Consider the following 57,671-nt stretch of genomic DNA (forward strand, 5'->3'; position numbering starts at 1 on the left):
ATCGATGTGGTTGAAGTGGCGGTGGCCAAACTGGGCTTTTCGCCAGGCGTTGCCCTGCTGTTATTTGCTGCGGTGATTCTGGGCAGCACGATTAACATTCCCCTCTACGAACGAGTCTCGCGGGTCGCGATCGTGCCGGATTTCACAGAGCTTTGGGTCGCCCGATTTTGGGGCATTCCCCTACGGAAGGTTGAGCAAAAGACAATTGTGGCCTTGAATGTTGGCGGTGGGCTGATTCCAACACTGCTTGCCCTCTACGAATTGACGCGCTCCAATCCCTTGCTGATCATAGTGGTGACAGCAATTGTTACATTCGTGAGCTATTATTCAGCCCAAGTCGTTCCTGGGATTGGGATTCAGATGAATGCACTGGTTGCCCCCCTCACCGCCGCACTTGCATCTGTGCTGCTGACAGGGGGCTATGGAGCAGCGCCGATCGCCTTTGCTGGCGGGGKATTAGGAACGTTGATTGGCGCGGACTTGCTACATCTGCCAGAAATTGAGCGCATGACCCCTGGGGTGCTCAGCATCGGCGGTGCCGGCGTCTTTGATGGGATTGCGCTGTGCGGCCTATTTKCCTTGTTGTTAACCTAGTTCACGTCGAGCGTCTTTGAGCAGGCATAGGTATAGATCAGATGGGGTTGCCACTGGGCGGGCAGTTGTTGGTGGTAGGGCTGGCGATCAAGGTGCATCGGGAGGTTCAGCATAGGATCGCTGCCGGTGGCTACCAAGAACTCAAAACTTGCTAGGTTCGGCCACTGGCAAAAGGTCTCTAACAACTGTTGCACCGCAAGCACGTAGGGATGCTCCGGCTGCTGCATCCAGTGGCGATCGGCGAGATCCGGTTGATCAAAGCCAAAATGGACAATTAAGTCGGGGTGGCTAAAAATAGCTTGGGCAACAGGTCGGGCGTCTTCCCGTACCAATAAGTCCATCCCCGCTGCCAGATGGCGCAGTTTCTCTAACCGTTCGTAGCGATCGCCCATGCTCAGATTGACCTCTTGCCAACGAAAGGCCACCGTTAACAGATAGGTTTGCAGCAGCAAGTGCCCGAGTTTCTCAGCTTTGGTCGTTAAGTAGCTAGTGTTGTAGGGGGTGGCCTCAATCAGGAGCGGCACGCGATCCACCACTTCTAGGCCATAGCCCTTGAGGCCAGCAATTTTGCGCGGGTTGTTCGTAATGAGGCGAATTTGACGCACCCCTAAATCATTGAGCATTTGGGCACCAACGCCGTAGTTGCGCAGATCTGCCGGAAACCCTAAATGCTCATTGGCCTCAACGGTATCCATCCCCATATCTTGAAGCGAGTAGGCGCGGAGTTTATTCACTAAACCAATTCCCCGCCCTTCTTGGCGCAGATACACAACCACACCTTCCCCCGCGGCATTAATCATTTTCAGGGCAGCCTGCAATTGCATACGGCAGTCGCAGCGCAACGACCCCAAGGCATCTCCTGTCAGACATTCTGAATGTACCCGCACAAGAACAGGGTGGTGGCTAAAGCTGGCCGGATCCCCTTTGACAATGGCCACATGCTCAGAGTGGTCGAGGGAGTTGCGATAGCCATAAATTTGAAACTCTCCAAACTCAGTGGGTAAAGCAGCGACGGCTTCGCGGCGGATAAACCGCTCGTGCTGTAGGCGATAGCTAATGAGATCCGCAATGCTAATAATTTTGAGGTGATGGGTGCGGGCATAGGCCATCAGCTCAGGTAGCCGCGACATGGAGCCATCCGGATTCTGGATTTCACAAATGATGCCAGCGGGATACAGTCCCGCCAAGCGAGTTAAATCCACTGCCGCTTCGGTGTGGCCGGCGCGCTTTAGCACCCCTCCAGGGCGCGATCGCAAGGGGAATATATGCCCGGGTCGGCGCAAGTCTTGCGGTTGGGTGCTCGGATCAATCAACGCTTGGATGGTGCGTGCCCGATCCTCTGCGGAAATCCCCGTGGTGACCCCCCAGCGAGAACCGGCATCTACACTGACTGTAAAGGCTGTTTGGTTGCTGTCGGTATTAGTGGTCACCATCAGGGGCAAGTCTAGCTGATCGAGGCGATCGCCCTCCATCGCCAAACAAATTAACCCGCGAGCATTGACGGCCATAAAGTTAATCATGGCAGGGGTCACCCGCGCCGCTGCTCCAATTAAGTCCCCCTCATTCTCACGGTGCTCATCATCTACCACGACAATCACTTCACCGCGACGCAATGCTTCAAGGGCAGCATCAATTGAGTCAAAAGTAAATGAATCGTTCAAGCTAGTCTCTTAGCGCGTTAGGAGTGAAGTTTTTAAGATTTATTTTTTTTATTTTATCCTAGCTCTCAACTCGTCACCATCCGCCCAGCTAGGTCGCCACCCCGCTGCTGCCTCCCACGGAATCGCCAGATCAAGCTCAGGGCGAGTCAGGGAGCCGGACGCGCAGGGTCACCGGCTACTCCCCTACACCGACTCCGAGGAGGAAACTTCCGGTGGTGGTGCCACCTGAGGCTGAAACTGGAACAGGGAGTAAACCACATTGCGGCGGATCATAACCATCATGTCGAGGAATAGCTCGTAGCCTTCGCGCTTATACTCGACGAGGGGATCCTCTTGGCCATAGCCCCGCAACCCCACGGATTCGCGCAGGGCATCCATCTGCTGTAGGTGCTCACGCCAGAGCATATCAATTTGCTGCAAAATAAAGAACCGCTCTGCCTGCCGCATTAATCCTGCTTGGAGACGATCAATCTCTGCTTCTTTTTGTTCATAGGCGGTGCGCACTTGCTCGTGCAAAAAGGCTTGCATTTCCGGCACGCTGAGGTGGGCAATGTGTTCCGGGCGCAAATCTGCCAGTAAATAAACAAATTCCTGTACCTTACTCACCAGCCCCTCTAAATCCCATTCCTCAGAGGGTAGATCTGGGTTGACGTAGGCGGCGATAATATCATCCATCGTTTTTTCGGCGTACTCAAGCACCCGATCCTTCAGGTCTTCCCCCTCGAGCMCCCGCCGCCGCTCTGCATAGATTGCCCGCCGCTGGTTGTTCATCACTTCGTCGTACTCAAACACCTGCTTGCGGATGTCGTAGTAGTAGGTTTCAACCTTGCGCTGGGCATTTTCGAGGCTACGGGTCAGCAACCCTGATTCAATGGGCATATCTTCATCAACCCGCAGGGCATTCATAATCGCTGCGACGCGATCGCCCCCAAAAATACGCAGCAGATTATCTTCTAAGCTCAGGAAAAAGCGGGTTGAGCCTGGATCCCCTTGGCGACCGGCACGCCCCCGCAATTGGTTATCAATTCGGCGTGACTCATGCCGCTCGGTGCCAATAACGTGCAGACCGCCTAGCTCCACCACCTCTTCGTGTTCTTTTTTAGTGACGACTTCGTACTCTTCCCGAATGCGATTAAACGCAGCCCGCAGCGCTTGAATGACGGGATCATCGGTAGGGGCTTTTTCCGAGGCGATCGCCAGCATATCCTCGGCTTGCAGTTCAGGAATACTGCGCTCACCGTAGGTTTTAACTGCAACCTCCACCGCATGGCGCAGCAACTTTTCAGCATCCTTGCTGATCTCGCAGGGAAACAAGCTCGTTGAAACCTTCCAGTTCTTAGGTGCAGCTTGACCAAAGCCCTGCCCCCCTTGGCGGCTTTGCATCAACCCCAACAGCATCATTGGATCATCACTGGGAGGCATGACAATTCGGGGCATAAAATATTCCCGCACCTTCAGCCGTGCCATATAATCAGCGTTACCGCCAAGGATAATGTCTGTACCCCGACCGGCCATATTGGTCGAGATGGTCACCGCCCCCTTGCGCCCAGCCTGAGCAATAATTTCCGACTCCCGCTCCACATTCTCTGGCTTGGCATTCAGAAGGTTATGGGGAATTTCCAGTTCCCGCAACAACTGGGACAAAATCTCAGACTTTTCAACGCTGGTGGTTCCCACCAGAACCGGTCGCCCTTGGGCATGAATTTCCGCACACTCGCTGGCCACTGCAAGCCATTTCCCCCGCTCTGTTTTATAGACCACATCAGACAGATCCCGCCGCCGGCTGGGGCGATTGGTGGGTACTACAGTCACCTCTAGCTTGTAGATTTTTTCAAACTCTGCTTCCTCGGTCTTGGCTGTTCCGGTCATCCCCGCCAACTTGGGATAGAGCAAAAATAGGTTTTGATAGGTGATGGTTGCAAGGGTCTGCGACTCGTTTTGAATATCCAGCCCCTCTTTTGCCTCAATGGCTTGGTGAAGGCCATCACTCCAGCGGCGACCCACCATCACTCGCCCCGTAAACTCATCCACAATGACAACCTCACCATTGCGGACAATGTAGTGCACATCCTTGTGGAAAAGTTCCTTGGCCTTAATGGCATTAAAGATGTAGTGCGCCCACGGATCCTGCGGATCGTAGAGATCCTCTACCCCCAGCAACTTTTCTGCCTCGATAAAGCCTTCATCCGTCATTAAGACGTTGCGTGCCTTTTCATCCACCTCGTAGTGCTCCTCATTTTTGAGGCTACGGGCAATGGCTGCCGCCTTCAGGTATTTTTCGGTAGGCCGCTCCACTTGCCCAGAAATAATCAGCGGGGTGCGGGCTTCGTCAATGAGCACCGAGTCCACTTCGTCAATCACGCAGTAGTTAAACGGCCGCTGCACCACCTCAGCCATGGAGGTGGCCATATTATCCCGCAGGTAGTCAAAGCCAATTTCACTGTTGGTGGCATAGGTAATGTCGCACGCATAGCTTTTTTGGCGCTCTTGGGGAGCCATCTGCTGCTGAATTAGCCCAACGCTTAACCCTAAAAATCGATGTACTTGCCCCATCCACTCTGCATCGCGCCGCGCCAAGTAATCGTTCACCGTAACAATGTGCACCCCTTTGCCAGTTAAGGCATTGAGGTAGGCGGGCAGGGTGGCCACAAGGGTTTTTCCTTCGCCCGTTTTCATTTCGGCAATTTGACCATCGTGCAGAATCATGCCGCCGATGAGCTGCACATCAAAGTGCCGCATTCCCAAGACCCGCCGTGACGCTTCGCGCACCACCGCAAAGGCTTCGGGCAAGAGGTCATCAAGGGCTTCGCCGTTCTCCAACCGTTGCTTGAATTCACCGGTTTTGGCCTGTAACTCACTATCGCTTAGAGCCTGAATCTGCTCCTCCAGCAGGTTGATCTCGACCACGTAGGGTTGATATTTTTTAACCTTGCGCTGATTGGGATCGCCAAATAGGGCTTTCAGCATGTGACGGGCACCATGATACAAAGCTATATATTCTACATCCTATAGCAAGTACCAGCTCCCCAACCGCTGCCCCTAGACATACTGGCTAATGTCCTCACCACAAACGTCACTGAGGTACGTTAGGGCGCGAAACCGCAACAGAATAATCTCTTCGTAAAAAGGATTGAGTTTACACAAGGGCGGAATGGTGATCACGGGACGTCCCCATAAAGAAATGCGGCGGGCAAAGGGGCACTGGGCAGGAATCCATCGACAAATACGGTGGGCGATCGCCGGGGTGTCCACCGGTAAGGTCAAGAGCCATTGCCGCAGGGTAGCCATTATTGGAAGGGATTGGGTCATCTCTTGATTCATTGCTGTAGTTACCGCTGAATACTCACCACACTTTTACGGTAAAGATAATCTCAGCAAATATCAATCCCTTAATTATATAAAAAAATTTTATATTTGATAAGTCAAGCTAAAGCTCGCAGCAGCGAAGGAGCACCATGGTTAACAATCTGGTTTACACTGTTGAGCAACTTACCTAAATGTTTGTATTTTGCCTAGATACGTTTCAATTGTTTGCCTTAGCTTCCGCTATTGGAGCTTGGGTTTGTACCAGAAGGAAAAGGTTCAATGAGTCCATTAGTTGCCAACTATTACCTCACCTACCGTTGTAATGCCCGCTGTCATTTTTGTGACATTTGGGCACTTGAGCCAGGGAAAGAGGCCGAATTTAGTGCGATTCAAACGAACTTGCGAGACCTCAAGCGGTTGGGGGTCAAGTACGTGGACTTTACGGGGGGCGAACCGCTGCTGCGCGCCGATGCCCCAGAGATTTATCGTGAAGCGAAGCGGCTGGGCTTTGTCACCAGTATGACCACAAACACGATTCTGTATCCACGGCGAGCTAAGGAAATCCAAGGATTAGTGGATTTTCTGAACTTTTCTCTTGATGGTCCGGATGCCGCCACCCATGATCAATCCCGGGGGGTCAAAATCTTCGATACGCTGGTGGAGTCCGTGAAGATAGCCCTTGAGCTGGGGGAATACCCAGTGCTTAACCACACCGTTACCGCCCAGAACTATGAGCGGATTGGCGAGGTGGCAGAACTGGCGCAACAACTGGGGGTTCGAGTCTGGCTGAATCCAGCCTTTACGGCGCACGAAAACTACAACGACAAAAAGAACCCGACCCCAGAAGTTGCCGACAGTATTGAACAAAATGCAAAGAAGTATAACAATGTTGGTTACAATAAGGCAGCACTCGCACTCATTCGGGCGGGTGGCAATAGCACACAAACTCCGCGCTGTAAAGCGGTGGATGCGGTGATTGCCATTTCTCCTAATGATGAGCTGCTGTTACCGTGCTATCACTTTGCGCAGACGGGAGTACCCATTAATGGTCGCCTGTACGACCTCTATAAAGAGTCTGAGATAGTTGACCAATATCGGCGTTCGCAAGGACGACTTGCGGTGTGTGAGGGGTGCACGGTGTGGTGTTATCTCATTCCCAGTTTCTTTAAGGGGATAGATAAGTACTGGTTTCTTAATCAGGTGACCTATGCCGGAGAATTCCTGGCCCGAAAACAGTTTTTACAGCGAAGCCGATCCACTCGACGAACTCCTGTCGGAGTGGGTTGATTCCGCTGACAGTCCGCCGCTGCAACCCCGTTCTGAAGGGCGACGACGCAAGGCGTTTGTTGCTCTTTCCTTAATTTGGGGGGTAACCATTGCGCTACATCTTGTTCTAGGGGCGGTCTATCTAATTTATGGCCTCACTCTCTTAATGAGTTGGCAAGCACTGCGCTACTGGCGAGCCGAGGTGCAGCCTCTACCACAAGGAACAGCATCGGAGAGTGATTTAGTACCGCCTAGCTCTCGGCTGACTCCTCTGGTCTCCCTCATGGTGGCGGCCAAAAATGAAGAAGCGGTGATTGGTCGCTTGGTGGAAAACCTCTGTCAGTTAGATTACCCCCGCTATGAAGTCTGGGTCATTGACGATAACAGTAGCGATCGCACCCCCGATATTTTGGCCAGCCTCCAGCAAACCTATCCCCAACTCAAAGTGCTGCGGCGGCTCCCCGGTGCAGGCGGGGGGAAATCCGGTGCCTTAAATCAGGTGTTGCCCCTCACCCGCGGAGAAATTATTGGTGTGTTTGATGCCGATGCCACTGTTACACCAGACCTATTGCAGCGCGTGGTGAGCGAATTTTACTCGCCGCGGGTGGGTGCGGTTCAAGTTCGCAAAGCCATCAGTAATGCTGAGATTAACTTAATCACCCAAGGGCAGGCAGCAGAAATGATGCTTGATGCCTACTACCAACAACAGCGAGTGGCCTGCGGTGGGATGGGAGAACTGCGGGGGAACGGTCAATTTGTGCGGCGGCAAGCCCTTGAGCGCTGCGGTGGCTGGAATGAAGAAACCATCACCGATGATCTTGATCTGAGCTTAAAGCTGCATCTTCATGGGTGGGAGATTCAGGTGCTGATGATGCCAGCAGTACAGGAAGAGGGGGTGACCTCCCTAGTAGCGCTTTGGCATCAGCGGAATCGCTGGGGGGAAGGGGGCTACCAAAGCTACCTTGACTACTGGCAGCCCTTGCTCAGTAATCGCTTGGGGTGGCAAAAAAGCTGGGATGTGTTCTGTTGGTTTCTGATTAAGTACGCTATTCCTACGGCGACGGTTCCTGATGCCCTGATGTCTGCGGTTCAGCATCGCCTGCCGGTGCTACTTCCCCTAACCACCTTGAGCATCTTGATTTCGTTTATTGGCATGGCGCGAGCCATTCCCAAGGCTCAGCCGCAGCCGCTAGCTCGGTGGACAATTTTGTGGACGAGTCTCTGGGGCACTCTCTACATGTTCCATTGGCTGCCGGTGGTTAGTAGTACAACAGTGCGAATGGCGGTGCGGGCAAAACGCCTCAAGTGGGTGAAGACGGTACACTGTGGTACCTAGGATGTTGATCGGGCAACTTGTTGCAGTTCCGTCATCTCTATGACATAGTTTTGTTAACTTGCCTCATTAGAGTAGTTTCTAGTGGATCGTTGTTCGATAACTGGCAAGTTCATGTCACCGATGGCTCTGGTTTCTACCCTTGACCCCCAACCCACCCCGTCTATGAACAAGTGTGCCCCTTTTTGAACAACAGCACCGATCTACTCCAAGCCTCCGATGGCACCGTGATTGCCTATCGACGACTGCTGAAAAAATGCTACGGCCTCGGTTGGTGGCAGGAGCCATCGGTGCCAGCATCCCTAGACACCCCCTCGAACCTCACGCTAACCCCATGAACTACTGTACTGCCTAAGGATGGGGGAACTCTCACCAAAACTAATTTGCCCGAGGAAGAATCACGGCGCTTGTCTGGTGAGACGGCGTGCCTTTGCAGTAAGAGGCAGAGACGGTAAGCTAGTCGAACCCCCAGTTTTTATATTGTCCTTAACCAACTGGCGGTCAGCTATTCTTAAGTTTGTTGAGGAATGTGTACTACATGGGGATCCGCTACCTACGCTCACCATTATTTGTTGTCCTGCTCACAATTGTCATTGACCGCTTAGGTGAGAGTTTAATTTTTCCGATTTTGCCCTTTTTGGTTGAGCAGTTTCATTTTGATGCCTTGACCCTAACTCTATTGTTTTCGTCGTTTGCCGGTGCTCAGTTTATTGCTGCGCCACTGTTGGGAGCACTGTCCGACCATTGGGGACGCAGACCCGTGTTGCTCGTGTGTATTGCCGGAACGGCGGTGTCCTACTTTTTATTTGCAGCAGCCACAACGCCATGGCTGCTCTTTGTCTCACGGATTATTGATGGGATTACCGGTGGGGTGGTGTCAACCGCACAGGCCTATATTGCCGATACGTCTGCGCCAGCGGATCGTGCCAAGAATTTTGGTCTGACGGGAGCAGCCTTTGGCATTGGTTTTATTTTTGGGCCGGCGATTGGTGGTAGTTTGGCGGCGGTGAACCTCAAGCTGCCCATCCTCTTTGCGGGGAGCCTTGCCTTGATCAATGTGGTCATGGCCTATTTCATTTTGCCGGAATCGTTGCCCGCAGCGCAGCGATCGCCCTTTAGTTTAAAGAATTTCGGTGTACAACAGCAGTGGTTGGAGCTATTTAAGACGCGATCGCTCCAGTCATTGATGGCCTCCTTTTTTATCTTTAACTTTGCCTTTGCTGGCTTTACCAGCATTTTTGTGCTCTTTTTGAAGCGCCAGTTTAATTGGGGGCCTGCGGAGGCGGGGATTGTTTTTGTCATTATTGGCGTAGTGAGTACAGTGGTGCAAGCGGGCTTAATTCGCTCCCTGATTCCCCGGTTTGGTGAAAACCGCTTGAGTGTGGCGGGCATGGCACTCATTGGCACTGCCCTACTGGGGATTGCCGCCATTCCGGCCACAGGAGCTTGGAGTGCAACATCGATTTATCTGTGTGTTGTGGGCTTAGCCTTTGGCGTGGGTATTATGCTGCCCTCGTTGCGGGGTGTGATTTCTAACCACGTGCGGGACGAAGATCAAGGCAAAATTATTGGTGCTAGTCAGTCATTGCAAAGTATTGCGGGGATTGCCGGCCCTGCGTGGGCTGGGTGGGTGTTTGATCGGTGGGGAGGGCAAGCTCCGGCATTCCAAAGCGGGTTGATCATGGCGATCGCCTTCATCTTTTTAATCTTGGGTTTGCGTAAACCCACCTACCGCCCGAGTGCCTAACACATCTGGGCTGGATAAACAGTTGAGGATTGCCCGCATCAAAATGTAATGCTGCCTTAACAGTCAAGTCAGCAGTCTCTTCGTTAGGATGTTAGCGGTACACGTTACGTCCCTAACGCAGGCTATCACCAAGGAGAACCAACACCCATGAGCACTAGCCGCAAGCGACTTGGCGTTTTCACCAGTGGAGGTGACTGTCCGGGGTTGAACACGGCCATTCGGGCAATTGTAGCGCATGCCACCCTGAGTTACGGCTGGGAAGTGCTAGGCATTTTACACGCCACCCAAGGATTGCTAGAGCGCAAAGCCATCCCCTTAAATGCTGAAGGTCTAGGAGGGATGGATGTTCTGCTGAATATGGGAGGCACAATTTTAGGGGCAATCAACAAGGGGGACACCCTTGCTCAAGCCGATGACGTTATTGCGGGTTATCACGAACTAGGACTAGATGCCCTGATTGCGATCTGTGGTGATGGTAGTCTCAAAATTTTGCAACAATTAGCACAACAGGGGAACTGGAATTTTCTGGCCATTCCTAAAACCATTGATAATGATGTTGCCCTCACCGATCGCGCCATTGGCTTTGATACCGCCGTAAATATTGTTGTGGATGCGCTGAGTCGCATTACGTCAACCGCTGCCAGCCACGATCGGGTCTTTGTAGTCGAAGTTATGGGTCGCACTGCCGGTCACTTGGCACTTTACTCCGGCATTGCGGGGGGAGCAGATGTCATCCTGATCCCAGAGATTCCCTACTCCATTGAAGGGATTTGCCAGCATCTGCAAAAACTACGCGAACGCTGGGGACGCAAATTTGCCTTGATTGTGGTGGCTGAAGGTGCCCACGAAATTGGCCATGATCCCTCCCAGCCCTATCCGCCACACCACAGTATTGGGCAGTACATTGCTGATCAAGTAGTGAAGCAAAGCCCTATTCCCATCGAGTTGCGAGTCTCTGTGTTGGGGCATATTCAGCGCGGCGGTGCCCCTATGGCCATGGATCGCCTCTTGGCTGCTGGCATGGGTAATACAGCCGTCGATTTGGCCGCTCAAGGAACCTTTGGCCGCATGGTGGCTTGGCAGGGGGGGCAAGTTGTGACCGTTCCCATTAGCGATGTTGTGGCCAAATGTCCGCGCCATGTGGATCCCGATAGCTTTTTAATTCGCACAGCTCAAGGACTCGGCATCTACGTGGGTGACAAGCCGATGCTACCCTACGTGGACCCGACCCTCTGCCGCGATGAGGTGACCTGTGCCATCTAAGGCAGCCGCAGCAGGCTTTCGTAATGCCGTTGCAGGTATGGTTAATAATAGAAAAGGGATTGATCGCCATTGCGCCCGTTGAGGTGGCTATGATTGAAATGACTGTTGCTGGGATTGCCCTTGATGCCACTAACCGTCGCACTCCAATCGTGCTGTTAAAAGACGGTTCTGGGCGGCGTGCCTTGCCCATTTGGATTGGTGATAATGAGGCGCGAGCGATTCTAATGGCCTTAGAACACCAGCGTGCTGCTCGCCCCATGACCCATGATCTAATGGCCAACATCTTGGCTGCTTGGGAGATGACCCTTGAGCGCATTGTGATCCACTCGCTGCAAGATAACACCTACTATGCAGTTTTAACGATACGCCAAGGCGACCTGTGCAAAGAGATTGATGCTCGGCCTAGTGATGCGATCGCCCTTGCGCTACGCTGTGATAGCCCCATCTGGGTGATGGAAGCGGTGGTGGCTGATGCCTCAATTCCTGTGGATCGCGATGCCGATGAACAAGAGCGGATAGCGTTTCGGCAGTTTCTTGATTCCATTCGTCCCCAAGACTTTAGCCAACAGGGACGGGGTATTGAGGATTCCTCTGCAAGCTAGCTCTCCATGCGCTACCGTCGCTTTGGTCGCACTGGCCTAAATCTCTCAGTGTTTTCCCTAGGAACCATGCGCTGCTTAGCAGATGCGACAACCCTGCAAGCGGTGCTGGAGCGGGCGATCGCCCACGGCATTAATCATATCGAAACTGCCGCTGCTTATGGTGCCAGTGAAGCCTATATTGGCCGTGCCCTGCGAGCCTTGGGGTATCCCAACCTTTGGCTAACCACAAAAATTTTGCCCGCTGGGGATGCACGTCATGTGCAACAGCAAATCGAGCAATCCCGGCAGCGCTTGGGGGTCGATCGGCTTGACTGCGTTGCCCTTCATGGCTTAAATACGCCGGAGCACTTGGCATGGCTCAACACTGCGGGGATGGCCACCCTGCAGCAGTATCAACAACAAGGCATCATCGGTGCATTGGGGTTTTCCAGTCATGGTTCCCTGCCTGTCCTGTTAGCTGCGATCGAAACAGGGCTGTTTGACTTTGTGAATTTACACTACACCTACTTCCAGCAACGGAATGCGCCAGCGGTGGCACGGGCTGCTGCCTTGGATATGGGCGTGTTCATTATTTCCCCTGCCGATAAGGGGGGGCAACTCTATCGGCCCCCACGCGACTTACAAGACCTCTGTGCCCCCCTCCATCCCCTGCATTGGAACTATCGCTGGCTCTTGAGTCAGCCGGGTATTACGACCCTTAGTGTGGGAGCTGCTACCGCAGACGAGCTGGCGTTTCCCTTGGCAGTGGCCGATCAGGTGGAACCCCTGAGTCCGGAAGAACAGGCAGTGGCCGATCGCCTGGCAAGCGCCATGGAGCAGGCTCTCGGGGCTGAGTACTGTCGCCAGTGCTATGAATGCTTACCCTGTCCAGAAGACATCCATATTCCCGAAGTCCTGCGGCTGCGGAATTTGACCCTAGCTTACAACATGGAGGAGTTTGGCAAGTATCGCTATGGCATGTTTGGGCGGGCGGGGCATTGGTTTCCGGGGCAACCAGCGGATCGCTGCACTGATTGTGGGGAGTGCCTGCCGCGCTGTCCCAGTAGGCTAGAGATTCCTAGACTCCTGCGGCAAGCCCATAGCCAGTTGCAAGGTCAATCTCGCCCGCGGCTCTGGCAAGGAGTCTAAAGTAAGCAGTGTCCCCAGCCGCTGCGGTGATGGTGCACACAGCAGCGGAGTAAACTACTCCCACCTAAAGCAAGGAGCTTTTAGTAGCCCTGCAGTTAGCAAGCCAACCGCGAGCCTCTGGGGTGGTTTACAACACCCCCAATCGACCGTTACCAGTGCCTTGAACAACCGTTTCTGGTGTCCGCAGTACAATTATAACCTAAAACAACTGAAGTTGCTAAAGGAGCTTTCCTCCCCGCACTGAAGTACGGGGCTTCCAGCCCTACCCGATGTGAAGGGGTTTCGCTTTGATAAGATTGTCGAATTAACTTTAATGTAATGTTAACGCTGACCCAACGTTGTTCGGAACCCTTGGCGGCTGCCCGCTGCTTACACCTTGCCCTAACGGCGGAAGAGCGGTGTCGCAGTCGTCTCTACTGCCAAAGCGAGGAGGGGCAGGCATTGTATTTGAAATTATCGCGGGGAACGATCCTGCACCCCGGAGAGTTCGTGGCGACGGACGATGGTACCGTTGTGGCCAAAGTTCTGGCCAAGCCGGAACCCACACTGCGGGTCAAGGGGGCGGATGCATTGTCCTTGCTGCAGGCTGCTTACCATTTGGGCAATCGCCATGTGCCCCTCGAGATCCATGCCAGTTATCTGCGCCTTGGGGCAGATCCGGTACTGCAAACATTGCTGGAGCAGCGGGGGCTAACGGTCACCTTTGAGATCGCTGCCTTTTGCCCCGAAAGCGGAGCCTACCCCTCCCATGCTCACGGATAGATCGCTTTTAACCCTGTTGCAGTGGGTGAGTCCAGCGCTACCCATTGGCGGCTTTAACTATTCTGAAGGGTTAGAAACGCTAGTGGCGCAGCAACAGTTAACCACGGCCAATGCCCTTAAAGACTGGCTGACCTTTGAGCTGAGGGCGGGCAGTGCCCAGTTGGAGGCTGCGGTGATGGTCAGAGCCTATCGAGCGTTTATGGCAACCGATATAGAGCGGCTGCGGTACTGGAATGCCTGGCTTTCGGCGGCGCGGGAAACCGAGGAACTGCGGGCGCAGAACTGGCAGATGGGGACGGCGTTGATAGAACTGGTACAGACCCTTGAGGGCGATCGCCTGCCGGCGGAACTGCCCACAGCGCATCCCTACCCGTGGAATACGAGTATTGCCTTTAGTATTGCTGCGGCCATGGCAGCCATTCCTCTGGAAACGGCGGTATTGGGGTATCTCCACAGTTGGTTGAGCACCCTCATTGGTGCTGGGGTAAAACTGATTCCCTTGGGACAAACGGCGGGGCAAGTTCTCCTGCGGCAGCTTCAGGGTGAGTTAGGTGCGGCTGTGCAGCAGAGTGTGCAGTGCACGGATGATGACTTAGGAAGTTGTACCCTTGGTTTGGCCTTGGCCAGTATGCAGCACGAAACCCAGTACTGTCGGCTGTTCCGTAGCTAGCTCAAGGGGAGGGGCACAATCTGGCCAAAGGCACCGAGGCTCCAAACGGTTTGGATCGGTAACTCGGTCACAAATAGGGTGGCCACCCCAAGATTATAGGCGCGAGTATGGTAAGCAATGTAGCGCTCAATCTCCTCAGCCGCCCCCACTTCTAAATCTTCGCAGGTGTCTAAGACTAACGGCGCGATCGCCGTCGTTTGCTGCATCAACTGCGGACACACTTGCGTAAGCAGAAACGTATGAATTTCTGTGGTGGCACGGCGCTGGTAATCGGCAGGGGTGGGGTTGGTGACCCCGGCGGCCACGGCGGTGAGAGCAACACCCCCAGCTAACCATGAGTAATAAGAACGTGAATTAAGAGGCAGAGCCATGGAGAAATATAAAGCCAAAATGTTACAATCAAAGACTAGCTTAAGAAGCATGGCGAGCGTAGCCAAGAGGTTAAGGCAGTGGATTGTGGTTCCACCATTCGTGGGTTCGAATCCCATCGCTCGCCCTTTCGTCTAAGTTTTTTTTGGTGTTGATGTCTCGGTCTTGTTGGCAGCGACTCTTTTGGTTGGGCCTTGCGCTGTTCTTCACCATATTTTTGGGGGCCTGTGGAGGCGATCGCCTCGTGGGCACTCCAGAGCGCGACACCATTGTCATTGGCACTACGGCTCGCCTGCGTACCTTAGATCCTGCCGATGCCTACGAAACCCTTGCCGGGTTGCTTCTTTACAATATGGGCGATCGCCTTTATACCTATGCCCCCAACAGCCATGAACTTGTACCTCAGTTAGCAACGGCGTTACCGCAGGTCAGCGCGGATGGCCTAACCTATCGGATTCCCCTACGGCGGGGGGTGCGCTTCCACGATGGTACTGATTTTAATGCAGCGGCCATGGTGTTTTCGCTGCAACGGTTTATGGACAGTGGTGGCCAACCCTCCTCGCTGTTGGCGGGTCGCGTGGCGGCCATTCGGGCACTGCGGGAGGATCTCCTTGAAATTCAACTCAAGGAACCCTTTGTAGCCTTGCCCCACCTACTGGCCTTTAGTGGCCTGTGTGCTATTTCGCCAACGGCCTACGCAGCGGCGGCGGATCGCTTTCTGCCCAACCAGTTTGTGGGAACAGGCCCTTACCAATTAGCCGCCTACGGCACCGATGGGGTGCACCTCAAACCCTTTAGGGAATACTGGGGTGATCCCCCTCGCAATCAAGGGATTCGCCTGCAAGTCTTCTCCAGTAGCGCCAATCTTTACAATGCCTTTCGCACGGGCAGTGTAGATATTGCCGCTGGAGCCTTGGACCCGAATCAAATTCGCGCCCTCACGGAGCAGGCCAGCACCCACCACTGGCAGGTGATCGCTGGCGAGGGAAATGCCATTACGGTGCTCAGCCTCAACCTGCGGCAGCCCCCTTGGGATCAGTTAGGGGCGCGGCAATTGCTAGCGGCCAGCATCAATCGCCAACGGCTGGAGGAACGGGTGTTTCTGGGGGCAGTGGATCCGCTCTATTCCCTTGTCCCTACCTTATTTCCGGTGAGTGAGCCAGTGTTTCGCGATCGCTACGGGGACGGTCAGCCCGCTACAGTGGCTCAGTGGCTAGAGGCGACTGCCGTGACGGCGGAACACCCCCTTGTCGTAAACCTGTGGTATCGCGCCAACATTCCTAGTAATGTTTTGGCGGCTACTGTTCTCAAGGCCTCCTTAGAGCGTGACTTGGGCGATCGCGTGCGGGTACAGCTCGACAGTGCTGACGCTGCCACCATTTACCGCAATCTGGACACGGGGGCTTACCCGCTGGTTATGCTGGACTGGTATGGGGATTTCTATGATCCCGATAACTATTTAGAGCCATTTCTAAGCTGCGATCGCGGTTCAGCCACAGCGGGATGCGACAGTGGTGCCAGTGCTGCTTGGGGGTCGTTCTTTTATAGTCCCCACGCCAATACCCTCATCGCTGCCAGCCGTCGTGAAACGAATCCCCAGCGGCGAGATGAGCTATTGCGCCAACTGCAAGTTCTAAATGCTGAGGCCGTGGCCTTTATCCCCTTGTGGCAAAGTCAAACCACCCTCTTTGCCCAGCCTAGCATTAGCGGTCTGGCGCTGGATGTGAACCAGTACTTCTCCTTTGCCCTCCTCCAAAACGCTCAATGACTCCTGCAAAAGAACGCCTCGATGTCCTTTTGGTAGAACGGCACCTGTGCGAGAGCCGCCAACAAGCACAACGTTGGATTCGGGCGGGCGACGTGCAAGTGAACCACGTTCCCATTGACAAGCCGGGCACATTAGTGGCGATCGATGCCACAATTCAGATCAAGGCGCGATCCCCCTACGTGTCGCGAGGGGGTGAAAAACTAGCCCATGCCCTAGAGACCTTTGCCATCGTGGTGCGCGATCGCGTGTGCCTTGATGGTGGCATTTCAACCGGCGGCTTTACCGACTGTTTGCTGCAAGCAGGGGCAAAACGGGTCTATGGCGTTGATGTGGGCTACGGCCAAGTTGCTTGGCAACTACGCCAAGACCCACGGCTTGTGCTTAAAGAGCGCACAAATCTGCGCCATCTCACTGCGGCAGACCTCTATGCCCCTGAGGATCCGCGTCCGGATCTGGGGGTTGTGGATGTCTCCTTTATTTCCTTGGCCAAGGTTCTACCGGCTCTTTGGCACCTATTGCTGCCCCCGCGAGAATTAATTGCGCTGATTAAGCCGCAGTTTGAAGTGGGGCGCGATCGCCTCGGCAAGAAGGGAGTGGTGCGCGATGACCAAGCACGGCGCGACGCTGTGGCTCAGGTCATTGCAGCGGCGGTAGAACAAGGATGGACGTGCCTAGGGCTGACCCCATCCCCCCTTTTAGGCCCTGCTGGCAATCAGGAGTTTCTGGCGCATTTTCGCCAAGCTGCTTAGCTTTGGGGGCTAGGTACAGGGATGGAGATCGGGGCAGCTGACGTCGGTAATTGGTTGACTTTATTGCTGACAGGCACGGGTGGGGGTACCTCTTGGGTGCTCACCGAGGTAGGGGCTGCACCCGTTGCCGCTTCCCAAGAATCGTTTGTGAAGTAAACATGGCCGAGAACCCGCCCTTCGTAGGTACGCCGGGTTAGCCGCCAGCCCGGCTCCAAGATAAATTTCAGAAATTGCCCCTCTTGCATACCATAGGTGCGGCCAATCACCATTGCAGGCCCACCCCGGTGGCTGCTGCCCACAAGAACGAGTTCACCGTTGCCTTGCTCAATGCGTAGGCCGTACTGCAACCCCAAGTCCTGCTGGGCAACGCGAATGGAATAGCCATTACTGTCGGTAGCACGGCCACAGATCCCCGTAAAGTCAAAGGTGGTCAACAGGGGATCCACAACGATGGGATTGCTCCCAGATTCACTCCAGCAGGGACGTGTATTTTTGATTTGCTCCACAACTAACAGACGATAGCCCCCGCGGGCAATCGGAACTGCCATGACAACATAGTTCGACTGCTCCACCTCCGTTTGGGTAAACATTCCTGCTTCAGCCGGCTGGGGAACAGCCGCACCAAAACAAGCCATCATTAAAATGCCTAAGCCCAGTTTTTGCAAGCGTTTCATCGGTCAACTCCTCAAAACGTCTAAACGGCTCTGCTGTGTTCTTGCTGCAGTTATTGCTGGTTGGACGGTCTCATTGATCGTACTGTTCCTTACGCGGGGGAGCGAGAGCCTATGAGCATTTCATCAGCATTTTTTATAGGAGTGATGTGGGCGGGCTAAAACCCCTCCGCTTTAGCGAGGGGATACAGCCAACTCAGGGGGCTTTAGCCCTCTCTATGTGTTAAACTATAGACGTGGAAAGTAGACGTATCAACTACGCGAAGAAACATCCTAGTACGGAGAAATCCCGGCACGTAAGTCACTACCGCTTTGGCGGCAAGCCTAAACCACTGCAAGCAATGGCAGGATGTTGAGCGTATCGAACTGGCTAGTGTTGAAAAGTGCGAAACCACGAACCGAAACATAAACGTAGTCCCAATAGCAGAGATGCTTGAGGTGAGTAGGGGGTCTTTGACTGCCCCCACCCGCATTAAGTTGTGGGTGACAGCTCAAGGGAAAAGCGAAGCAATGCGGCTTCAGCCCGTTGCGTAGCATCCTTTGGGAATCCCCTCTCTTTCAAGGAGGAGAGAAGTCAATTCAGCATAGGAATGTATCGAGGACGCACAACAACGACACTTTAGATACTGGCTAAAAGGGAAAATGTTAGTATCGTTCCAATCTTACCCCTTGGGTTCTGGCTATGCCCCCCATCTACTTAGATGGACTGGCCACAACGCCTGTTGATCCGCAGGTTCTGGCAGCAATGCTGCCCTACTTTAGCGATCGCCCCGGAAATGCCAGTAATAGCGCCCATGCCTACGGCTGGGAAGCAGCGGCGGCGGTGGAAGTGGCGCGGCAGTATTTGGCGGCAGCCATCAATGCCGACCCGTCAGCCATTATTTTTACCAGTGGTGCCACCGAAGCAGATAACCTTGCCCTGAAAGGGGTGGCGGAGGCCTACTACAGCCATGGTCGCCATATCATTACGGTGCAGACAGAGCACAGTGCGGTACTGGCTCCCTGCCGTTATCTAGAGTCTGTGGGGTTTCGGGTCACCTATTTGGGGGTGAATGCCCACGGTCATATTGATCTGGAGGCTCTCGAAGAGGCGTTTGCTGCCGATACGATTTTAGTGTCGGTGATGGCTGCCAATAATGAAATTGGGGKGGTGCATCCCTTGGCGGAGATTGGTCGCCGCTGTCGCGATCGCAATGTGCTGTTTCATTGTGATGCCGCCCAAGCCCTTGGCAAAGTTCCCTTGGATGTTCAGCAGATGCACATTGATCTGATGTCGCTGACGGCACACAAGCTCTATGGCCCCAAGGGAATTGGTGCGTTGTATCTGCGGCGCGATCGCCCTAGGGTGCAGTTAGCCCCCCAACTCCACGGCGGCGAGCAGGAGCAGGGATGGCGATCGGGTACCCTTGCTACCCCGCTCATTGTTGGCTTCGGTGAGGCGGTGCGCTTAGCTCAGTCCCGCTTCACCGCGGATATGGCTCACCTGCGCCATCTCAAGCAGCATCTCTGGCTGGGGCTTTCAGCCCTAGGGGAGGTCTATTTGAATGGTGACTTAGAGCAGAGCTTGCCCAACTGTCTGAATATCAGCATCGGCGGTGTTGACGGCAGTGCCCTGCTGCGAGCACTGTATCCCCACGTTGCCCTGTCCTCTGGATCCGCCTGTAGCAGCGCCAAAGCTACCCCCTCCCATGTATTACTGGCCTTGGGGCGATCGCCCCAACTCGCTCGGGCAACGCTCCGCTTTGGCTTACTGCGAACTACCACCCTAGAAGAGATCAATCAGGTGATTGGCTACGTGACGGAATGCGTGCAGCACCTACGGCAATAGGCAATACGCTATGAAGCGTGAGAAAAAAGTTGATAACCCATAATATTTTTCACATTTCTTAATAAAAATGCATTTTTTGTATTTCTTTACAATGTCTGTAAATGCTTACTATCACAGCACTTTAGTGATCTGGGTCACAGCTGATCCCCGGTCTGCGTAGAATTACGGATGATCCCCAAGTAACGGATTTCTTAGAATTATTACATTAGTAAAACTAAGCCTTAACTTACGGTTATAGCTCTTGCAATCCTTGGCTTTAGCACCTGCAAAGGGTGTGGGGTTACATCGAGCGATAATCTTCGTTTTTACATCAGTTAAGTACCAATGAATCGGGGGATTATCAATGACCAAGCTGTTGCCAGTTACTGCCTACACCATTCGCCGTTTGTTGCGGCAGTACCAAGGACAACTCCGATCTGTGGTCGCAGAGGGGGCGTGTCTGGTCGCTGATCCTGAAATTGACCTCAATGCCGTTCTTGAAAGTCTGTACTTAGATGAGGACGAAATTCGGGTTCAAGTTGCAGAAATTGAGAAGTTGATGATGACGTATCAGTTGCTCTTAAAAGCAGGTGCAAAAGAGCAGGCTACGGCCACAGAGGATCAAATTCTCTGGATTTTAGGGTTAAAACGCATCACCACGAAAACCACCAAGGCAGCTCCAGCCATGCCACAGATGATGGCTCTGAGTGTCTAACCACTGCGCAGGATAACCCGCTGATTTTGGCGAGCGACTAGGGAGAGGGTGAGCGGGCCTGCGGTATAGACGGGCGTGGGGGTGACCGCGCTAATATCGACAGTGCCCTGATAATCTTTGAGATCCAAGATGAATTTCACCAGTTCAATCTGCCGGAAGGAGCCAACGCTGCCGGTGACAGGATCTGGGAGAACGCCGGAGGAAATAGCCCGCTGATTGCTGACGGTAAACAACTGATCGAGCCGTTGAAAAATCTGTTCGTCGGTCATTTGGCTCGGATCAAAGGAGATGGTGGCCAAGTTCTCGCCTTCGCGAAAAACCTCTTGGTTGCGAGCCACTTGCGGCACAACTAAAATGTTATTTTCCCCCTGTAAATAGTTGGCAGCAGCTAGAATTCGCACGACGTAGGGCTGACCGTCACTAATTTGGGCACGGAGGCGATTAATGTCGGCCGCGGTCACCTGAATCACCTGATCAGTGGGTCTCAGGTTTTGGGGATTATTCAGGACGATGGCATTGCGGCGTGCCTCCCGTAGCAGCTGCTCAATGGCTTTGGTGGCTTGGTCGCGATCGCTGACGTTTTGAATGACTGCCGAGGCAAGCACCTGGCCCGTGCGAATAGACACCGTGCCCCGCCGTAACCCCAGCAACAAAATATTGACATTTTCCTCTAGGCGTTGGCGACTGGCTTCGAGGGCAGCAATTTCCTGTTGAAGGGTGCGCTGCTGATCCCGTAGCACCTGCTGCTGTTGGTTAGCCACCGCCAGTTGATCTTGAATACGGTCAATTTCCGCTTGGAGGCTGTTTTTCTGCGACTCCACCTCGGCCAACCGCTCTTGGGCGGTGCGAATTGCGTTTTCTAAGGCTATTTTTTGACCGGCCACATCGCGCAGGCGACCCTGAATGGTGTCTCGCTCCTGTTGCAGGCGTTGAATTTCCTGCCGCAGTTGTGCCCCTTGGGCTTCAAACTGTTTGAGTTCAGCTTGGGCAGTGGTGTAGCGGTTTTGCAGTTGGTTGAGTTCTGCCTCGGTGAGGGTTTGGCGGTTAACCGCCTGCTCTAAAATTTGATTGGTTTGGCCAAGGCGTTCGCGAACCGTGGCAAGTTCTACTTGGGATTGGGCCAGCTCGGCTTCAATGGCTTCTTTTTGGGCGCGGGTCTCTGCCAGTTCCCGTTCCGCTGCCTGCTGTTGCTTGCGAATCGTGCCAATTCGCAATAGACCATCCTGTAGTTCCCGACTGAGGGCAAAGAGTAAGGCTAAGGTAGAGGCGGAAATTAGGCTGCCGGTGAGAATGGTAATCAGCACGGCTGTTTGCCGTGGGCGCAAATTAAACAAACTCAGGCGCGCTTTGCCCACCTTGGAACCCAGCCGATCGCCAACGGTTGCGATCGCGCCGCCTAAAACAATAACCGCTAAAACCAAAACGTACCCAGCCATACAGGGTGTTGCTGCTCACTCCCCAACTATACATTACGTAACAAAGGTAACAAAGGTAACAACGGCAGAACTCCAGTGGCCAGTGGAGGTCAAGTAGGCTACCCTCGATGGCCAAGCATTCTCACCGTTATCGGACTACCACTTCTAGCGTATGCGGTTAGAGAAAATGCGATAAACTTTTGTGAGATCAAATTGCCATGGCCAATGTTGCAAATTGCCACTTGGAATGTCAACTCAATTCGCACTCGCCTTGACCATGTGTGCCAATGGTTAGACGCTACGGGCGTGGACTATTTGTGTTTGCAAGAGACAAAGGTGGTGGATGCTGAATTTCCACGGCACGCTTTTTTAGAGCGAGGCTACTTTGTCTATTGTAGTGGCCAAAAGGCGTACAATGGTGTCGCCATTATTAGTCGTCAGCCCTTGGCCGCAGTGGAAGCAGGCTTTGCCCCCCAACTGCCCACCCAGGCTGACCTAGACGACCAGAAACGATTGATCCGCGCCCAACTGTCCCCCGACCTCACCTTGGTCAATGTCTATATTCCCAATGGCGGCGAGTACGATAGCGAGAAATACCACTACAAGCTCCGCTGGTTACTCGGCTTGCATGCCTACCTTGCACAGCTTCAGGGAGAGGTGATCCTCTGCGGTGATTTTAATATTGCACCCGAAGACAAGGATCTGTTTGACGCCAGCGATCGCGCCACAAAGGTCGGTGCCACCGATGCCGAGCGGGAACAGTTGGCCGCCATTCGTGCCTTGGGGTTCTGCGATGCCTTCCGCCACTTTACCGATGCCGCTGGCCATTATTCCTGGTGGGATTATCGGGCGGGGGCGTTTCGCCGCAATCATGGTTGGCGCATTGATCACCTGTACATCACCACCGGTCTGAAGCAGCGAGCACAGGCGTGCCGGATTGATGTGGCACCGCGCCGCCTACCTAAACCCAGTGATCATGCACCGGTTATTTTAACAATTGAATAACTGCCGGACGGTTTCGCTCTCGAGCCATCTAGAAAGCTGTGTGAGTCCTTGGGAATAGGTTAAATCAAAGGTCAAGGGTGTAATGCTAATGAGGTTTTGGGCGATCGCCTCCACATCGGTGGGGAGTTGATCTGGATCTTGGGGATATTCTTCTACCACCTCTCCCGCAAGCCAGTAGTAAGTTTTCCCGCGGGGGTCAACCCGCTTCTGAAACAAATCATGGTAGCGGCGAATGCCTTGGCGGGTAATGGCCACCCCCGCAATCTCACTGGCGGGCAGGGCAGGCACATTCACATTCAAGAGCATTTTCGGCGGCAGAGGCACTGACGACTCTAAGGCTTTTAATAAATGACAGGCAAAGTCCGCAGCGGGCTGAAAGTCATGGACGGTAAAGCTGGTCAGGCTCATGGCAATGCTGGGGATGCCCTCAATCACCCCTTCCATCGCCGCGGACACCGTCCCCGAATAGAGAATATCGGTACCGAGATTTGAGCCTTGATTAATCCCCGACACCACAAAATCCGGCAGTTCCTGTAGCAACGCCCCTAGCGCCAATTTAACGCAATCCGACGGCGTCCCTGAGCAGGCCCAGGCCTGAATACTCGGATGAAAGCGATCGCGAACCACTTCAGCGCGGATGGGGTCAAAAACCGTCAAACTATGACCGGTGGCCGATCGCTCACGATCGGGGCACACCACACTCACATCATGACCGGCGATCGCCAACGTATCCGCAAGGCAACGGATACCGGGGGCAAAGACCCCATCATCATTGGCAATGAGTAAACGCATTGTTGCCCCCTACACCGCAAAAGGTTACAGTTGATTGCAAATTGCAGCACACTTCCTGAGAAATGTTAACCTCTAAAAGGGTCAGGTTGCTAACTGTCCCGCGTTAACTGCCGAGCACACGATTCATTCACTGCTTTCCCTAGCATCTTTTGATGTTTTCATGGTCAGCACTGTTGAACATAAGCGTAAGGAGAACACTGTGTCTGTGCATCAAACCCATCCGCTGCTCCGCGAAGATTTGAGTGAGTACGTTGCCCACCTGCAACTGCACATGGCACTCCAAGCTCGTAATCTGGTTCCGGCGCTCAAGCACACAACCGATAGCCGCGAGCAACTGCTCCATCAAACCCAAGCCACCTTTGAAAAGCACGTTTCCCGCCAAAGTTACGCGAGCTAGCCTACAGCAGGTGGATATGTCTGGGGCGCGCCCATGCTGGTGAATGTCCCTTTTTTCTATAGTCACGAAGAAACGAACTGTGCCTGCTTACTCCTCCATGGGCTGGGTGGGGGTGCCTACGAACTACAGCTTTTAGGCCAAGCCCTCTACGAACAGGGGTTTACAGTGCGGGGGATTCTTTATCCGGGGCACGATCGCCCCGCTGAGCCGATGCCTCCCTCCACGTGGCCAGAGTGGTACGCTGCCGCCCTAGCAGCCTTTAGGGAACTCCAGAGCCATTTTCAGACCATTGCCGTCATTGGCTTTTCGACAGGGGCAACCTTAGCCTTACATTTAGCCCACAGCCAGCCAGTGACAAAGCTAGTGCTGCTGTGCCCCTTTTTGCGGATTTATCGCCCGTGGTTTGCCCCCCTGCCAGCAGAACCGCTGGTCAAGGCCATTGCCCGCTGGGTACCGCACCTGCCGCGCCGCGCCCTCCCCCTGCGGGATCCCCAGATGCGCCAACAGGCAGAAGCGGCGGCATTTTTCAAAAGCTTTAACCTGAGTGCCGTGGGTAGCGCCCTTGACCTTATTGCCCAAGTTGAGACGGAACTGCCGACAATTACCACCCCCACGCTGATCCTGCAGACCCTCGCCGACAGCACGGTTGACCCGCAAGGCGCACAGCAGATCTATGACCAATTAGGGAGCGCCCACAAGGAACTGTACTGGCTACAGCGCTCTAATCATTTGATTCCCTTAGATTATGAACGAGATGACGTGATCGCCAAAGTGGCGAAATTTTTGGGAGCTTGACTTCTCTCCTCCTTGAAAGAGAGGGGATTCCCAAAGGATGCTACGCAACGGGCTGAAGCCGCGTTGCTTCGCTTTTCCCTTGAGCTGTCACCCACAACTTAATGCGGGTGGGGGCAGTCAAAGACCCCCTACTCACCTCAAGCATTTCTGCTATTGGGACTACGTTTACGTTTCGGTTCGTGGTTTCGCGCTTTTCAACACTAGCCAATTCGATACGCTCAACATCCTGCCATTGCTTGCAGTGGTTTAGGCTTGCCGCCAAAGCGGTAGTGACTTACTTGCCGGGATTTCTCCGTACTAGGATGTTTCTTCGCGTAGTTGATACGCCTACTTTCCACGTCTCTAGTTTAACACATAGAGAGGGCTAAAGCCCCCTGAGTTGGCTGTATCCCCTCGCTAAAGCGGAGGGGTTTTAGCCCGCCCACATCACTCCTATAAGGGATGCACTTGATCCCTCTCATCGCAAGTCACACTCAAGTCTGGATAGGTATAGTTAGTTGTATGGAGAATATTAACCTTCAAATCGGAATTGAACACACGGCATTTACTGCCGCGCAAGTGGGCTTTGATCAACCCTGCAATATTTAATTTAATCGCGCTATGATTTTGCGTGCCGCCAGTCATCGCATACACTTGGCCATCGATCAGTTCGTGCTTTTCTAGCTGGTGTTCTTCCCAAGCAAAATACTCTTCAGGGGTAAAGTACCGCTGCTGTTCTTTGGCTGCAACCATAAGAATCTCTAATCCTAAAGCATTAATATCAGCCTAAACCTCATGGCTTAGCCCCTGCAAATGCTCTCGACGGTCATGCTGTGCCACACCGTAAACACGTTCTACACCGTGTATTCAGAGCCAAGGTTGGCAAGTTATTTTCTAGCCTGTTTTATTCCTAGCAAAAAATCTAGAGTATGCTAGCGCATCGCTTCGAGCAGAACGTTGATCGCCATCACCGCAGAGGAACTGCTTGCCGTTTACAATCGTCCTAACGTTGTGGTTTTGTGAGTTAGGGCATATGTGGTATTCACGGGTCGGCATGGGCGCGATCGCCGCTGCCAGTATTTTAGTGGCACCCCTCCCCACTTGGGCGCAGGTGCAACCCTTGAGCGGAGAGCGCATTAACGAAATTGCTCGCAACATTACCGTACTGATTGTGGGCAAAGACTCCCACGGCTCTGGTGCCATTATTTCCCGCTCAGGTTCCACCTACTATGTTCTCACCGCCAAGCATGTGGTGAATCGTAAGGATAATTATCGGGTGATTCCCGTGGATCAACAAGCCTATGCCATTGATTTCAAAACCATCAAGTTCTTACCCAACAGCGATCTGGCGGTTGTCGAGTTTACCAGCGATCGCACCTATGACGTTGCCACCCTCACTAACTCCGATCTAGCCAAAGAGGGGGCGCAGGTATTTATTTCTGGCTGGCCGCAGCCGGGTGGCAGTGGTCAACTGGTGCGCCAGTTTACGGATGGCCGCATTTCTGGCTTTTTAATTGAGCCGATTGACGGCTACAAGATGATTTACACCAACGTTACACGGCGGGGGATGAGTGGCGGGCCGGTGTTGGATGGCGCAGGTCGGGTTGTGGCGGTGCATGGACTAGGGGACACTGAAGACCCCCGTACCCTTGAGCGCCAAGGGTTAAGTCCCGAAGCAGCCTCCAGCATTGCTAGCCTCATTAAACCGGGGTTTAACTACGCCATTCCCATCAATACCTTTTTGACCAGCGCCCCAGCGGCAGGGTTATTTTTGTCCCTTCAGGTAGATAATCAGGTGCTTGCTGACACCAGTGCACCAGTGGTGGTCACGCAGCCCGCTCAACCCGACAGTCGCGATCGTATTGAGAACATTAATTCAATTCTGAATACGGTGAATACGGGTGTTGGGGTGATACGCAGTATTTTTGGCTTCTAGTGTCCCTGTTGAAAAATCAATCAGTGGATGCTGTTATTGTTGAGGATTAGTTGTTATGAGCATAAAGCTAATTGCCCTTCCCTTCAGTTTGGCTATGGTGCTAATGGGGGCGATCGCCCAAGCGTCGTGGGCGAATTACCGTCCTCCTGCAAACATTGGCAAGCCCGGTAATCGTGAAGGGGCCGCCACCCGCATTGCCCGTCCGACCCTACTGCGCGAAAGTACAGGTGGTACCGACAGTTGTATTGTGGAACCGCAGCAAACCGTGGTGGCGCTGGTGCCAAAGGATAATAATGGCCTCAGTAGTACCCCCTCGCCAACCCTCTATAGCTATGTCCCCGCCAATACTGGTGCAACCCTCACCCTCACCCTCCTAGATACCCAAGGAACAGAGCTATACAGCCAGCAACGCCCTGCCCCCACTACCGCTGGCATTATTGGTTGGCCGCTGGCAAATGTGTCCCTCAAGGATGGCGTGGACTACCAATGGCAACTGACCCTCACCTGTAGTAACGGCACCACTGCCGTGAAAACAGCCAGCTGGCTTCGTCCTATGGCTCCTAGCCCTCAGCAACAACGGAATCTGCAAGCCGCTACTGACGCTGCGGGGGCATTTGCTGCCGCTGGTTACTGGTACGATGCCCTCAATCAACTGGCTCAGGAACGCCTCGCCCAACCGCAGGATGCCGCCCTGAAGCAAAAATGGCAAGCCTTGCTGCAGTCCCCAGCGGTGCAGTTACCCCAGCTTGTCAATGAACCGGTGCTGGCATTTCCACCCCAACCTTAAGCCTTGGGAGGGATAACGCTGCCAAGGCGATCGTAGAGATCATCAATGCTACTGCTGCCATCAAGAAGCTGGGCTTTGAGGTGCATTAATTCCTGGGCAAGGGGTTCGGCCTGCTCGCGGTACTCCGCCACACTGGCGAGCAGATCGGCAAAGACCTGTTGCTCAATAGTGGCGCGTTGGGGCACCTCTCCTAGCTCCCCTTGATAGCTCTGGTAGCTCACAGGGGCAGCAGCAAACACGAGCCGGAAAATAAAGGCACCCGATTGATCCTGTAATTGTTGCTGGAGCGATCGCACCCCTAGTTCACTGCGCTCAAAGCCCACATTCCCCTCGAGGCGTACTTCGACAATTGCCTCTGGCAGTACAGATTGGTGTTGCTCTAGCAAAGTCTGTAGTTTCGCCTTAACGTTGGCTGCGGTGTCATTGGGGGTTAGCTTCAAACGATAGCGGTGAATCGACCGTTGCCAATAGTCCCGTTTTAAGTCTGCTGTGATCTGCCCATTGTCAATCGTTACCAAGAGCACCCCCCGGGGGGTTTGTTCTTGATTCTCGGCAATGGAGTTGGCTTCGACAGAGCCGGGGTTAAAAATCCAATTTTCAACGGTGTAAAAGCGGTGGATATGTCCTAGCGCCAAATAATCCACCCCCGCCTGCCGCAGCGGCAGGAGATCGTTGTAGCGCAATGCCCCTTGGTAGCGCGCAATCTGGCCTTCGAGGCCATGGTGAAACAGCATAATAGTGGTTCCCGGCGCTGGGGGCAGGGTTTGAATTTGGCTGGCTAAGTGCTTAATGGCTTGCGGCGCACTGGCACCGTACCACTGCGAGCCAATCACCCGCACCCCGCAGGGCAGATCAATGTAGCCCCCCCGTGCCAATTCGGCATCCCAAGGTTGCAGGCTGCCCGTGTCATCGGGTTCGAGCAGATGCAAATACCCTCGTTCACACAGGTAGCGCAGCCAATTGGTTTTTACACCGTAGGGGCAGTTATCATGGTTACCTTCAATGGCCAGTACAGGAATATCAGCATCTTTGAGTTTCTCTAGGACGCACTCCGCTTGGTTGAGGATCCCTGGCGTAATCAACCGCTCCTCAAACAAATCCCCGGCAATTAAAACAAAATCGACCGACTCCTGCAGGGCATAGCGCTCAATACTGCTGTTAAAGGCCGTGAAAAAATCCAGCGTGCGCTCGGGGTTTTCCTGTCGGTACTTGTTAAACCCCAGATGAACATCGGCCACATGGAGAAAGCGGGGCATGGTCTAATGCTCCTAGGGGCGATCGCTGGGGAGTTGGGCAAGGAGCGCCGACCAAGGAGGTGTGGTGCCTGCGGCTTGATCTGTTGCCGCCACTTCTACGGTTCGGTAGCAGGCGGTGGGCAGGTTTAACAGCGCAACAAGGAACTCTGCTAGATCAGCCCGGCTGAGTTGCCCCGTCAGCGTATCGCCATGGTCAAGACGCAGGTGTTGCCCGCCGGGGTTATCAGTGAGGCCACAGGGGCGGACAATGGTGTAGGGCAAGCCACTCTGACGGAGCATATTTTCTGCCGCCAATTTCCATGTGAGAATACCCCCCAACTGGTCGTTGTACTGTACCGCTAAGGGCTGGCGCTGGTCTCCTACGTCCGATCGCCCGGGGCGCGTCACCCCTGCTGAACTCACGTGAATGATCTGGGGTAGAGGTGAGCCACCGTAGGCATGGATAGATTCTAGTTCAAGGCTAAAGGCGCCCGCCCGAAAGTGAGGGTTAAGGGCACCATCGTACTCAAACTTACTGAGCATGAGTTGCAACGAGTAGATTTGCCCCAAATTCAGAGGAGAGGCATCCGTGGCGGTGCGCGCCCGCACCACCGGAATGAAATGGCTAAAGGGCAGGGTCACAGTTATCCATTGATCCGCCACCGTGTCAAAGGAGATGGCATAGCCCACGCCATCCCAAGCCGGATCACTGCGTAGGAAACATTTATAGCGCTGGCCATCCCCCCGCAGGCGCAGTTGCAGGCCAGTGTACCCTTGGAGGTTGAGGGGAGGAGTCAGGTTACGGGTGCGAATGGAGACAAACCCTCCGGAATTTGCTGTCGAGACTGTTCCGGTAAATAGGGCACTGTGTTCCCTGAGGTAGAACTGGCTGGCGCTGACCCCGCCCATCACAACATCGTCTAGTGCCCCCCATACCTCCTTGAGGGGAGGCGTAGGATAGCGATAGTCAAACAGGGGGTAGGTGATGGGCTGCTGCTGAAAGTAGGGCTGGGCGCGCTCTAGCAGGTGGCGCATGCCGTTAAATTCAACGGCTTCGGGGCTGTCGCCAACAATTGCCAGTCCCGGCGGGGGCGCATCAGGCTGGGGCTGAATCACTGTGCCGATACAGTGAATGACGGCGCGGCTGCCCTGCATCAAATCCGCCGGCAGGGGTTGGGTTATATCGGCAACGACGATCTCCACCGCAGATTGCGTTGGTAATACTTGCTCTGCCTTGGGGCGATCGCGCACCAGTGCCCGCACAGCATAGCCTTGACGCAGTAAAGTATTGACAACTGCTTGACCGGTTCTGCCCGTTGCTCCTGTTACTACCACTAAGCCACTGCCACGGTAGGCGGGGGAGGTAAATAGATCCGGAAGCAGTGGGGCAAGCATGGGACGGAGCGGCTCTAAACTACCCACAAAGGGTAGGGTTTGAAAAAAGCGTAGGGTGTCGAGAAAGCGACTGAGTTCCCAGTTATTTGCCATAGAGTGGAACCACACTAGACCAGTGGGGAAGGGTGCCCCCTGACCTCAGTGTATCCTGCCAGTGCCAAGCTGCCCATGTGAGTAGGGCATGGCCATAGTCTGCAGGCGCGGGTGCTGTCAGCACCTCGTAGGGCATCGGCCAGGTGGCCAGCAGCTCCTCAGATTCAGCTTCAGTGACGAGGCGATCGCCCCACACTGCCTTGAGGGCGGAGTGTTCATAGCGATAAATGCCGACATACTGGTGACCCTGCTGTGCAGCGCGTGAGACAACACCATCCCTAACCCTTAGGTGCTGGCGGTGGKGCCAAGCCATCACCCCAAGGCTGGAAAGACCAATGAGGGGAATAGCCAACTGCTGCGCTAGGATGCGAGCTGTCACGACCCCTAAGCGTGTTCCCGTAAAGCTACCCGGGCCACAGCCCACGGCGATCGCCCCCAACTCCTGCCATGTTCGCCCTGCCATCACAGCCCCTAGACAGGGATGGAGTTCTGTGGCCAGTTGCCGCCCCAGTTCCCATGTCCTAACATCCAGCACCGTTTCAGTGGCCAGATCCCATAACCCGGCCACTAGGGTGGCATCACTGGTATCGAATCCCAAACACAGCAGACTAGCTGACTCCTACGGCGATCGCCATCAGCCCTGCCACTAACACTAGCACCCCTGTCACCAATAGCGCGGCGCGTACCTTCTGCTGGGCTGTCCACGGCTGCGCTTGATACACCTTTGGCTCAACCGCAAAATTATTTAGGCGACCGCCCTCCTCAGTTGTGTACGGCATCGAAACAAACCTCAATCAATTGTTACGGTGGAGCTATTCTAGCAAGCAAACTTTACTCACCCTGAGAGTTCTTAATAATTTCTTGTAATTGACCATGGCGATGCACCTGTAACCAACGTCCCCGCCAGTAAATGCGGTTGCCAAAACAGCCCAACAGCCAAATTACCAGGCTCATCACATCTCGCAGCGGCAGTAGCCATAGCCACAGCAGCAAGCGGGGTGTCCCCATGAGTATCATACTCACGATTGCCTGTAGCCAACGGATTCCCTGGACTGCCAAACAGAGGGTTAGCGTCCAAACGCTGGGCAGCAACCCCCACAGGAGGGCGCTATACACCGTCCCAAAGGTAAACACCATGCCAAAGTACTGTTTACCGCGATTGGAGCGAATGGTGCGACACCACCGCAATTCCCGCTCTACTGCCTTGAGAAGAGATTCATCGCTACAGTCATTGTCCAGCACATAGGTCGAGAGTTCAACGCGATAGCCTGCTTCCCAAGCGGTGTAGCCTAAACGGTAGTCATCCCCAATCCGATTGAGGGCAATCTCGAGGCCGCCAATCGTTTCGAGCACTTCCCGCCGCAACACCACCGTTGGCCCAATGGCAAACCGCAGGCCACCATCTAAAAAGCGGGCAATCAGAACGCTGGGAATAAAGTCAATGCAGCGCCCCATGGCCAAGAATGCGGCACCTAAGCGCTTTGGGGAATGGTCAACATAGCCACAGGTGACTACACCAATGCAGGGGTCTGCCAAGGGGGCGGTAATCTGGCGGAGATAGCCGGGGGTCACTCGCACATCACTGTCCGCCAGCACAATCACCTCATGGTGGGCATGGGGCAACATCTGCGACAAGTTACTCATTTTGCGGTTAATCCCCCGGATTTCGTCGCAGAAGTACCAGCGGGCACGCTCTGGAAAGGTTTGGCACAGGTCTTTGAGCACGGGTAAGGCCGGATCGCTGAGATCTTGAACCCCAAAAATCACTTCGTAGTTAGGGTAGTCTTGCTGACACAACGATGACCAGTTTTGCCATGCACCGGGATCGAGGCCACACACAGGCACCAGCACAGAAATAGCGGGGGCTGGATCAAGGGGTTGGGGGCGCGATTTGCTGAAAAACCGCAGCGTCAGCAGCCCAGCTACAAGGTAAAACCCGCCACCGGCAAGGCTGAGGAGGCCAAGAAGAACCCCAAGGCTATGTAAAACAAGGGTCATGGAGCTGCTGTGATCGTGCCGCTACTGGGGGAGCTAGCACTCGCGTAGGGTTTAACGGGAATCCGTCCGGCTAGGTAGGCCAACCGCCCGGCTATGGTTGCCATTGCCATTGCCTGTGCCATGGCAGCAGCATGTCCCGCTTGGGCGATCGCCGTATTGATGAGCAGGGCATCGGCTCCCAATTCCATCGCAGCGGCGGCCTCACTGGGGGTACCAATGCCAGCATCAATCACCACGGGCACCCTTGCTTGGTCAATAATAATCTGAATATTGGCGGCATTGCGTAAGCCTTGACCCGATCCAATCGGCGAGGCTAGGGGCATGACTGTGGCACACCCCACCTCTTCGAGTCGCTTGGCCAGCAGCGGATCTGCATTGATGTAGGGTAAGACCGCAAACCCTTCCTTGACCAGTTGTTCCGCTGCCGCTAGGGTACCAAAGGGATCCGGCAGCAAGTATTTAGGATCCGGAATGACTTCCAGCTTGACAAAGTTATTCTCCTCTTGCCCTAGGAGCTTGGCCATCTCGCGCCCTAGCCGTGCCACCCGAACCGCGTCTTCGGCGGTTTGACAGCCAGCGGTGTTGGGCAGTAACCAAATCTTCTGCCAGTCAAGGGCATCCACCAAGCCTTCATGGCCGGGGGCATTGGTCTGCACGCGCCGCACCGCCACAGTAACAATTTCGCACTCACTAGCGGCTACACTGGCTTGGAGGTCGGCGATGGAGCGGTATTTACCAGTCCCAGTCATGAGGCGGGAGCGAAACTGCCGTCCCGCAATGGTTAAGGGGCGATCGTGCAAGAGGGATTCGGGAGGGTGAACAGTAACCATATCGGGCAAGAAACGCCTGAGAATTCGCCTTTCTACCATATCAGGGTTGAGACACCTCCCGCTGCTACCACGAGAAAGTTGTGGCAATATAGAGACACCATTACGATAGGAAAGCAGATTTAGCAGATGGCACACCTTGGCGACAATGCCGCTATTCAGGTCGCTGATCGCCTGCTGCGTCAGTACGGCTTCGACCTTGATGGTGCCTCCGTCGAGGCCATCCTTGATCGCTGGCTGCGCCACTTTTCGCCCCGCTGGATTCGCCTCGCCTTAATTGAAGCGCTGTACCTCGGTCGTTATAAAGCAATTTCTGTCGAGCAAATTTTAGAATTGTGGCAACGGCGTGAGCAGCCCATTTACCACTTTAATAGTGAGTTTGAAGCGATTATTTGCCACCCCCTGTCCCCCCTGATCCCAAACTCGGAGCCATGTCCTTCTCCTACGCATCCAAAGGTGGAGACAGCCATTAGCGAATTTCACCCCAGTATTGCCGGAGAACCCTTCATCGCAAAGCTAACCAACCTTATGCAACAGTGGACTAGCCAAGAATCCACGCTACAACAAGTCCCGTGAGCCACTTTTGCAACAAATCGTAACATTGCATACACCACGCCTAGGACGCCTGCGGTATGGTAGAACCATAGGCAAATCCTTTTTCTGAGTCCAAACTCACTAGGAGTATCTCTATGGATATCCCCGTTGCAGCAACTGCCACAGATTCCCGCGAGGTTTGGGACTCTTTGAAGCGGGCGATCGCCCATAGTTCTGGTTTTCAGCGGTGGCTCAGCGAAAAGCACTCTGCAATGAAGCTAGAACAGCCCCTTGATCTCGATGCCTGTGTAACCGCTTACCTGCGCCAAGCTCTGGAAACCTTAGCCTACTAATCTGGCGTTACTGAGTTACTGCGTTGCCGTAGGTTCTGCAAGATTGGATTTCGTTGGGTCGGCAACTGGTTATAGTAGGCACTGCGGTACGCCCAAAAGACGTAGCCCGCTAGCAGGATATTCAAGCAAACAATCAGCAATAGCTTGATACCGCTGATGGGGCGAAGTTGCGGGGTGTTGATGTGCTTTTCGCGACTGGAAAATTGAACCGTCATGGCTGCTCTCTCGAATGCAACAGTCCCAGAGCTTGCCATTATCAACAGTGATTACGTTTTGGGACATAAAATAATGGCAGCATTCCGGTTGCCCCTACTATAGATCGCCCCCCTCAGGTCGCCAAGGTTCTGAAACATTTTTTAATTGGGTTGGCAACAAGAATACATAACCCCTAAAAACCATCCGCCCCTAAGTACGGACTTAGGAGCGGTCTGGTAGTCGTGCTTGGATAAGACTGCTAGGAGAACTCACACCTTAACAGATGTTGATCCGCAGTGTTAGTAGAGAACAATCCTAGGCTACAGCCCCTGTACTCCGAAACGACGACCCAAGCGTTTACTACTATCTGCCATGGGCATCACCTCCATCTCCCTGAACGGTACCGTTCCAAAACAACTGCCCTTAGGATAGCACACTCACGCGGAACTCTGCCAAGCAGTCGGTAAAATCAGCATGGCATCGCCAAAGGAGTAAAAGCGATAGGCTTGGGCAATGGCGTAGTCATAAAGCTGCAAGAGGCGATCGCGCCCAATGAAGGCACTGACGAGCATCATTAAGCTAGAGCGCGGCAGATGAAAGTTGGTAATGAAGCCCTCAACAATTTTTGGCTGATAGCCCGGGTAGATATAGAGGTCACTTTTGCCGCGAAAGGGCTGAAGTTCACCGGACTGAGCTGCGGTCTCTAGGGAGCGAATCACGGTGGTACCCACCGCAATAATGCGTCCGCCCGCCCGCTGCACCGCCTTAATTTTGGCAACGGTGGCCGCAGACACCTCAATCCACTCGTGGTGGAGGCGGTGCTGGCGAATGTCGTTGACCTCTACGGGGCGGAAGGTGCCAATGCCAACATGGAGGGTAATAAAGCAGTGGTCAATGCCACAATAGGCTAATTTGCTCAGGAGGTCTGGGGTGAAGTGCAGTCCTGCGGTGGGGGCTGCTACTGCCCCCGGACGTTGGGCATAGACGGTTTGGTACTGTTGGGCATCTTGGATGGGGGTTTGGATATAGGGGGGCAGGGGAATGTCTCCCACTTCATCGAGGTAAGGCCAGAGGCGATCGCCCGGCGGTAGATCAAATTCAATGACTCGCCCGCGGGTGGCAGGATCGATCGCCTGTACGGTGGCCTGTAATGACCCCAGTTGAATCACTGCTCCGGGGCGAAGTTTGCGGCCAGGTTTGACCAGTGCCAACCACTGGCGATCGCTGAGTTCTTCGAGTAACAAGACCTCAACACTGCGGCCGGGCTCCCCCACCTTGTGCCCCATCAGCCGCGCCGGAATGACCTGAGTATCATTCAGCACCAACAAATCCTGCGGTTGCAATAGTTGCGGCAGTTCGTAAAACCAGTGATCGCGTGCGGTCTCCCGATCCACCACCAGCAGACGAGCGTGATCGCGAGGCGTGGCAGGCTGCTGCGCAATACGCTCTGGGGGCAAATAGTAATCGTAAGCATCTAGAGAAAAGTCAGTCAGGCTCATCAAAACCTCAGTAAGCACAGAAGAGCTGTCAATCGGTCAACAATGGCGTCGGGGAAGGGTTCACATCCATCATCTGGGGGCGTTTAAGACTTAAGACCGCCAGCAGTGATAACCCTGCGGCAATTAGACCCACCAGCACCAGCAGTAACGGCCACTGTTGCCGTGTTGCTGTTGTCCGACGGACAGGGGAAGCCGTCAGCGGGGGAAGCAAGGTTTCACCGACCGAGGAGACCGTTACCGCCAAGTCGTCGCTGTGGTTTTCGGGGGGAGTATAGGTCATGGTGATATCTGTTACCTCTGGCAGTTCGTCGCTACAGACCATCCTGCTGTAGTCCGGCTCAAGGGTACCGTGGGCGGTGCTAACGTGGCAGTGGATGAGGGCAACGGTGACATTGTCGTGGCCATTGGCGCTATTGGCTAGTTCAATGAGGCGATCGCCCGCCACCTCAAGGCTGATGTCTCCTTTGAGCACCGGCAGGAGATACCGACGCCAATAGGTTTCTACCCGATTAAAGTCACTTAGGCCATCGGAGCACAGGAGCAGGATCCCCTCTTCATCCAGCAAAAAGCGCTCCACCGTGGGGTAAAGATGGTGAGACGGTGCCATCCCAAGAGCTTGCACAAGGGAGCCGCCGTAGGGATGCTCAAGAGCCTGATGGTAGGTACTCATCCCCAAGCGGACATCGCGGCTTGCCACATCGTCATCGAGGGTCAGCTGATAGCAGCCCCAACGATTAATCCAGTAGGCACGACTATCGCCAATGTGGGCAAGGTAAAGATTGGCGTGCTCAATGAGGGTGCCCACAAGGGTCGTTCCCATCCGTTGCCGTTCGTGGCGATGTTCAGAATCGTTACGCGCACTGATGGCATCGTTCGTGCGATGAATGGCGTTTTGAATAGCCTGCTGCACCTCTTCTGGATTCGTGTCGAGGAGGTTGAGTGGCTCCAGAGCCTCCACTAAAATTGAAATGGCCAAACCAGAGGCCACGTCTCCCCCTTCGTGCCCCCCTACCCCATCACAGACCAAGGCTAACATCCGCGACGCATGGTTGAGGGTGGTACCGTGAGGCGGGTAGCAGCTATCTTCATTTCGGCTCCGGCTTGGGCCTTGATCAGAGCGGGTAACAATATCATAGTGGTATTGATAGTCTAGATGGCTCAGAGCCTGCTGAAACAGTGCTTCAATGGTTGAGCGTACCGATTCTGCGGTTACGTCTTGACTGTGCTGCATTTGCTCACACAGCGTCTGAAATGCTTGGTCAAAGTTGTTGTCTCGATCTGCAAAGCCAAAGTGCTTTTGCCAAAAGGCTCCCAGCATTGCCAAGGTTGGATCGGCTCCAACCTGTAGTTGCAGCAGCCGCACTAAAGAGCCTTCTGCCCGCAACAGTTGGGGGTTCAGAAGTGTAACTGCCACATTCTCTTCTATGAGGGCAGGCCACAGGGAAATAATTTGCCATAACCAACTCAATCGCCGCACGACGCCAGCCTTTTGCCAAATGCTCGTCAGCGGGGCAGCATGGGTTAAGCCGGGGGTGCTTTGGGCATCGTTAATGTCGATGCAACTGACGGGAGCGTGCTCAAGCAGCAGCAATTCCCCTGCCCCTAGCGACAGTGCCCCAAATAGTTCGGGAACGTGGGGACGTTTGGGAAAAAGCTTCAGGTAGGGGCGATACAGTTGCACGGTGTTATCGATGCCGGGGGCAGGCTCACCGGGGAAGAGGTCTAGCAGTAGGTGTTTGCCCTGCACCAGATAGCGATCGCCAACAATAGCCCCGATCTTATAACCATCTAAACTAGAGCCAATCGCCCACAGATAACGCTTCAGAAGAGGGACATGGCAATGACTACACTCTTGATTAGTAATGGGGTTCGCCGTGCCACACTCGGGACAGGTAAGAGTGACTAGGGGCTGGTTCATGGAAATTTGCGGCCTAAAAACAGCGGATGTCTGAAGGAAGCGATTATCGGCACAACTGCTCTAGTCTCTATGGTAGCCCTTACGTCCTAGCCACGTTCAATCCAATAGAAATCTAGGCTAATGGGCTAGGTGAGCAACCCGTTTTCGCAAGGTTAAACAATTCCCGCCCGTTTCACTGGGCCTATAGCTTAGCTCATCCACGATGGTGGCTAATAGGCGCAAACCACGTCCGCCTTCGGCATCCACAGCAATTTGGGCGGGCAACTGTTGCAAATGTGTCATCAAATCAAAGCCCTGCCCCTGATCCCAGATGCGCAGCTCAATCATTGTCTGGGTTAGGGATAACTCGACTCGAATCGGGGTTTCCTTGGGGCGATCGCGGTGGGCATGGCGCACAGCATTGGTAAACCCCTCGGCCAAGGCTAGCTCGAGCTTTAGCCATTCTTCAAGGGGAAATAGCGGTGGTTGATAGCGGTTGAACCACTCTAGCAGTGCCTCAAGCTCGTTCAAGTCGCTACTGAGGGTTAAGGAAACAACCATAGGGATTCAGTGTAACAAATCCTTTCGGATGTGCCGCCAGACCCTCAACCGAGATTGAAGTTGCCGCCAACGGGGCGGTTGACACACCCCCTGTGGAAAAAAGCAGGTGCCCAGCACAATCAACCCACCGTAGAGAATCATCCGCCCATCGCGTAAAAAGGCTGCAATCGCCGTTGGCAGTTGGGGTTGATCCGCCAAACCACGCAGCAATTCAGGGAGGGCAGTAAAGACCATACCGCCAACCACCGCCCCAACAAAGGTACGATTGCCGCCAATTAACACCGCGGTCAGGGCAATAATCCCCGTGTCGAACGTCCCTTGGCGCGGGTTCCACGTATTCAGTAAATGGGCACTTAAAACCCCTGCCACCCCCGCTAGCATCGCGCCAAGGGTAAACCCCAACACTTTGTAGCGAGTTGCATCAATGCCAAGGGTGGTGGCCACTAGCTCATCGGCACGAATCGCCTGCATCGCTTGCCCCGGCCGGCTGTGCTCAAGGCGGCCAATGGCGATCGCCACCACCACTAACAAGGGCAACGTCAACCACAGGTATCCCAAGGGTTCGCGAAACGGCTGCGGCACCCCAAAAATACCGATCGCCCCCCCTGTAATCTCTAGATTCAAGGCCAAGACCCGCAGCACTTCCACCAAGGCGATCGTAGCAATGGCAAAGTAGATTCCCCGCAGCCGCAGCACGGGCACGCCAATTCCCCAGCCCAATAGGCCACAACATACCACCGCCAAAACCAGTTCCACCGCCATACACCACAGAGGGTAGGGTGTCACCGCTGAGAAAACCCGAGTTGAGAGAATTGCCGCAATATAGCCACCAATGGCATAAAACCCAGGACTAGCAAGGGAGAGCTGACCACTCATGAAGGGCAAGTAGAGCGACAACGCTAGTAATGCCCCCAGAGTCATGGACACAATTAAAAAGCCGTAGGTACTCAACCAGTGTGTCATAGGGGTAGTTCTAGAACGGACACCTTAATCCAAGTTTGTGACATCCCCCCGACACTGACCCTACGGGTACAGCGCGGGACGTATCGCTCTCCGAACCCCTCATTAGTTAAAGCTTATTAAGCTAATATAGGAAATAAAGTACTCAAAGGTCAGGAGAGTAGCATATGCCAACCCACTCCTTAGATTTACGGCGCAGGGTTGTGGCGGCCTATCAAGCGGGCGGAACCTCCATCCGGCAGGTAGCAGAGCGGTTCATGGTGACCAAGAGAACCGTACATCGATGGGTTCGGCAGTATCAAGAGACACAGGACTTAACCCCTAAGAAAGTGGGGACAAAACGAATTGGCATTCTAGATCAAAACTACAGCAAGGTGATGGAGATTATTGTAGCCTATCCAGACAAGTGCCTATGGCAGTACCGAGACATGATCAGCGAGCAGCTAGGGATTAATGTCAGTACAGTCACGATACATAATTTTCTAAAAAAGCATGGGTTGACATTAAAGAAAAGACGCTCCGCCGTGCCAAAGCCAACGATCAAGAGGCACAAAAGCGGCGGTTAGAGTCCTAGCAGAGCATCAGCAATAGTACCACTAGCAAAAATCCGTGGTGGTCTTCGCATAGCGTGCCGAAGGCATAGCGATGCGCAACCGAAGGGAGCAATTCAGGTGTCATTAATCTATTTAGATCATTGCCGTGGCAATCTGACAGCGGCCTGCGGCCTTGGCTTTATAAAGTGCCTCATCTGCTGCTTTCACCAGTTCTAGGAGAGTGGCACCATGGTTGGGATATTGGCTCACCCCTGCACTAAAGCTGACCTGGAACCCCTCTTGATCCGACACAGGGAAGGTATGGCTGCGCAGACGCTGTAAGCACATCCCCAATCGCTGTTCTGCTACCTCTAGGGAAATTCCGTACAAAGCTACTAAAAACTCTTCTCCACCCCAACGAGCCACTACATCCTCCATGCGTAAGGATTGCCGCAGAATGCGCGCTGTCGTCACCAAGACCTGGTCCCCCAGATCATGGCCGTAGGTATCGTTAATACGTTTGAAGTAGTCTAAGTCTAAAACTGCGAGACACAGCGGTTGCTGCTGCCGATCTGCCAACTGCAAAAAGCGTTCAATATCCTCGGTGGCCTTGCGACGGTTGCACACCCCAGTGAGCGGATCCACCTCCGCCAACCGCTTGAGGAGCCGTGTACGCTCAAGGCGGTTGATAATGCGTGTCATTAGCTCTGGCCCGACAATCGGCTTATTCACAAAATCATCGGCACCAGCGGCAAAGAGTTGGTTCACAAGTGCCGGATCGGTGGTTGCGGTGAGAAACAAAATTGGTAGGCGACTCCAGCGGGGGTCATTGCGTACAACTTGGCACAGTTCAATGCCATTGATGCCGGGCATTTGCACATCGAGAATCACTAATTCTGGATGGGTGGCTTCCAAAACATCCCAGAATTGATCTGGATCTTGTAGGGACGTGACACTCATCCCCCACGGCTCAAGGAGCCGCTTGAGAATGGCTAAGGTGACCGGATCATCATCCACCGTTAGAATACTGGCGGATGTCACCTCCTGCGGCTGCAACAGTTGTTCGAGGGTTTGCAGCAGTCGCTCCATATCCACAGGCTTGTTGAGGGTAATCCGCGACCCCAAGCGAATGGCGGCAAGGCGATCGCGCCATGTGTCGTGGGCCGTGAAGACCAACACAGGAATTGGCGGACGATGCTGGCGTAACTCTTGTAAAAACTCGCGGCTTGTGGCCTCGTCGGGAACCACTTCTGGATTGAGAATCACGACATTGGGGGCAAAGTCTTCAACGTAGGCTTTGACTAAGGGCCAACTATCAATGGCTACATAACGAAACCCAGCATCGGCGGCATGGCGTTCTAGGGAATGTACTAAGGCGGCATCGTTATCAATGTGCAGCACCAAGGGCAGACCAGAGTCATGATTGGTTTTTAGCCTAGAGGTGGCGATCGCGCTCAGAAGAGGCTTGACCACCTGAACTAGGGAACTTTGACTACAGGGATAACGGTAGTAAATGACTTGATCGTCTGGCTGCCTTGGAACTTCGCTGCGGGTCAATACCAAAATTGGCTCCTGAAAGCCATGGCTGCGCACCTGCTGACAAAAACGCTCCACCGTTGTCTCTAGGTGTGCGTCATCTACAATCAGCAACTCGTAGCGGCTACTGGCCAATATCCCCCAGAGGTCATCGGCTCGGGCAACTACATCAACCCGCTGCTCTGATGCACTCAGCATGGTAACAAGTGTGGCTGCTGTCGTCTCATCATCGTGATACACCAAAATGCCCATAGCACTGCTTCAACCCCAACTGGTATTACCCTATCGCTTCCCAACAATTGTGCTCAAGCTGCCCAAAGACTTGGTGTTGCTGGATAGCGACTAGGTTCAACGAGGGCGAGAGGGAAATGGAGAAAGACTGTGCTGTTGGCGGTAGGCCATGATGAGATTGTAAAGGCGCTCTTCTTCTAGCTCAAGGGTATCTCGACGATAATGAGGGGCACTGAGAAGCTCTGATGCAGAGCAGGTCGGGGCAGCCGGTTGGGCGATTTCCCCCTAGGCTCCACACCAATGGCAGACTATAGCCAAGCCACCGTAGCCTCAGCACGGCACCAGCGTGTCGCTTAGATTCTTTGGTAAACTCTGGCGTGAGGTGGGTTCATCGGGACATCTCCAAGCCCCCCCGCGGGCGGGGAGAAGGTCAGTTGGTTGCCCCTGTGGATTGCAGTTGAGGTTTTGTATCTGCTAAAAAGACTTCCCGGACAAAGCGGGCGATCGCCCGTTGGAGGAGACCATTGACAATTCGCTGTCCCATCTGCTGCAATTCTGGGCGGAGGATAATTTTCAGAATCGCAGGAATAATCTTCATCACATCAAACCCGGGGGTGTCCTGCAAAATACTAAAAATCCGCCGCAAATGCTCAAGGGCATTGGGTTCGCTGATAATGCTTGGGGCGCTACTGGTGGGAATGGGGCGGGTAACCAGCGGTAACATCTGCGCCACATTGAACTGACCCACCGTTACCCGTGCCCAAGTATCCAAACTCTTGACAATTTCATCGGCAAGGCGATCGCGATAAAACTCACCCCGCTCAGAAAATAAAAAGTCAAGGGCTTGTTCGAACACCACATTAAAATCGTAGTCACGGCTTTCGCGAGCATTACGCAGCAAATTCTCAAGGCGGGTCCAGCGGAATTGACCATCCTTGAGCAGCAAGTTTGCCAAGCTAGTGCGCAACTCCGGCGCTGAATCGGTAAGGAGCCGTTTGGCAATGTACGGATAGGCCGCACTGAGCACCTTGAAGTTTGGGTCCACGCCCATGGCAATCCCTTCCATCGTGAGTAGCGATCGCACAATTAAGGCATAGTAAGCGGGCACCTGAAACGGATACTCGTACATTACTTCCGAAAGGCGATCAAAAATGCGCTGAATATTCAACTCAGCCACACTTGCCCCTAGGGCATCCTCAAAGACCAGCGCCAGCGCCGGAATAATTGGCTCTAGATTGGTATCTTCCGCCAAAAACCCTAAGCGCACATAGTCATAGGCAAGACTTTCGTACTCGCGGTTGACAATATGAACAATGGCATTCAGTAAACCGTAGCGCTGGGCAGGTTCAATCTCGCTCATCATGCCAAAGTCAAGGTAGGCGAGTTTACCATTGGGCATCGCCAGCAGGTTGCCGGGGTGTGGGTCTGCGTGGAAGAAACCGTGCTCCAGCAATTGCCGCAGGGAACACTGTACCCCAACATACACCATATAGCGGGGGTCGATCCCTTGGGCTTGAATTTGCTGTGGCTGGTTGAGCTTGACCCCCGTCACCCATTCCATGGTCAGGACGCGGCGGCGGGTATAGTCCCAGTAGATTTTTGGAATATAGACATCGGGTAGATGACCGTAGAGGCGGGCAAAGCGCTCGGCATTACGCCCCTCTTGGGTATAGTCCATTTCCTCAAACAGCCGACTAGCAAACTCATCTAAAATTGCCACCAAATCGCTGCGAATTTCTTTGATGAGGCGTTGAGCCCAGTAGGCCACTCCCCGCAAAATGTAAATGTCAAGGGTAATACTTTCAGCGAGGCCGGGGCGCTGTACTTTGACGGCAACTATTTCACCACTTTTGAGGCGACCACGATAAACTTGCCCTAAGGATGCCGCCGCAATGGGCTGATCACTCAGGTCGGCAAACAGTTCCTGGGGGGGTGCCCCGAGTTCCTCCTCGATAAAACGAAATGCAACCTCATTGGGAAACGGCGGTAATTGATCTTGGAGTTTCGTCAGTTCTTCAAGGTAAACGGCAGGCAACAGGTCTGGGCGGGTGGACAGTGCCTGCCCCACTTTAATGTAGGCCGGGCCGAGGCGGGTTAGGGTATCTCGCAGGGCGATCGCCCGGCGATGTTGATTTTTCTTCCCTTGTCCTGTGAGGTTATCCCACCAGCGATTGAATAGCAGCCAAAACACCGGCCACAGAATCTTCACCCAACGGCTGATCACCAGCAAGGGGCGTTGCCGATAATAAGCCGCGATCGCCTCCGGATCGTAGGGCTGAAACTCATCGTTGCCATTGGGTAGCGCTTCAGCAGCGATCGCAATGTCTTGGGAAGACTCAGACGCAGGGGGTAAGGCCGTGTTCATAGGGATGTGGGGATAACGCTGTAACGTATTGTAACAATTGACTTGGCTAACGCCTCTGTGGAGAGCGCAGTTGCTTACGTCCTTGAACTTGGTACAACTTTGTACTATAGGACAGTAGACAAACATGGAAGCTAGGATACTTGGGAACGTCCAAGGATGCCGAGCAGCAGTGGAGAGAGAATAGTGGAACTCGATAATTACGATCCGGGCGATTTTTATGATGAGTGGTTTATTGCCCGCGGTCAGCCACGACCGTTTATTGAGCCTCTCTTACGGCGGGTGCGATCGCTGCCAGAAGGAGAGCTAAAACGGCGCCAAACTACGGCTCAGCAGGTCATGTTTAACATCGGTGCCACATTTACGGTCTATGGCTCTAAGGAGGGCACCGAGCGGATTATGCCCTTTGATATTTTGCCGCGAGTGATTCCGGCGCAAGAGTGGCGGCAGCTTGAACAGGGGCTCAAGCAACGCATTCAAGCGCTGAACTGTTTTATTGCGGATGTCTATGGCCAGCAAAAAATCATTAATGATGGCGTGATTCCCCGGGAACTCATCGAGTCAGCCAAGGGCTATCTGCGTGCTTGCCACGATCTAAAGCCACCCGCAGGAATTTGGTGCCATATTACGGGAACTGACTTGGTGCGCGATCGCGACGGCACATGGTATGTCCTTGAGGATAATTTGCGCTGTCCCTCTGGCATTTCCTATGTGCTTGAGAATCGACGGGTGATGAAAAGTACCTTTCCGCTGGTATTTAAGGAGTTGGATATCCAACCGGTGGATGAGTACGCCAGCCATTTACTGGAAACCCTATTGAACCTAGCCCCACCCGGATTGCCGGATGCCACAGTGGTGGTACTGACTCCGGGGATGTATAACTCAGCCTATTTTGAGCATTCTTTTTTGGCGCAGCAGATGGGTGTCACCCTTGTGGAAGGGCGGGATTTGGTGGTGGCAGATGGCTACTTGCAAATGCGTACCACCAAAGGCTTAAAACGGGTGGATGTGGTCTATCGCCGCATTGATGATGATTTTATTGATCCGGCCGTCTTTCGATCGGACTCGATGCTAGGGGTGGCAGGCTTAACAGAGGTCTATCGTCAAGGACGGGTGGCGATCGCCAACGCCTTGGGCACTGGTGTTGCTGACGATAAAGTGATCTATGCCTACGTTCCCCAAATGATCCGCTACTATCTGGGGGAAGAGCTGCGGTTACCGAACGTCCCCACCTATCTGTGCTGGGAACCGCAGCAACTCGACTACGTGCTCCATCATTTAGATGAATTGGTGATCAAATCTGCCAACGAGTCGGGGGGCTACGGGATGCTCATTGGCGCCCAATCCACAGCTAGTGAGCGGGCTGAGTTTGCTGAGCGCGTGAAGGCTAACCCCCGCAACTATATTGCCCAACCTACCCTGTCTCTCTCGCGGGTACCAACCCTCCTCGGCGATGAGATTGTTGGCTGCCATGTGGATCTGCGCCCCTATATTCTCTATGGCAAAGAGATTTACGTGCACCCCGGAGGACTCACACGGGTTGCCATGAAGCCCGGATCCTTAGTGGTAAATTCCTCCCAAGGAGGTGGCAGTAAAGATACTTGGGTATTAAGCGAGTAATGACAATGGTGACAGTAATTAGTGAGTTAGAGCAACCCATCACCTTCGATAGTTTTTTTGGCCCGCTGACCCTCCAGCCGGGTCGGAATGAAAATGTTGATGAACGCCGTTGGCGCAACTGCAAAACCCACAATGCAGATTTGCAAGCCCTACTGAAGAAAAACCTGATTCGGGTGGCTGACGCTTAGTTTGAGGGTTCGGGTGAGCGTGGGGCTGGCTGGCGCTCCCACTCGATCAGGGGACGTTCAATAGCATTTTTCAGGTCTAAGGGAACCAAGGTGACTGTCATAGTGTCACGAGGCTGTGGTTGGGGGTCAATTTCGGCATAGAGTTGCCGGCCATCAAAGGTTGGGTTGCCCAGTAATAGCCGATGCTGAGTGCCATCCTTAAGGGTCATCTCTAGGGTAGCCATAGGGGGCAAAAGGCCATAGTCAGCGGCACGATTCGTGGGCACGTCAAGGGAGCGATCGCGCTCACCCGTGGTCAGCAAATTTAGTAAAAAGACGACGGTTCCCTCTTCCGCCGGTACCTCCTGCTCTCGCTGAATGACCCACGTCCCCGTTTTCTGCTTTTTGAGGTTAAGGGTGTACTGGGGCGCAACAATTTTAAGAGCGGTAACATCCGCCTCTTGGAAGCTAAAGAGGCGAGCCTTGGTTTGTTGACTTGGTGCGTTTGGTGCCGGTAGTTGTTGCTCAAATAAAAAGAGGCTGCCTCCCAAAATGGCCGCAGTTGCCAGCAAAATCAGCGTTTTTGTGCGAATGCCAGTCGCCATCAGACTCCCTATGGCCTACGCTCCCTGACGCAATTTATCGAGTACCGAGCGATCCTCAAGGGTTGAGGTATCCCCTGCCACCTCTTCCCCAGCGGCCAAAGAGCGCAGTAACCGCCGCATAATTTTGCCGGAGCGGGTTTTGGGCAGCGCATCGGTAAAGCGAATCTCCGCTGGGCGTGCCAACGCACCGATCTCCTTAACGACGTGCTGCTTGAGTTCCTGCTGCAGGGTCTCGGTGGGGGGAGTGCTACCTTCTAAAATCACGAAGGCCACGATATCTTCGCCCTTCACCTCGTCAGGCTTGCCAACAACGGCAGCTTCAGCCACCGCAGGGTGGGCGACCAAGGCTGACTCAATTTCCATGGTGCCTAGGCGATGCCCCGACACGTTAATCACATCATCCACCCGTCCCATGATCCAGAAGTCGCCGTCTGCATCTTTGCGCGCCCCATCCCCCGCAAAGTAAACATACTGGCCGTTCTGGGGAGGAATATGCTCCCAGTACGTCCGGCGGAAGCGATCGGGATCGCCATAGACGGTGCGCATCATCCCCGGCCATGGGTGGCGAATCACCAGATACCCCCCTTCGTTGACCCCGACCGGGTGCCCGTCTAAATCAACAACATCTGCCAAGATGCCAGGAAAGGGTTTAGTGGCTGAGCCGGGTTTCATGGGGATGGCACCGGGTAAGGAGGTGATCATGTGGCCACCGGTCTCGGTTTGCCACCACGTATCGACAATGGGACAGCGTTCGCTACCAATGACGCGGTAGTACCACATCCATGCTTCGGGATTAATGGGTTCGCCAACGGTCCCCAGCAGGCGCAATGAGGAGAGATTACGTGCCTTGGGCAGGTGTTCGCCCATTTTAATAAAGGCGCGGATGGCAGTGGGGGCGGTATAAAAAATAGTGACACCGTACTTTTCAATCACGTCCCAGAAACATCCCGGATTCGAGGCGCGGGGTGCGCCCTCATACATGACAGTGGTGGCACCGTTAGACAAGGGGCCATAGACGATGTAGCTGTGCCCCGTAATCCAGCCAACGTCGGCAGTACACCAATAGACATCGGTATCTTGCAGGTCAAAGGTCCATTGGGTGGTGATGTGGGTATAGAGGTTGTAGCCAGCGGTGGTATGCACAACCCCCTTAGGTTTGCCCGTGGAGCCAGAGGTGTAGAGGATAAAGAGTAAGTCTTCACTGTCCATCGGTTCAGCGGGACAATCGGCACTCACCCCTTTTTGGAGATCGTGCCACCAGTGATCGCGACCGGGCACCATGGTGATCGGCTGCTGGGTGCGCTGCACCACCAAAACGTGCTCGACGCTGGGAACCGCTTGATCGCTAAGGGCGCTATCGACTTGATCTTTGAGGGGAACAATGGCATCTTTGCGCCAGCCACCATCGGCAGTGACCACTAGCTTCGCTTGAGCATCAATGAGGCGATCGCGCAGGGCTTCGGCACTAAAGCCACCAAACACGACGGAATGGGGTGCACCAATGCGCGCGCAGGCGAGCATGGCGATCGCCGCTTCCGGAATCATGGGCATATAAATGCCGACGCGATCGCCCTTTTTAATTCCAAGTTGTTTGAGAACATTGGCAAACTGGCACACCTCGCGGTGCAGTTGGGCATAGGTGAGGGTGCGGCTATCGCCGGGTTCCCCTTCCCAGATCAGGGCTGCTTTGTTCTTGCGCCACGTGGTCAGGTGGCGATCGAGGCAGTTGTAGGTAATATTAATTTTGCCATTGACAAACCACTTGGCGGTGGGAGGCTGCCAATCGAGTACCTGATCCCAAGGCTGAAACCAGTCGAGTTCCTGCTGTGCCAGTTCCCCCCAGAAGGCCGCCGGATCTGCTTTTGCTTTGGCGTAGAGGTGCTCGTAGGCCTCAAAGGAGTTAATCCGTGCCTTCGCCACAAAGTCAGCGGGGGGGTAAAAAAGACGGTGTTCCTGAAGAATGGATTCAATAGTGGGGCGGCTCATCCCTAGATTCCGTGGCAGCAAGATCTATCTTAACCGAGGAGGGATCGCCGCTATCTTGAAGACGGTGATGATTCCCTGCGGAGGGTAATTGTTGGGGTACGCTGGAATCGTAGCGCAATTTTTTTAATTTTTATGGATGCTTTGGCTCTTTGGCACCACTACCAAGACTGGCTGTACTACCACCCAGACCTTGATCTCTACGTTGATGTCAGTCGGATGGGGCTGACCCAAGACGTTGTTCGTGACCTAGAGCCTGCCTTTAGGCGCGCCTTTGAGCAGATGCAGGCTCTCGAAGCGGGGGCGATCGCCAACCCGGATGAAGGTCGAATGGTGGGGCACTACTGGTTGCGGGATGCCGACCTTGCCCCCACCCCAGAGATACGGGCTGAGATTCGCGACGGAATCGCCCAGGTGCATCGCTTTAGCCAGCACATCCATTCCGGCCAAATTGCCCCACCCCAAGGTGGACGCTTTACGGATATTCTCTCCATTGGCATTGGCGGTTCGGCACTGGGCCCCCAGTTTGTGTCTGCCGCCTTAGCGCCCGTGAACCCACCCCTAGCCATTCACTTTCTCGATAATACTGATCCAGCGGGATTTGAGCGGGTTTTTGCCCAAATTGGCGATCGCCTGCGCACCACACTGGTCATCGTTATTTCCAAGTCTGGGGGCACCCCAGAAACCCGCAATGGCATGCTGGAAACGCAAGCCCGCTATCAGCAGGCAGGCTTAGCCTTTGCTGACCACGCAGTGGCTATCACCATGCCCGGCAGTGGCCTTGCCCAACTTGCCGAGTCCAATGGCTGGCTGGAAATTTTCCCGATGTTTGACTGGGTGGGGGGGCGCACCTCCGAACTCTCCGCCGTGGGTCTGTTGCCCGCCGCCCTACAGGGGATTGACATTGAGGCCATGCTCCACGGGGCGCGGCAAATGGATCAGGCTACCCGGGTGCCGCAACTGCGCCAAAATCCGGCAGCCCTGCTGGCCTTGGCTTGGTACCACGCAGGGAACGGGCACGGCGAAAAAGATATGGTCATTCTGCCCTATAAAGATAGCCTGCTGCTCTTTAGCCGCTATCTGCAACAGTTAGTGATGGAATCCCTAGGCAAGGAGAAAGACCTTGCTGGCAACATTGTCCACCAAGGGATTGCAGTCTATGGCAACAAGGGCACCACAGATCAGCACGCCTACGTGCAGCAGCTACGCGACGGCTTGGCAAATTTTTTTGTGACGTTTATCGAGGTACTGCGGGATGGCCAGCAACCGGGGATTGAGGTGGAGCCGGGCATTACCGCCGGTGACTATTTGAGCGGTTTGCTGTTGGGGACGCGCCAAGCTCTCTACGAAAAGGATCGGCCTTCCCTCACCGTCACCATTCCAGAGGTCACGCCCCGAACGGTGGGAGCGCTCATTGCCCTCTACGAGCGGGCAGTAGGATTGTACGGCTTTTTGGTGAATATCAATGCCTACCATCAACCGGGGGTGGAGGCGGGMAAAAAAGCAGCCGCCGCCACTCTGGCGTTACAAAAACAGATTGTGAAGGTGCTCCAGCAGAGTGCTACGCCATTAGAGGTGCAGGCGATCGCCCAAGCGCTCAACGCCTCCGAGCAGCAAGAAACCATTTACCTGATTCTGCGGCATTTGGTGGCCAACGATCGCGGCGTGGCGCAACTGGGGGATCCGGCGTGTCCCAACCAACTACAGTTTTGTTGGCAACGCTAATGCAGCGACGCGAATTTTGTCAGGGGGGAGTGGCGATCGCCGCCATGGCACTAGCTGGGTGCCAAGGATCAAGCCAAGGGGGCATTACCGTACATCTGCTGCAAAAGTCCCTGCCGCCCCAACTCATCCGCCGTTTTCGCCAAACCCATGGCATTGGGGTGAACCTGCGCCTGAAAGAGACCCCCCAGAGCCTTGCCGACACCCTCGCCAACGACAACAGGGGGGCGGCCATCGTTAGCTTGGGGGATGCTTGGCTGGCAGCAGCCGTCGCCAACCGTTGGGTTCAGCCCATTCCCAAGGCCGCCCTTGAGAATTGGTCCCTCCTTACCCCACCCTGGCGCGCATTCCTAGAACGGTTCACCGCCAACGATGCCGTTTGGGGTATTCCTTATCGCTGGGGTGCGACCCTCATGGTGTATCGTCGCGATTTTTTTGCCAATTTAGGCTGGGAACCCACGAACTGGGATGCCCTGTGGCACCCTGACCTTGACGGGCGCTATAGCCTGCTGAACACCCCCCGCGAAGTAATTGGTCTCACCCTTAAGTCCTTGGGGCGCACCTACAATGACCCCCCCGACCATCCAGACCTCGAAGCGCGATTACTGGCGCTGCGGCAACGGTGCGGTTTCTTTAGCTCCGATGCCTATCTTCAGCCCTTGATCCTAGGCAGTACACAATTGGCCGTGGGCTGGTCGAGTGATATTTTCCCCCTCGTGCAGCGGCAGCCCGATACGTTTGCAGTGGTGGCTCCGGCGGCAGGAACTGCACTGTGGGCGGATCTGTGGGTGTGCTCCCAAGTGCCCGATGCAGCGGCAACCGCTTGGTTACAGTACTGGTGGCAACCCACCGTAGCCGAGCAGTTAAGCCAGTTTACAACGGCAGTGTCCCCCGTCTTGGGGGATCTCAGCCTAGCCCAAGCGAATCGTTATGTTGATCTGCAAACCCTGTTGACCCGTAGTGAGGCACTGCTGCCCCTGCCTGCCGCCGCCCAGCAGACCTACGATCGCCTCTGGCAGGATATTTTTCTGACGTAGAAGAGGGCGCGATCGCCCACGCTGTCAAGGGTTGAACCCTTTCGTGGTAAAATAAGAGTCTCTCACGAGGCACACCATGACCTTTGCTGCTGATTCCAACCGCATTATCCCTACTGAACTGCGGGATGAGATTTCGCGCTCATACCTCGAGTATGCCATGAGCGTCATTGTTGGGCGGGCGCTACCGGATGCCCGGGATGGCCTCAAGCCCGTGCACCGTCGTATTCTCTACGCGATGCACGAGTTAGGTTTAACCGCAGACCGTCCCTTTCGCAAATGTGCCCGTGTGGTCGGTGAAGTGCTGGGGAAATACCACCCCCATGGTGACTCGGCGGTCTATGATGCCCTCGTGCGCATGGCTCAGGATTTTTCCATGCGCCATCCCCTCATTGATGGGCATGGCAACTTTGGCTCCATTGACAACGATCCGCCGGCTGCGATGCGTTATACCGAATGTCGGCTGCAAGCGCTGGCATCGGAAGCGCTGCTCCAAGACATTGAGCAGGAAACCGTTGACTTTGTTGATAATTTTGATGGCTCACAACAGGAACCCCTTGTTTTGCCCGCACGGGTGCCCCAGCTCCTGCTAAACGGCACCTCTGGGATTGCGGTGGGGATGGCCACGAACATTCCCCCCCATAACCTCGGTGAGTTGGTGGATGGACTGGTGGCACTGATCCACAGGCCTGACATTAGCGATCGCGAGTTAATGCGCTATATTCCGGGGCCTGATTTCCCCACTGGCGGACATATTCTTGGCCAAGCTGGTATTCAAGATGCCTATACCACGGGGCGCGGCTCCATTACCCTGAGAGCCGTTGCCACCATTGAAACCCTAGAGGTGCCCGGTCGTCAGCCCCGCGAGGCCATTATTGTCACGGAGCTGCCCTACCAAACCAACAAAGCTGCTCTGATGGAAAAAATTGCTGAGTTGGTGAACGACAAAAAAATCGATGGCATTGCGGATCTGCGCGACGAAAGCGATCGCGAGGGCATTCGCGTGGTCATCGAACTTAAGCGGGATGCCTATCCCCGGGTGGTGCTGAATAATCTGTACAAGCAAACCCCCCTACAGGTAAATTTTGGCGCCAATATGCTGGCGATCGTCAACAACGAACCGCAACTGCTGACCCTCAAGCGCAGCCTCGAAGTGTTCCTGAGCTTCCGGGAAGAGGCGATCGCCCGCCGTACCCGCTATGCTCTGCGTAAAGCTGAAGAGCGAGATCACCTCTTGCAGGGATTGCTGATTGCCCTAGCCAACCTTGATGAGGTGATTCAACGCATTCGTGCTGCCAGCGATACCGCCTTAGCACGCCAAGACCTCATGCAGACCTATGCTCTCAGCGAAGCCCAAGCGGATGCCATTTTACAGATGCAACTGCGGCGGCTCACGGCTCTAGAAGCAGAAAAGATTCAGCGCGAACACGAAGAGCTCCAGCGGCAAATTGCTGACTTCCACAATATCCTTGCCAACCGACAACGGGTACTCGATATTATTGAAGCTGAGCTGTTGCAAATTAAAGCGAAGTTTGCCACACCGCGGCGATCGCAGATTGTCCAAGCCGACGCTGACATTAGCGATACCGACCTCATTGCTAACGATAAATCAGTGATTCTCGTTACCCAGCAGGGCTACATTAAGCGGATGCCCGTCGATACCTTTGAAGCCCAAAGTCGGGATGGCCGGGGTCGCAAAGGGGCGGAAATTAAAGAGGATGATGCGGTTGAGCACTTCTTTGGCTGCAACGATCACGATCGCATCCTCTTCTTTAGCGATCGCGGCATCGTCTATGCCCTGCCCGCCTATCAGATTCCCACTGGCTCGCGTCAAGCTCGCGGCACTCCCATTGTTCAACTCCTGCCCATTCCCCGCGAAGAGAAGATCACCTCCGTCATTGCGGTGCACGATTTTAGTGCCGACGAGTACTTAGTGATGCTCACAAGCAAGGGCTTTATTAAAAAAACGGCGCTTGCCGCCTTTAGTCATATTCGTACTAATGGCCTCATTGCAATTTCCCTTGAGGAGGGAGACCAACTGCGCTGGGTGCGGCGAACCCGCGAAGAGGACACCATTATCATTGGCTCACGGCAGGGCATGGCAATTCATTTTCGTGCCAGTCACGATCAGCTACGGCCGTTGGGGCGGGCTACCCGTGGGGTGAAGTCGATGAACCTGCGTCCGGGGGATGAGTTAGTGGGGATGGATATTCTGCCTGGGGCGATCGCCAAGAGCTTGAGCGCCACTGGCGATGATGGCGATGACACCGACGACAGCGACGAGGCGGCTGCCCAAAGTGCAGGGCCGTGGGTGTTGGTCATTACCACCAACGGTTATGGTAAGCGGGTGCCCGTCCAGCAATTTCGGTTGCAAAATCGGGCTGGAATGGGGATTACCGCCACTAAATTCAAAGCCAAGAGCAATGAAGATCACCTCGCAGCGTTACGGATTGTCAATGCTGACGACGAGTTAATGATTGTGACCAGTCGCGGTATTATCATTCGCCAAAAAGTGATCGATATTTCGTCGCAATCGCGCTCGGCAACTGGAGTGCGGCTACAACGGCTCGATGAAGACGACAGTATCGTTACGGCGGCGGKGTTACCCCCAGGGAGCATGGAGGCAGCGGAGGTTGATACCCCATGAGCCACGATCTTGATTCCCAGACCGCACAATTGCTACAACGGCTGCGCCGCAAAGAAGGAACGTGGCAAGATTGGGGGCAAGGGTGCCAACACCTCCAGAAAGCTGGCCATTCGCCACAGGCTATTTTTGAAGCGACCGGTATTGAGCCAATTCACCAAAACCAGCTCATCATTGCTGTCCAAGTGGCGCAAAGCCTACGTGCTGGCAATGCCTCCCCTTCAGTGCTGGCCTACTTCCAAGAGCGCGGCAGTGATCTGCTTTACGAGTTACGGGTACTGTCCCAACGCGATCGCGTTGCGGCAGCAACCCTCATTGTTGAAAAGCAACTTGATGGAGCTACTGTCCATGAGGTGTGCCGCGCCCTCAAAACCATGAGCTACCAAAAGGGTGAGAGCGAAGACTTTACAGATACCCTAGGCGATCGCATTGGTCACTATTATTGGCAGTTGGCACGGCAACAGCGAGATTTAGCCCAGCGATCGCGCCTCATTGCCCAAGGCTTCCGGTTTGTGGACTCACAGAGGGGTCGCCGCGCCCTTGAAACCCTCCTCACCGACTTGACAGTGGTGTCTGCCACCCCCCAGCCCCGCTTACCGCTCTATCGCCTAGAGACTGCCGAAGAGTTACCTTACCTGATTCCTGTGGCTGGTTGTGCCCCTCTGACCGCGGCAGCCCTGACCGCGGTTCCAGCCCTCAAGCCCACAGGGGCATTTTCACTGGTCGATGTTGAGCGCCCCCTCACCGTGGTTGCTTTGCCAGGATGGCAAGTGCTCTTAAATGCCATTGATCCGGTTGCCCTACTGTGGCCGGTGGCGGAGTTGCCCGCAGAACTACCCAATAGCGACAATCTGATCCCCATCACCCAAGTTTTACTGATTGTGGATCGGGGACAACAGGAGTGGCAGGGCGATCGCTACCTCCTCATCGAAGAGACTACCGCAGAGCCACTGCGCCTAGCCTGGTATCCTCAGGCTCCTAGCGCTCCCATTCTTGGCCAACTTCTCCTAGTGTTACGGCCAGCGCAAATCCTAGACAACACGGTGAACCGTGAACTATGGCTGCTCGAAGAGTAAGATTCTCTAAACACCTTCTAAACAGCAATCTCCGACCATACCCGACAGGGTTGGGAAATGAGCATCAATTCAGCAGGCTTTGGGTAGCGGCAATGACGCCTTGGACGGCATAGGCTGAGGCGTGTAATGCCTGTAATTCACTCTCTGTCAAAGACAATTCAACAATTTGCGCGACCCCTTGGCGGTCAATGCGCGCTGGTACCCCAACATACATCCCCCTGAGATTGTAGGCCTGTTCAACGTAGGCACACACTGGCAATAATCGCGCTTGGTTCGAGAGAATTGCTTCTACCATTAGGGCAGCGGCAGCGGCGGGGGKATAAAAGGCACTGCCAGTTTGCAGCAAGTTGACAATTTCGGCGCCACCATGACGCGTGCGTTGAATGAGTCTATCGATGGTGGCGGCAGGGAGCAGTTCAGTAATGGGAATGCCGCTAACACTGGAATAGCGAGGCAAGGGTACCATCAAGTCGCCATGCCCCCCCAATACCATGGCGCGAATATCTTTAACAGAAATGTTTAGCTCAAGGGCGATAAACGCGGCAAAGCGGGCGGCATCTAATACCCCTGCCATTCCCATGACTTTCTGAGGGGGTAGCCCACTCACCTGCCATGCCACATGGGTCATGACATCAAGGGGATTCGTAACCACGACATAGACTGCATCTGGGGCAACGGCAACGGCTTGGCGGGTAATGTCTTGGATCAGGTTGCCGTTGAGCTTCAGCAAGTCGTCGCGGCTCATCCCCGGTTTGCGGGGGAACCCAGCGGTAATCACCACAACATCAACATGATGAATGTCGCTATAGTCTGTTGTGCCTAGGATCTGACGATCGTGTCCTTGAATAAGCCGCGATTGGGTGAGATCAAGGGCAAGCCCTTGGGGGCGCCCGGCAATCACATCTAGCAGGACAACATCAGCAATATTTCCCTCTGCAAGTCGTTGGGCAAGGGCACTGCCGACATTTCCGGCACCGAGGACGGCCACGCGGCTAGACATTTACTGGCTCACTTCGAGTTGCTCAAGCTTTAGCCAAACGGTTGGGGTAGGCACGGGAAATTTAATTTGGGCATACTCACCGCGAATATCCACCACTTCGCCGCGCCCTTCAAATAGGTATGGCGGATAGCGGCGATCGCTAGCAAGCGCCTCCAAACTGTTGGTCAGTTTTTCAGCAATAACCTTAACAAAATCGCCTTTTTTGATGGCCATAGCACACTCCTGTCGAATTGCCCCCTATTTTAACCTTCTTGGGCTGGCAACTCTAGGTCACATCAGGTCTCTTTGGGAAAAAAGCGCACAGCCTCTGCAGGAGCGGTTAAGGCCACCGTGGCACCAACAGGAATCACTACATTCACGGGTAGGCGGGCATGGAGTTCTTTGCCCGACGGTGCCTGCACACAGTAGCGGTATTCGCGCCCTAGGAACTGGCGATCGCGAACAATTAAGGTGGTTTCTGAGGGGGGGTGTGGCTGGAGCATGACATCTTCTTCGCGAATCATTAGTTCACCCTGTACGGCTGGAGCAGCCTCTAGGAGGGGGAATGTGCCAATATCAGTGAGGACATGGCTACCTTGGGCACAGGCGGATAGAAAGTTGGCTTGGCTAATAAACCCTGCTACAAACCGTGAAGCGGGCTGACAATAAATCTCTTCAGGAGTACCCACCTGTTCTAGGCGACCTTGGCGCATGACAGCTAACCGATCCGAGAGGCTTAGGGCTTCCTCTTGATCATGGGTAACAAAAATGGCTGTGGTACCGGAGGCCTTGAGAATCGTACGCAATTCCTCCCGTAGCTGTAGCCGAACTTGAGCATCTAAGTTACTCAGGGGTTCATCCAATAAAATCACCGCAGGCTGGGGAGCGATCGCCCGTGCTAATGCGACCCGCTGTTGCTGTCCCCCCGACAGTTCGTGAGGGTATCGCTTTTCCATCCCCTGCAAATGAACTAAGGACAGAATTGCCATCACCCGTTCTTGAATTTGCTTTTTACTAAAACGATGTTGTTGCAAACCAAAGGCAATATTTTCAGCAACCGTAAGGTGGGGAAACAGAGCAAAGTCCTGAAAAACCATCCCCAAGGAGCGCTGCTCCGGTGGCACAAATAGGCCTGGGGCCGTAACACAGCGATCGCCAATCGTAATTGTGCCCTGATCGGGCGTATCTAGGCCAGCAATGAGTCGCAGCAGCGTGGTTTTACCACAGCCAGACGGCCCCAATAACCCCAGAATTTCACCATCGTGCACCCTCAGGCTAACCTCTTCAATGGCTGGAAAATGGCCAAAGAGTTTACGCAAATTTGTCAGCTGTACAGCTGTAGCGGTCGGAGTTGTCAGGGAAAGGGTTGTCATAGCTGCCAAGAAGTAAACCGTCTGCAAAACCAAAAGCGTGGCGATCGCCTTTAAGAATTATTTGCAGTAATGCAAACAGTTCTATTCTGGCATAAAAGACTCTGCTTACTGCAGACTTCTTGCAACTGGTTAGCCAATGGTTGACAAAACGCGGAGCACTGGTTGTCCTAATTGGCGTTCAGAATTCGCTGGACAATTTGTAGCCCAGTCACAGCCTGCCAACCAAAGAACCCCACTAGCAACATATTGAGGGTCATGTGCAGCACCCGCGCCACTTCACTGCCTTTTTGCATGAAGGGAGTCAAGCTAGCAGAAATGGCCACCAACCCTGTCATTGCCAAGCCAACAAGTAAGTGAGGCCCCACAAAGAGCTTACCGTTATTGATGTAGGTAGCCGCCATGCCTCCAATCGCTCCCAACACCATAAACGCCAGTAAAAATGCACCGACTTGGTGATGCTTAATATTCACCTTGGCTTGAATCAGTGCCTTCTTCTCCTCCCCACTAAGGGAGCGCAAGCGACGCGTTTGAATCCCTAAATACATCGCGTAGAGGGTTAATGCAAACAACACCCACATTAAAACTGGGTGGGCAAAGGTCACAATAGGCTGAAGCGGGGCAGGAATTTCAATCATTCTTGGTACGCAGAATTCGGCAGGGTGTTACAAAACTTATTATACGTGCCTTGGTGAATCAGCACGCAGTGGACACGCAGGCTGCCTTACCTCTAGCACTGCAGGGC

Annotated in this window: 54 protein-coding genes, 1 tRNA gene and 1 pseudogene (1 of these 56 only partly in view); 29 read left to right on the forward strand and 27 right to left on the reverse strand. The window is 54.3% G+C overall.

The features are described 5' to 3' along the window. Positions 1–594, forward strand: the 3' portion of a protein-coding gene (locus tag L5470_RS00290) for a DUF1614 domain-containing protein (RefSeq protein ID WP_499497436.1). It extends 78 nt beyond the left edge of the window; 594 of the gene's 672 nt are visible here — the last part of the coding sequence; its start codon lies off the left edge, out of view; the stop codon is at positions 592–594. Here the strand turns inward: L5470_RS00290 and ribBA are convergent. The 3 genes from ribBA to L5470_RS00305 form a co-directional block, all read right to left on the reverse strand. Further along, complete coding sequence (gene ribBA / locus L5470_RS00295; RefSeq protein ID WP_099798925.1) at positions 591–2,255, reverse strand: bifunctional 3,4-dihydroxy-2-butanone-4-phosphate synthase/GTP cyclohydrolase II; 1,665 nt, start codon at positions 2,253–2,255, stop codon at positions 591–593. The genes L5470_RS00290 and ribBA overlap by 4 nt on opposite strands. 183 nt (positions 2,256–2,438) lie before the next feature. Then, the gene (gene secA, locus L5470_RS00300; protein ID WP_499497438.1) at positions 2,439–5,222 is read right to left on the reverse strand and encodes a preprotein translocase subunit SecA; all 2,784 of its coding nucleotides are present in this window, start codon (positions 5,220–5,222) and stop codon (positions 2,439–2,441) included. 72 nt (positions 5,223–5,294) lie between these two features. After that, positions 5,295–5,564: a Mo-dependent nitrogenase C-terminal domain-containing protein gene (locus L5470_RS00305; RefSeq protein ID WP_227517305.1), complete on the reverse strand. Its 270-nt coding sequence runs from the start codon at positions 5,562–5,564 to the stop codon at positions 5,295–5,297. Positions 5,565–5,840: 276 nt separating this feature from the next. Between L5470_RS00305 and L5470_RS00310 the strand changes: the two genes are divergently transcribed. The 9 genes from L5470_RS00310 (at position 5,841) to L5470_RS00350 (ending at position 14,332) form a co-directional block, all read left to right on the forward strand. Beyond that, positions 5,841–6,848 (forward strand): radical SAM protein, encoded by a 1,008-nt coding sequence (locus L5470_RS00310; protein ID WP_099798922.1) that lies wholly within the window; start codon positions 5,841–5,843, stop codon positions 6,846–6,848. Further along, positions 6,769–8,163 carry a glycosyltransferase family 2 protein gene (locus tag L5470_RS00315; RefSeq protein WP_099798921.1) on the forward strand — a complete coding sequence of 465 codons (1,395 nt, stop codon included), beginning with the start codon at positions 6,769–6,771 and terminating at the stop codon, positions 8,161–8,163. The genes L5470_RS00310 and L5470_RS00315 overlap by 80 nt, the downstream gene beginning before the upstream one ends. 182 nt (positions 8,164–8,345) lie before the next feature. Continuing rightward, a complete protein-coding gene (locus L5470_RS00320) occupies positions 8,346–8,498 on the forward strand; it encodes a hypothetical protein (RefSeq protein WP_157768337.1) in 153 nt (50 codons plus the stop codon). Between the two features lie 200 nt (positions 8,499–8,698). Beyond that, a complete protein-coding gene (locus L5470_RS00325) occupies positions 8,699–9,907 on the forward strand; it encodes an MFS transporter (RefSeq protein WP_099798920.1) in 1,209 nt (402 codons plus the stop codon). A 147-nt stretch (positions 9,908–10,054) separates the two neighbouring features. Continuing rightward, on the forward strand, positions 10,055–11,170 hold the full coding sequence (locus L5470_RS00330; RefSeq protein ID WP_099798919.1) for an ATP-dependent 6-phosphofructokinase: 1,116 nt from the start codon (positions 10,055–10,057) through the stop codon (positions 11,168–11,170). Positions 11,171–11,259: 89 nt separating this feature from the next. Then, entirely contained in the window at positions 11,260–11,772 is a 513-nt protein-coding gene (locus L5470_RS00335) for a bifunctional nuclease family protein (protein ID WP_198406240.1), read from the forward strand. A 6-nt stretch (positions 11,773–11,778) separates the two neighbouring features. Continuing rightward, positions 11,779–12,900, forward strand: a complete 1,122-nt coding sequence (locus L5470_RS00340; RefSeq protein ID WP_448527775.1) for an aldo/keto reductase — start codon at positions 11,779–11,781, stop codon at positions 12,898–12,900. Between the two features lie 318 nt (positions 12,901–13,218). Then, on the forward strand, positions 13,219–13,662 hold the full coding sequence (gene ureE / locus L5470_RS00345) for an urease accessory protein UreE (protein ID WP_499497442.1): 444 nt from the start codon (positions 13,219–13,221) through the stop codon (positions 13,660–13,662). Then, a complete protein-coding gene (locus L5470_RS00350) occupies positions 13,649–14,332 on the forward strand; it encodes an urease accessory protein UreF (protein WP_499497444.1) in 684 nt (227 codons plus the stop codon). Before ureE ends, L5470_RS00350 begins: the two co-directional genes overlap by 14 nt. On the opposite strand, the gene L5470_RS00355 is transcribed toward L5470_RS00350, so the two are convergent. Next, positions 14,329–14,703, reverse strand: a complete 375-nt coding sequence (locus L5470_RS00355) for a DUF4359 domain-containing protein (RefSeq protein WP_499497446.1) — start codon at positions 14,701–14,703, stop codon at positions 14,329–14,331. The two genes, L5470_RS00350 and L5470_RS00355, sit on opposite strands and share 4 nt — an antisense overlap. 52 nt (positions 14,704–14,755) lie before the next feature. Between L5470_RS00355 and L5470_RS00360 the strand changes: the two genes are divergently transcribed. The 3 genes from L5470_RS00360 (at position 14,756) to L5470_RS00370 (ending at position 17,218) form a co-directional block, all read left to right on the forward strand. Then, positions 14,756–14,828: transfer RNA gene (locus L5470_RS00360), tRNA-His, on the forward strand. Positions 14,829–14,918: 90 nt separating this feature from the next. Next, on the forward strand, positions 14,919–16,469 hold the full coding sequence (locus L5470_RS00365; protein WP_499497448.1) for an ABC transporter substrate-binding protein: 1,551 nt from the start codon (positions 14,919–14,921) through the stop codon (positions 16,467–16,469). Next, complete coding sequence (locus L5470_RS00370; RefSeq protein WP_499497450.1) at positions 16,466–17,218, forward strand: TlyA family RNA methyltransferase; 753 nt, start codon at positions 16,466–16,468, stop codon at positions 17,216–17,218. The genes L5470_RS00365 and L5470_RS00370 overlap by 4 nt, the downstream gene beginning before the upstream one ends. Here the strand turns inward: L5470_RS00370 and L5470_RS00375 are convergent. Further along, on the reverse strand, positions 17,215–17,892 hold the full coding sequence (locus L5470_RS00375; RefSeq protein ID WP_499497452.1) for a DUF3747 domain-containing protein: 678 nt from the start codon (positions 17,890–17,892) through the stop codon (positions 17,215–17,217). The genes L5470_RS00370 and L5470_RS00375 overlap by 4 nt on opposite strands. A gap of 679 nt (positions 17,893–18,571) precedes the next feature. Here L5470_RS00375 and L5470_RS00380 point away from each other — a divergent pair. Then, positions 18,572–19,717: a cysteine desulfurase family protein gene (locus tag L5470_RS00380; protein WP_499497454.1), complete on the forward strand. Its 1,146-nt coding sequence runs from the start codon at positions 18,572–18,574 to the stop codon at positions 19,715–19,717. Between the two features lie 343 nt (positions 19,718–20,060). Continuing rightward, positions 20,061–20,411 carry a hypothetical protein gene (locus tag L5470_RS00385; RefSeq protein ID WP_499497456.1) on the forward strand — a complete coding sequence of 117 codons (351 nt, stop codon included), beginning with the start codon at positions 20,061–20,063 and terminating at the stop codon, positions 20,409–20,411. Here the strand turns inward: L5470_RS00385 and L5470_RS00390 are convergent. Continuing rightward, positions 20,408–21,847, reverse strand: coding sequence for a DUF3084 domain-containing protein (locus L5470_RS00390; RefSeq protein WP_499497458.1), 1,440 nt, complete (start codon positions 21,845–21,847; stop codon positions 20,408–20,410). The two genes, L5470_RS00385 and L5470_RS00390, sit on opposite strands and share 4 nt — an antisense overlap. A gap of 207 nt (positions 21,848–22,054) precedes the next feature. Between L5470_RS00390 and xth the strand changes: the two genes are divergently transcribed. Next, complete coding sequence (gene xth / locus L5470_RS00395; RefSeq protein WP_499497943.1) at positions 22,055–22,831, forward strand: exodeoxyribonuclease III; 777 nt, start codon at positions 22,055–22,057, stop codon at positions 22,829–22,831. On the opposite strand, the gene surE is transcribed toward xth, so the two are convergent. Next, positions 22,817–23,623, reverse strand: coding sequence for a 5'/3'-nucleotidase SurE (surE, locus tag L5470_RS00400; protein ID WP_499497460.1), 807 nt, complete (start codon positions 23,621–23,623; stop codon positions 22,817–22,819). The two genes, xth and surE, sit on opposite strands and share 15 nt — an antisense overlap. 199 nt (positions 23,624–23,822) lie before the next feature. Between surE and L5470_RS00405 the strand changes: the two genes are divergently transcribed. Then, positions 23,823–24,020: a hypothetical protein gene (locus L5470_RS00405; RefSeq protein WP_499497462.1), complete on the forward strand. Its 198-nt coding sequence runs from the start codon at positions 23,823–23,825 to the stop codon at positions 24,018–24,020. Between the two features lie 33 nt (positions 24,021–24,053). Further along, on the forward strand, positions 24,054–24,815 hold the full coding sequence (locus L5470_RS00410; protein WP_499497464.1) for an alpha/beta hydrolase: 762 nt from the start codon (positions 24,054–24,056) through the stop codon (positions 24,813–24,815). Positions 24,816–25,247: 432 nt separating this feature from the next. Here L5470_RS00410 and L5470_RS00415 read toward each other — a convergent pair whose 3' ends face one another. Then, positions 25,248–25,547 (reverse strand): Uma2 family endonuclease, encoded by a 300-nt coding sequence (locus L5470_RS00415; RefSeq protein ID WP_198405971.1) that lies wholly within the window; start codon positions 25,545–25,547, stop codon positions 25,248–25,250. A 280-nt stretch (positions 25,548–25,827) separates the two neighbouring features. Here L5470_RS00415 and L5470_RS00420 point away from each other — a divergent pair, with 280 nt between their 5' ends. Both L5470_RS00420 and L5470_RS00425 read left to right on the forward strand, forming a co-directional pair. Next, a complete protein-coding gene (locus L5470_RS00420) occupies positions 25,828–26,730 on the forward strand; it encodes a S1 family peptidase (protein ID WP_448514931.1) in 903 nt (300 codons plus the stop codon). A gap of 55 nt (positions 26,731–26,785) precedes the next feature. After that, entirely contained in the window at positions 26,786–27,517 is a 732-nt protein-coding gene (locus L5470_RS00425) for a DUF928 domain-containing protein (RefSeq protein WP_099799120.1), read from the forward strand. Here the strand turns inward: L5470_RS00425 and L5470_RS00430 are convergent. Genes L5470_RS00430 through L5470_RS00455 form a run of 6 tightly spaced genes read right to left on the reverse strand, consistent with a single transcriptional unit; the run spans position 27,514 to position 33,068 of the window. Continuing rightward, complete coding sequence (locus L5470_RS00430) at positions 27,514–28,773, reverse strand: metallophosphoesterase family protein (protein ID WP_499497468.1); 1,260 nt, start codon at positions 28,771–28,773, stop codon at positions 27,514–27,516. The two genes, L5470_RS00425 and L5470_RS00430, sit on opposite strands and share 4 nt — an antisense overlap. A gap of 12 nt (positions 28,774–28,785) precedes the next feature. Beyond that, on the reverse strand, positions 28,786–30,240 hold the full coding sequence (locus L5470_RS00435; RefSeq protein WP_499497470.1) for a CIA30 family protein: 1,455 nt from the start codon (positions 30,238–30,240) through the stop codon (positions 28,786–28,788). Next, positions 30,230–30,838 carry a tRNA (adenosine(37)-N6)-threonylcarbamoyltransferase complex dimerization subunit type 1 TsaB gene (gene tsaB / locus L5470_RS00440; RefSeq protein ID WP_499497472.1) on the reverse strand — a complete coding sequence of 203 codons (609 nt, stop codon included), beginning with the start codon at positions 30,836–30,838 and terminating at the stop codon, positions 30,230–30,232. Before tsaB ends, L5470_RS00435 begins: the two co-directional genes overlap by 11 nt. 10 nt (positions 30,839–30,848) lie before the next feature. After that, positions 30,849–31,019: a photosystem II assembly protein Psb34 gene (psb34, locus tag L5470_RS00445; RefSeq protein WP_099799116.1), complete on the reverse strand. Its 171-nt coding sequence runs from the start codon at positions 31,017–31,019 to the stop codon at positions 30,849–30,851. Positions 31,020–31,071: 52 nt separating this feature from the next. Next, on the reverse strand, positions 31,072–32,238 hold the full coding sequence (gene hpnI, locus L5470_RS00450; protein WP_499497475.1) for a bacteriohopanetetrol glucosamine biosynthesis glycosyltransferase HpnI: 1,167 nt from the start codon (positions 32,236–32,238) through the stop codon (positions 31,072–31,074). Beyond that, positions 32,235–33,068, reverse strand: a complete 834-nt coding sequence (locus L5470_RS00455) for a beta/alpha barrel domain-containing protein (RefSeq protein ID WP_099799114.1) — start codon at positions 33,066–33,068, stop codon at positions 32,235–32,237. The genes hpnI and L5470_RS00455 overlap by 4 nt, the downstream gene beginning before the upstream one ends. Before the next feature lie 126 nt (positions 33,069–33,194). On the opposite strand from L5470_RS00455, the gene L5470_RS00460 reads away from it, so the two are divergent. Together L5470_RS00460 and L5470_RS00465 are read left to right on the forward strand one after the other, a co-directional pair. Next, the gene (locus L5470_RS00460; protein ID WP_099799113.1) at positions 33,195–33,641 is read left to right on the forward strand and encodes a hypothetical protein; all 447 of its coding nucleotides are present in this window, start codon (positions 33,195–33,197) and stop codon (positions 33,639–33,641) included. Positions 33,642–33,754: 113 nt separating this feature from the next. After that, positions 33,755–33,952, forward strand: a complete 198-nt coding sequence (locus tag L5470_RS00465) for a hypothetical protein (protein WP_499497478.1) — start codon at positions 33,755–33,757, stop codon at positions 33,950–33,952. Here L5470_RS00465 and L5470_RS00470 read toward each other — a convergent pair. The 5 genes from L5470_RS00470 to L5470_RS00490 form a co-directional block, all read right to left on the reverse strand. Beyond that, complete coding sequence (locus tag L5470_RS00470) at positions 33,949–34,167, reverse strand: hypothetical protein (protein WP_499497480.1); 219 nt, start codon at positions 34,165–34,167, stop codon at positions 33,949–33,951. The two genes, L5470_RS00465 and L5470_RS00470, sit on opposite strands and share 4 nt — an antisense overlap. 417 nt (positions 34,168–34,584) lie before the next feature. Continuing rightward, positions 34,585–35,646 carry a tRNA preQ1(34) S-adenosylmethionine ribosyltransferase-isomerase QueA gene (queA, locus tag L5470_RS00475; RefSeq protein ID WP_499497482.1) on the reverse strand — a complete coding sequence of 354 codons (1,062 nt, stop codon included), beginning with the start codon at positions 35,644–35,646 and terminating at the stop codon, positions 34,585–34,587. A 28-nt stretch (positions 35,647–35,674) separates the two neighbouring features. After that, positions 35,675–37,564, reverse strand: coding sequence for a PP2C family protein-serine/threonine phosphatase (locus tag L5470_RS00480; RefSeq protein WP_499497484.1), 1,890 nt, complete (start codon positions 37,562–37,564; stop codon positions 35,675–35,677). A gap of 117 nt (positions 37,565–37,681) precedes the next feature. Then, positions 37,682–38,104, reverse strand: coding sequence for an ATP-binding protein (locus tag L5470_RS00485; protein WP_099799110.1), 423 nt, complete (start codon positions 38,102–38,104; stop codon positions 37,682–37,684). A 6-nt stretch (positions 38,105–38,110) separates the two neighbouring features. Next, positions 38,111–39,067, reverse strand: coding sequence for a branched-chain amino acid ABC transporter permease (locus tag L5470_RS00490; RefSeq protein WP_499497486.1), 957 nt, complete (start codon positions 39,065–39,067; stop codon positions 38,111–38,113). A gap of 164 nt (positions 39,068–39,231) precedes the next feature. Between L5470_RS00490 and L5470_RS00495 the strand changes: the two are divergent. Further along, a pseudogene (locus tag L5470_RS00495) lies at positions 39,232–39,629 on the forward strand (helix-turn-helix domain-containing protein); the annotation flags it as partial. Between the two features lie 121 nt (positions 39,630–39,750). On the opposite strand, the gene L5470_RS00500 reads toward L5470_RS00495, so the two are convergent. Then, on the reverse strand, positions 39,751–41,385 hold the full coding sequence (locus tag L5470_RS00500) for a diguanylate cyclase (RefSeq protein ID WP_099799108.1): 1,635 nt from the start codon (positions 41,383–41,385) through the stop codon (positions 39,751–39,753). A 409-nt stretch (positions 41,386–41,794) separates the two neighbouring features. Further along, the gene (locus L5470_RS00505) at positions 41,795–43,729 is read right to left on the reverse strand and encodes an ABC1 kinase family protein (protein WP_499497488.1); all 1,935 of its coding nucleotides are present in this window, start codon (positions 43,727–43,729) and stop codon (positions 41,795–41,797) included. A 183-nt stretch (positions 43,730–43,912) separates the two neighbouring features. Between L5470_RS00505 and L5470_RS00510 the strand changes: the two genes are divergently transcribed. Further along, positions 43,913–45,346, forward strand: coding sequence for a circularly permuted type 2 ATP-grasp protein (locus tag L5470_RS00510; protein WP_499497490.1), 1,434 nt, complete (start codon positions 43,913–43,915; stop codon positions 45,344–45,346). A 5-nt stretch (positions 45,347–45,351) separates the two neighbouring features. Beyond that, positions 45,352–45,534 carry a hypothetical protein gene (locus L5470_RS00515; protein WP_099799899.1) on the forward strand — a complete coding sequence of 61 codons (183 nt, stop codon included), beginning with the start codon at positions 45,352–45,354 and terminating at the stop codon, positions 45,532–45,534. Here the strand turns inward: L5470_RS00515 and L5470_RS00520 are convergent. Beyond that, positions 45,531–46,118: a DUF4340 domain-containing protein gene (locus tag L5470_RS00520; RefSeq protein ID WP_099799106.1), complete on the reverse strand. Its 588-nt coding sequence runs from the start codon at positions 46,116–46,118 to the stop codon at positions 45,531–45,533. The two genes, L5470_RS00515 and L5470_RS00520, sit on opposite strands and share 4 nt — an antisense overlap. A gap of 15 nt (positions 46,119–46,133) precedes the next feature. Beyond that, positions 46,134–48,104 (reverse strand): acetate--CoA ligase, encoded by a 1,971-nt coding sequence (gene acs / locus L5470_RS00525; protein ID WP_499497492.1) that lies wholly within the window; start codon positions 48,102–48,104, stop codon positions 46,134–46,136. Positions 48,105–48,236: 132 nt separating this feature from the next. Here acs and L5470_RS00530 point away from each other — a divergent pair, with 132 nt between their 5' ends. The 4 genes from L5470_RS00530 to L5470_RS00545 all read left to right on the forward strand — a co-directional run bounded on the left by L5470_RS00530 (position 48,237) and on the right by L5470_RS00545 (position 54,577). Beyond that, on the forward strand, positions 48,237–49,826 hold the full coding sequence (locus L5470_RS00530; protein WP_499497494.1) for a glucose-6-phosphate isomerase: 1,590 nt from the start codon (positions 48,237–48,239) through the stop codon (positions 49,824–49,826). Further along, positions 49,826–50,860, forward strand: a complete 1,035-nt coding sequence (locus L5470_RS00535; protein WP_499497496.1) for an extracellular solute-binding protein — start codon at positions 49,826–49,828, stop codon at positions 50,858–50,860. The genes L5470_RS00530 and L5470_RS00535 overlap by 1 nt, the downstream gene beginning before the upstream one ends. Positions 50,861–50,936: 76 nt before the next feature. Continuing rightward, positions 50,937–53,504 carry a DNA gyrase subunit A gene (gyrA, locus tag L5470_RS00540; RefSeq protein ID WP_499497498.1) on the forward strand — a complete coding sequence of 856 codons (2,568 nt, stop codon included), beginning with the start codon at positions 50,937–50,939 and terminating at the stop codon, positions 53,502–53,504. Then, positions 53,501–54,577 carry a RuBisCO accumulation factor 1 gene (locus L5470_RS00545; RefSeq protein ID WP_499497499.1) on the forward strand — a complete coding sequence of 359 codons (1,077 nt, stop codon included), beginning with the start codon at positions 53,501–53,503 and terminating at the stop codon, positions 54,575–54,577. Before gyrA ends, L5470_RS00545 begins: the two co-directional genes overlap by 4 nt. Before the next feature lie 64 nt (positions 54,578–54,641). Here L5470_RS00545 and mdh read toward each other — a convergent pair whose 3' ends face one another. The 4 genes from mdh to L5470_RS00565 form a co-directional block, all read right to left on the reverse strand. After that, complete coding sequence (gene mdh, locus L5470_RS00550) at positions 54,642–55,577, reverse strand: malate dehydrogenase (protein WP_499497501.1); 936 nt, start codon at positions 55,575–55,577, stop codon at positions 54,642–54,644. Next, entirely contained in the window at positions 55,578–55,790 is a 213-nt protein-coding gene (gene ndhO / locus L5470_RS00555; protein ID WP_099799102.1) for a photosynthetic/respiratory NAD(P)H-quinone oxidoreductase subunit O, read from the reverse strand. 62 nt (positions 55,791–55,852) lie between these two features. Next, positions 55,853–56,929 (reverse strand): ABC transporter ATP-binding protein, encoded by a 1,077-nt coding sequence (locus L5470_RS00560; protein ID WP_099799101.1) that lies wholly within the window; start codon positions 56,927–56,929, stop codon positions 55,853–55,855. Between the two features lie 167 nt (positions 56,930–57,096). Beyond that, the gene (locus tag L5470_RS00565) at positions 57,097–57,564 is read right to left on the reverse strand and encodes a DUF4079 domain-containing protein (protein ID WP_099799100.1); all 468 of its coding nucleotides are present in this window, start codon (positions 57,562–57,564) and stop codon (positions 57,097–57,099) included. Positions 57,565–57,671 lie beyond the last annotated feature (107 nt).

This window comes from Synechococcus sp. PCC 6717, from assembly GCF_022698185.1.
Taxonomy (GTDB): domain Bacteria; phylum Cyanobacteriota; class Cyanobacteriia; order Thermosynechococcales; family Thermosynechococcaceae; genus Thermosynechococcus; species Thermosynechococcus lividus.

Bases quoted from the DNA above. Each gene is read 5' to 3' on its own strand.
- L5470_RS00370 (WP_499497450.1), top strand. From the start codon at position 16,466: ATGACTCCTGCAAAAGAACGCCTCGATGTCCTTTTGGTAGAACGGCAC.
- L5470_RS00385 (WP_499497456.1), top strand. From the start codon at position 20,061: ATGACCAAGCTGTTGCCAGTTACTGCCTACACCATTCGCCGTTTGTTG.
- L5470_RS00390 (WP_499497458.1), bottom strand. From the start codon at position 21,847: ATGGCTGGGTACGTTTTGGTTTTAGCGGTTATTGTTTTAGGCGGCGCG.
- hpnI (WP_499497475.1), bottom strand. From the start codon at position 32,238: ATGACCCTTGTTTTACATAGCCTTGGGGTTCTTCTTGGCCTCCTCAGC.
- L5470_RS00425 (WP_099799120.1), top strand. From the start codon at position 26,786: ATGAGCATAAAGCTAATTGCCCTTCCCTTCAGTTTGGCTATGGTGCTA.
- L5470_RS00340 (WP_448527775.1), top strand. From the start codon at position 11,779: ATGCGCTACCGTCGCTTTGGTCGCACTGGCCTAAATCTCTCAGTGTTT.
- L5470_RS00500 (WP_099799108.1), bottom strand. From the start codon at position 41,385: ATGGGCATTTTGGTGTATCACGATGATGAGACGACAGCAGCCACACTT.
- L5470_RS00455 (WP_099799114.1), bottom strand. From the start codon at position 33,068: ATGGTTACTGTTCACCCTCCCGAATCCCTCTTGCACGATCGCCCCTTA.
- surE (WP_499497460.1), bottom strand. From the start codon at position 23,623: ATGCGTTTACTCATTGCCAATGATGATGGGGTCTTTGCCCCCGGTATC.
- psb34 (WP_099799116.1), bottom strand. From the start codon at position 31,019: ATGCCGTACACAACTGAGGAGGGCGGTCGCCTAAATAATTTTGCGGTT.
- ureE (WP_499497442.1), top strand. From the start codon at position 13,219: ATGTTAACGCTGACCCAACGTTGTTCGGAACCCTTGGCGGCTGCCCGC.
- L5470_RS00420 (WP_448514931.1), top strand. From the start codon at position 25,828: ATGTGGTATTCACGGGTCGGCATGGGCGCGATCGCCGCTGCCAGTATT.
- L5470_RS00325 (WP_099798920.1), top strand. From the start codon at position 8,699: ATGGGGATCCGCTACCTACGCTCACCATTATTTGTTGTCCTGCTCACA.
- queA (WP_499497482.1), bottom strand. From the start codon at position 35,646: ATGAGCCTGACTGACTTTTCTCTAGATGCTTACGATTACTATTTGCCC.
- L5470_RS00470 (WP_499497480.1), bottom strand. From the start codon at position 34,167: ATGACGGTTCAATTTTCCAGTCGCGAAAAGCACATCAACACCCCGCAA.
- L5470_RS00460 (WP_099799113.1), top strand. From the start codon at position 33,195: ATGGCACACCTTGGCGACAATGCCGCTATTCAGGTCGCTGATCGCCTG.
- L5470_RS00410 (WP_499497464.1), top strand. From the start codon at position 24,054: ATGCTGGTGAATGTCCCTTTTTTCTATAGTCACGAAGAAACGAACTGT.
- L5470_RS00315 (WP_099798921.1), top strand. From the start codon at position 6,769: ATGCCGGAGAATTCCTGGCCCGAAAACAGTTTTTACAGCGAAGCCGAT.
- L5470_RS00545 (WP_499497499.1), top strand. From the start codon at position 53,501: ATGAGCCACGATCTTGATTCCCAGACCGCACAATTGCTACAACGGCTG.
- L5470_RS00330 (WP_099798919.1), top strand. From the start codon at position 10,055: ATGAGCACTAGCCGCAAGCGACTTGGCGTTTTCACCAGTGGAGGTGAC.
- ndhO (WP_099799102.1), bottom strand. From the start codon at position 55,790: ATGGCCATCAAAAAAGGCGATTTTGTTAAGGTTATTGCTGAAAAACTG.
- L5470_RS00485 (WP_099799110.1), bottom strand. From the start codon at position 38,104: ATGGTTGTTTCCTTAACCCTCAGTAGCGACTTGAACGAGCTTGAGGCA.
- L5470_RS00515 (WP_099799899.1), top strand. From the start codon at position 45,352: ATGGTGACAGTAATTAGTGAGTTAGAGCAACCCATCACCTTCGATAGT.
- L5470_RS00565 (WP_099799100.1), bottom strand. From the start codon at position 57,564: ATGATTGAAATTCCTGCCCCGCTTCAGCCTATTGTGACCTTTGCCCAC.
- L5470_RS00535 (WP_499497496.1), top strand. From the start codon at position 49,826: ATGCAGCGACGCGAATTTTGTCAGGGGGGAGTGGCGATCGCCGCCATG.
- L5470_RS00310 (WP_099798922.1), top strand. From the start codon at position 5,841: ATGAGTCCATTAGTTGCCAACTATTACCTCACCTACCGTTGTAATGCC.
- L5470_RS00355 (WP_499497446.1), bottom strand. From the start codon at position 14,703: ATGGCTCTGCCTCTTAATTCACGTTCTTATTACTCATGGTTAGCTGGG.
- L5470_RS00375 (WP_499497452.1), bottom strand. From the start codon at position 17,892: ATGAAACGCTTGCAAAAACTGGGCTTAGGCATTTTAATGATGGCTTGT.
- L5470_RS00505 (WP_499497488.1), bottom strand. From the start codon at position 43,729: ATGAACACGGCCTTACCCCCTGCGTCTGAGTCTTCCCAAGACATTGCG.
- L5470_RS00480 (WP_499497484.1), bottom strand. From the start codon at position 37,564: ATGAACCAGCCCCTAGTCACTCTTACCTGTCCCGAGTGTGGCACGGCG.
- L5470_RS00350 (WP_499497444.1), top strand. From the start codon at position 13,649: ATGCTCACGGATAGATCGCTTTTAACCCTGTTGCAGTGGGTGAGTCCA.
- L5470_RS00415 (WP_198405971.1), bottom strand. From the start codon at position 25,547: ATGGTTGCAGCCAAAGAACAGCAGCGGTACTTTACCCCTGAAGAGTAT.
- L5470_RS00435 (WP_499497470.1), bottom strand. From the start codon at position 30,240: ATGGCAAATAACTGGGAACTCAGTCGCTTTCTCGACACCCTACGCTTT.
- acs (WP_499497492.1), bottom strand. From the start codon at position 48,104: ATGAGCCGCCCCACTATTGAATCCATTCTTCAGGAACACCGTCTTTTT.
- L5470_RS00305 (WP_227517305.1), bottom strand. From the start codon at position 5,564: ATGACCCAATCCCTTCCAATAATGGCTACCCTGCGGCAATGGCTCTTG.
- L5470_RS00560 (WP_099799101.1), bottom strand. From the start codon at position 56,929: ATGACAACCCTTTCCCTGACAACTCCGACCGCTACAGCTGTACAGCTG.
- L5470_RS00520 (WP_099799106.1), bottom strand. From the start codon at position 46,118: ATGGCGACTGGCATTCGCACAAAAACGCTGATTTTGCTGGCAACTGCG.
- L5470_RS00490 (WP_499497486.1), bottom strand. From the start codon at position 39,067: ATGACACACTGGTTGAGTACCTACGGCTTTTTAATTGTGTCCATGACT.
- L5470_RS00465 (WP_499497478.1), top strand. From the start codon at position 33,755: ATGGATATCCCCGTTGCAGCAACTGCCACAGATTCCCGCGAGGTTTGG.
- L5470_RS00335 (WP_198406240.1), top strand. From the start codon at position 11,260: ATGATTGAAATGACTGTTGCTGGGATTGCCCTTGATGCCACTAACCGT.
- L5470_RS00430 (WP_499497468.1), bottom strand. From the start codon at position 28,773: ATGCCCCGCTTTCTCCATGTGGCCGATGTTCATCTGGGGTTTAACAAG.